Here is a 57,671-nt window from a genome sequence, read left to right as displayed (position 1 = left end):
TTTGTTAGATGAGAAGAGCGAAATAAATCCAGAGTTTTATAAAGTATTTGAAAAATTAAGAGAGAGAGGGATAATGTTTTCAGCTGCAAGTGGTAGACAGTATCAGAATCTTATAAAGAAATTTGAAGATATAAAAGATGATATGATGTTTATCTCAGAAAATGGAACATTGGTGGTATATAAAGGAAAAGAAATATTATCAAATCCTTTAGACAAAGAATTAGTAAATGAAATTATAGAGACAACAAGAAGTATAGAAGGTAAGAAAATCGTAATGAGTGGTAAAAAATACGCTTATATAGAAAGTAAAGATGAAGCTTTTATAGATGAAGTTAGTACTTACTATGCAAAGTTTAAAGTTGTAGATGACTTGACTAAAGTAGAAGGAGATATATTAAAGATAGCCGTATTTGACTTCAAAGGTGCAGAACATAATAATAGTATCTACTTTGAAAAGTTTTCTGATAGAGCTCAGGTATGTATTTCTGGAGTAGAATGGCTTGATTTAACTGCAAAAGGTGCAAATAAAGGAAGTGCCATAAAAAAAGTACAAAGAATGCTAGATATAAAATATGAAGAAACTATGGTATTTGGCGACCAATTGAATGATGTAGAAATGATGAAGAGTGCTTATCATAGTTATGCCATGGAAAATGCAAATGAGTATTTAAAAGAAATTGCTAGATTTAGAGCAAAAAGAAATACTGAGAATGGTGTTGTAGATAAGATAAAAGAGGTCATGAAAATAGGATAGCCATTTATAGTGGGGGTCTAAATGAAAAAGATTATTTTGGCTGGTATAAATGATAAGTTAAAAGTAGCATATAAATTGCAACTTGAAAAGGTATTGGGAGATGTTGCAAAAATAGAAGCTTATGATATAGAAGATTCAAACTTGTCAAATTGTGATGTTATAGTAGCGATGAATTATTTAGATGAACAGATAGTAGATAAATGGATAAAGAGAAATAAAGAAAAATTAGTTTTAGTAAAAACTATGTATACTAAAGATGCAGTGGAAAAGTTGAGTAAAATTCCAAAAGGAAAAAGGGTTCTCATTATAACTCCTGAATGGATATATACATTAGAATGTATAGCAATACTAAAAAAGTTAGGGATAAATCACATTGAATTTATACCATATAACAAAGAGTTGTTTGGTGTGCATATAGAAAATGTAGATACAGCAGTTTATTTGGGAGAAGTTTTTTATACACCAGATTTTGTTACAAATTTTATTGATATCGGTTGGAGAGAAATTGTATATAATGGATATTTACAAATATTGGAAAGACTAGAAATAGACCCAAGTGTAGTATCATCTAAGTTAAAAGTAGTGAAAGAAAATGTATATAGTGAAGATGAGATTGATATTAAATCTATAATGGAAGATTTGAAATATAAAAATCGAGTAAGACATTTAATTGATTCGATACCAATAGGGATGATTATTTTAAATCAAGATAAAACTATAGAGCTATATAATGACTATGCAAGAAAATTACTTAATATAAAGGAAAGTAATATAGGAAAAAATTTAAGTACAATTAAGCCACTACTAAATATATACAACTTATTTAAACGTACAAATCTTAAAAAGAATATATATTACTCAGATAAAACTTTAAATAAGGAATTTATAGTCAGTAAAAACAATATAAACTTTATGGGTAAAAATTATCAAGAGTCTATATTTATAGATGAAGTGTTTGAAGCATATAAAGGAAATACTGGAAAGATAAATAAATCTTATTTAGCTAAATATACGTTTGATGATATAGTGGGAAACTCTAAGAAGAATAAAGAAGTTATAGAATATGCTAAAAAATACGCTAAAATAGATTCAACAGTACTGATATTAGGTCAGACAGGAACAGGAAAAGAGTTATATGCTCACTCTATTCATAATTGTTCAGATAAAAGGAATCGACCATTTATATCTATAAATTGTGCAGCAATACCGGATGAACTACTTGAAAGTGAATTGTTTGGGTATGAAAGTGGAAGTTTTACAGGGGCTAGGTCTCAGGGTAAAAAAGGTTTATTTGAAATAGCTAATGGCGGAACTATATTTTTAGATGAAATAGGAGATACAAGTCAATTATTTCAAGTGAAGCTTTTAAGAGTACTGCAAGAAAAGGAAATAGTTAAAATTGGTGGATATGAAAAAATTAGATTGGATATAAGAGTAATTGCTGCTACTAATAAGACCATAGATGAACTTAGAAATTCCAGTAATTTTAGAAAAGATTTATTTTACAGACTTAGTACTTGTATACTCAGTATACCTCCACTTGAAGAGAGAAAGGAAGATATACCTGTGCTATGTAATTATTTTTTAGCAAATATGGGATATCCTTATAAAAAAATCGATGACGAATTAGGAAAGTTTCTGTACAAATACAACTGGGATGGAAATGTACGAGAATTAAAAAATTGTATTGAATATGTTGGAAACTTTGGTGGTGAATTACTTACAATAGATGATTTGCCTATGATATATAAAGATTCTTACCAAAATAAGTATATTGAAGATAAAGAATTTACTTTAAATACATATGACAATAATCAAAACAGAGCATATGAAAATAACATGCTTAATGATACAGATTCTGAAGTTAATGATAATATAGAAAAATCTTATAATGTATATTTTGAGAACTTAAGCCATCGAGATAATCTTATAGCATGTGAGATTATGAGGATATTATATAAAGAAAATTGTGGAAGAAGAATGATAGTAAAGAAATTACAATCAAACAATGTAAATTCAAGTGAACATAGTGTTAGAGTAATTATGAACTTTTTAGAGTCAGAGGGATATATCGGAAAGAGTATTGGGAGAAATGGGAGTCATCTTGAAGAAAAAGGGGAGAAATGGGTTACTAAAAACTTATAAATAGAAAGTAAATGGGATATCGATTTAATGATATCCCATTTATTTTTTTTGTTTACAATATTATTTATTTAATCAGAATAATTAAAATTTTAAAAAAGAGTGTTTGTAAGTCTTACAAGACTTACTGAGATTAAAATCTACTTACTTGGCACAATCATTGCTTATATAGTAAGTCACAAGTAAAAAATAATTATTCCTAGGAGGGTTTTAAATATGAAAAATGATTTAATTAGTTGTGTTGATAAACATAAAAAAGATTTAGTAGAAATGGCAAAAGGAATCTGGGAAAATCCTGAGACTTCATATGAAGAATATTTTGCAAGCGGTGTACAAAAGAAGTACTTAGAAGAAAGTGGATTTAGAGTAAATACTGTGCAAGGAATAGAAACTGCCTTTGTAGCAGAGTTTGGAGAAGGTAGACCTGTCATAGGGATATTGGGAGAATATGATGCCTTACCAGGATTATCTCAGAAAGTATCTTTAATTAAAGAAGCTATAACTGAATCTGCTCCAGGTCATGGATGTGGTCATAATCTGTTGGGAGTAGGAGGAGTAGGAGCAGTAGTAGCATTAAAAGAAGTTATGGAGAGGGATAATATCAAAGGAACTATAAAATATTTTGGATGTCCAGCTGAAGAAGGTGGAGTAGGAAAATGTAATATGTATAAAAAAGGATGTTTTAGAGAGATAGATTGCGCTTTTAGCTGGCATCCTTTTGATGTAAATAGCCCTTGGAGACCAACTAGTTTATCAAATTTTTCTATGAAATTTAGATTTAAAGGAATTACTTCTCATGCAGCACAATCTCCACATACTGGTAGAAGTGCACTTGATGCAGTTGAACTTATGAATGTAGGTGCTAATTATCTAAGAGAACACATACTGGACTCTATACGTATGCACTATGTAATAACTAATGGAGGAGAAAGACCAAATATAGTTCCTGGTTATGCAGAGTCATGGTATTTCTTAAGAGGTAAAAAAGCATCAGATGTAAAGAGTACTCTTGATAGATTGGTAAAAGTTGCTAAAGGTGCAGCGATGATGACAGAAACAGAAATGGAATATGAAGTTATAGATGCAATGTATGATTATTTACCTAATCAAAGTTTGACAGATGTTGTATCTGAGAATATGAGATTGGTAGGAGCACCGAACTTTAAAGCTGAAGATTTAGATTTTGCTCACAAATTAGCAAATACAATTACAAAAGAAGAAAGACGAAATGTAGCAACTTCATTTCAAGGAAATTTTAATATAGTAGAAAAATATCTACATGATGATATTGCTGACTTTGAAGATTATAAATACAAAAATGTATCTGGTTCAACTGATGTAGGAGATATAAGCTATATAGTACCAACTGCACAATTTGCTATGGCGGCATGGCCTATTGGTACAGCAGCACATACTTGGCAAGCTTGTTCATCATCTGGTTCTAATGTAGGTTTTGAAGCAATGTTAAGTGCAGCGAAAGTGCTTGCTTGTTCTGCATATGATATCTTGATGGACAGAGAAAAGCTTGAAAAATCAAAAGAAGAGTTTACAAAATCTTTGGATGGATTTGAATATAAACCATTGGTATAATCTTTATTTTAAAAATAGAATTATACCTTAAATAATAAATTAATCTTAAAATCACTAAAATTGGGGGGTAAAAAATGGAATCAAATAATATATCTAATTCACAAAAAGGGTTTTTTAGAGGATGGTTAGTTGTATTTGCTGGCTTAATACTAATGATATCTGTTTATGGAATAGTAAATAATTGTGCAAGTTTATTTATAAAACCTGTAACAGAAGACCTAGGTTTTTCTAGGTCTGAGTTTTCTCTTTATTATACAGTAATTGCTTTGTCTACCATGGTAATAGCGCTCTTTATGGGGAAATTAGCAAAGAAATTTAAACTAAAAAATATAATGCTTGTAGGGTGTGTGTTAGCAGGAATTGGTTATATAGGATATTCATATGCAAGCAGTATATATGTTTTTTATTTAATGAGTATATTTTCAGGCTTGGGGTTAGGTATGACAACTCTAACTCCTCTATCAATAATAATAAGCAATTGGTTTGTAGAAAAAAGAGGTCTAGCATTAGGTTTAACTTTTATGGGAAGTGGAGTAGGTGGTATGATATTTAATCCTATAGCTAACTATATAATATTAAACTACAGTTGGAGACAATCCTATTTAGTGTTAGGAATAATAATATTAGTCACAACTATACCAGTAGTTTTGATATTTATGTCTGAAAAACCAAGTGATAAAGGTTTATTGCCATATGGATATAGCAATTCTTCTGAAAACGTTTTAGACAATTCTGTAAAAGGAATCATGCTTGGAGATGCTGTAAAAACTAAAATATTTTGGATTATGGTTGTAGGATTAATTTTGATTACAATAATAGCTATGGGAGTACAAATGCATATTGCATCTTATTTGACTGATATAGGGTATTCTCCAACTTTTGCAGCAAGTGTTATATCTATAAACATGGGAGTAGTTATATTAGGCAAAATACTTCTAGGATATGTATTTGATAAAGTTGGATGTGAAAAAGGTGTTATATTTGTTGGATTACAAGTATTTCTAGGGGTATTGGCTCTATTATTTGCTAGTAAGTATCCAGCTATAATAGTATTTATTATATGTTGGGGAATTGGAAACTGTATGGGAACTATTGTACCTGCTCTTATCACATCAGAGATATTTGGCAAAAGAGATTATTCAACAATAGTTGGTGTAGTAAATGCAGTAGTTTTATTGGGAGCAGCCTTAGGTTCAGCTGTTACAGGAAAACTATATGATATGTCTGGAGGATATACATTAGCATGGATGACATACTTGGTATTGACTGTAATTATGGTTGGATTGATATTAATAAGTCTAGTTTTAGGAAAAAAGAAAAAGCTAAAAGAGGTTTAAATTATACTAATTAAACAAATAAAAAATATCAATGTAATTTTTAACAAAATAAATTTATTTATATAAAAATTACATTGATATTTAATAAATATCAATAATGATATTTATTTTTTTATTATACTCAGTATTTTGTTTTCTATTTGAGAGGCATTTTCAGCAGAAATTAGATAAACATATCTGCCTGCTTTCTCAACTATAGTATTATTTGCTATTTCAGAATTGCTTTTTTCTCCATGTCCTTCTCCAAAAGGTGCTTGTATCATGTCTTTTTTATAATTTTCTAGAGTTTTATAGATTTTATCTACATCGTCAGTTTTTATGACGATAATATCTTCTAGAGATAATTTTTCAGAAGAATTAATTACAAAACCTTGAATGATGTCCTCTTCCACATCATTGAAATAGTTAAATTCCTTTGCATCAAAGACTTTTGATTCTTTTACAAGTAAATCAGAAGATTTTAATGACTTTTCAATTTTCGATGTAGAAACGTTTTTGTAATCACCACTTGAAGAACAACTAACCATTCCAAATGATAAGATTATCGAAAAAAACAATATTAAAATTTTTTTCATGATAAACCTCCAAGTTTTTTAAACTCTATCTTAAATTAGTTTACTACATAATTATATAAAAATAAATGTATTTAATGTTACAGTTTTGATTAATAATGTAATATTTTGATAATAATACCTATTAAGAGGTGATTAGAAATGAGAGTACCAAAACATGTAGGAATTATCCCAGATGGAAATAGAAGATGGGCGAGTCAAAATGGTATGACAAAAGATAGAGGATATGAAAGTGGAATAAATCCTGGACTGGAATCTTATAGATTATGTAGAGATTTAGGTTGCGAAGAAGTAACTTTTTATGGATTTACAACTGACAATACAAGACGTCCATCGGTGCAGACAAAAGCTTTTACAAAAGCATGTATTGATGCTGCAAATATATTAATAGATGAGGGTGCAGCTTTATTAGTTGTTGGAAATACGAAATCTCCAATGTTTCCAGAAGAATTATTACCATATACTAATAGAATCCAAGCTAGGGAAGGTCAGATAAAAGCAAATCTATTGGTAAATTATGGTTGGTATTGGGACCTGAATAATATATCAGGAGTAGAAAATGTAAATAAAAATAACATACAAGATTACATACAGTCATTTGATGTATCAAGATTAGATTTGATAATCAGATGGGGTGGAAGAAGGAGATTAAGCGGTTTTTTACCTGTGCAATCGATTTATGCAGACTTTTATGTTATAGATAATTATTGGCCAGATTTTAGAGGTGATGATATAAAAGATGCCTTTAGCTGGTATGATACACAAGATGTTACTTTAGGTGGATAATTAGAGAATTTTGATGTTTTAGGTTGTAGAATGTTTTAAATTATTGAAAAAAAACCTTCTTGGTGGTAAAATAACACTAATATTATGAAAAAATAACACTAATATTATAAAAAAATGTGAAAATTTATACCAAGAAGGGTGAAAAAATGTCAAAAAGCAATAATAACAATAATTCAAGAAACAAATCTAAAAATACTAGCCATCTGAATAGAAAAAAAAGAAAATTAAATAAGAAAAAATTAGTAGTGTTGGTTTGCTTTACGATGTTATTTTTATTTATTGCATTTAAAGTTACTCAAGGTGTAGTAGCTTTAGTAAAAGGGATGGATAAAAGCAATAAAACTAACCAACAACAAAACGTTGAGTCAGAGCAATTTGATCTTGGCAATGAAGAAGAAAATAAAAATAAAAAATATACTGTATTCATAGACCCAGGTCATGGAGGAAATGATAAAGGGACCCAAAGTAAGACTAGTAACAGATATGAAAAAGACCTAAATTTACAAATTTCAAAGAAATTAGCAAATAAATTAGCTAAACAGAAAGATATTCAAGTTGTAGTATCTAGAACTGATGATACATATGTATCGCTGATGGATAGAGTTAATCTAGCGAAAAATAGTTCTGCTGATGTGCTTGTTTCTATCCATTTAAATGCAGAGAAAAATGGAAATACAGCAACAGGTATAGAAACCTGGTATAGGAATAAAGCTACAGATGGCTCAAAAGATCTTGCACAGTCAGTGCAAAGTACTATATCATCCTATGTTAAAGTAAAGGATAGAGGTATAGTTGAAAACAACTTTGAAGTACTTAGAGAATCAGATATGCCTGCTATATTGATAGAGTGTGGTTTTTTAACGACACCATCAGAAGAACAAAAAATAATAAATGAAAAATATCAAGACCAACTTACAGAGGGTATTGTTCAAGGTATACTTTCATACTTAGATTCTAAAGGGAAAAAATAAATTAAGTTCATGTTTATGTATGGATTTACTTAAATATGAAACTGTATACTTTGGATTAAATTTATTCTGTTGAATTGTATCAAAAAATACTATTTGAATTGAAAAACTATGAAATTAGAAACTATTTTACATATATCTAATCTCATAGTTTTTTTGTTAAGAAAGTAAATATTTATGAAATTTAAGAAAGTAAATTTAATATAACATAGTTATTTATTTGTGATGTTAACTTACATTGATTTACTATCAATTGTGCTTTATAATTAATATAGAAAAAGTTTGATTGTAAGATAATTTAAAAATAATATAGGGGAATTTATATGAATAAGAATAGTATGACAAAAATTTACAGTTTAAATAAAATAATTTTTATCATAATCGGAATTTTGGGAATAGTTTTACTCACAAGGCATGTTGGGATATATATAAAGGTATTAATTTTACTTTTATTAATATTATTTACTATAAATATATTTATTTCGTATCTTAAAATCAAGCTATATGAGGATAAAATTAATTTAGAAATAGTAAATAATTCAGATAAGATTATGAATATTACTAAGGATGAGAACTTTTTAAAACATATTCAAAATTATATTATTAGCAATAAGAAAGAAAACTGTGTTATGGCTTGTTTTGATTTATGTAGACTTAAACTTATAAATGATATATATGGTTATGAGTTAGGGGATGAAGTATTAGATAATATTTCAAGCAATCTAAAAAGTTATTTTGGTGAAGAGGCTATTTATGGAAAACTAAAAAGCGATGTTTTTATATTAATAATAAAGCTTGAAGACAGAGAACAAAAGATTCCTTATTTGGTAAATCTCATTAGGAATAAAATTGTGACATTAAGTCAGATTGATAGTTTTAAAATGAATATAAATGTTGAGGCATCAATTGGAATTTATAGATTTAATGATGATAAAGTTGATATAAAAAAAGCTATGGACAATGCTGATATGGCAAGGATTAAGTCAAAAGGACTAAAGCATATAGAATATGTAGAATTTGATTCTGCAATGGAAGAAGAAATACAATCACTTATGAAAATAGAGCAAGATTTATTCTTAGCTATAAAGAACAAGGAATTTGTAATCCATTATCAACCCAAAGTTGATTCGAGTACAGGTAAAATTATAGGTTCAGAGGCATTAATAAGATGGATACATCCGTCTTTAGGTATGGTTGGACCAAATAAGTTTATTCCTATAGCTGAAAGAAGTGGTCTGATAAATAATATTGGTAGATGGCTAATTCAAGAAGTATTTGTTACTATTGATAATTGGATTTCAGAAGGTATAAATGTCTTACCAGTTTCAATAAATCTTTCCAGGGTGGAACTATACAAAAATGATTTAGTAGATTTTTTTAAATCAATGTTTAATACATATAATGTGCCTAAAGAACTCATAGAAATAGAAGTTACAGAAACAACAGCACTAAGAGATGTAAAATTTATAAGTGAGAGGCTTTATGAGATTAAATCTTTAGGTATAGACATATCATTAGATGATTTTGGAGTAGGCAACTCGAATTTTATTAATCTTAAGGGGATACCACTAGATGTTATAAAAATTGATAGGTCACTTATAATGGATATAGTTACAAATACAAAGACAAAGTTTATGGTAAAAGCAATTGTTAATCTTTCACAAGATTTGAACTTAACTGTTATATGTGAAGGTGTAGAGGATATGGAGCAGGTTAAAGTTTTAAACGAAATGGGATGCAATTTAATACAAGGTTACATCTATTTTAAACCTTTAGATGAGATTAGTTATAAAAGAATTCTTACTGACAGAAATTATGTAAATCTAGAAGATACTCTTTTAGATAGATACATGGCAGTTGAGGAGGCGGAAGAATGATTTCAGAAGATGTAGATTATTCAATAAGAATTATAAGAGCTATATTTAATAATGGAGAAGATAATCCAATAGATGTTAAAACAATATTAAAAAGTGAAGATATACCAATACTAACACTGTATAAACTTCTTAGAAAACTTTGTGCAAATAATGTACTTACTCTTAATAAAGAAGATGGCAAGAAATACATGTTAAATGTATCATTGGATACAATAAGTTTAAGAACTATTGTAGAATTAATTGATGGAAAAATATATATAAATAAATGTACGAGATATGTATCCAATTGCAGTAATTGCTTAAAAGGTTGCAAAGTAAATCGCGAGTTACTAGAAATAGAAAAAGAAATCTATAAACTTTTATCAAGAAAATCTATAAGACAAATACTAGAATAATAAATTTTCAGCTATGATAATAATTGGAGGTTTTCAGCTATGGATGATATATCTCAAGATAATTTTCTACTGTCTAAAGAGTATGAGAATAGTTTAGATGTAGATACTAAAAAAGCAAGTGGAATATACTATACTCCTAAAATCATTGTCGATTATATTGTAAAAAAAACTTTAAAAAATCACGATATAATTAAAAATCCATACCCACGAATACTCGATATTTCTTGTGGGTGTGGAAATTTTCTTTTGGAAGTATACGATATTTTATATGACTTATTCGAGGAAAATATCTATGAATTAAAAGAGAAGTATGATGAGGCTTATTGGACTGTTGATAATATACACAGTCATATATTAAATTATTGTATATATGGTGCTGATATTGATGAGAAAGCTATAAATATATTAAAAGACAGCTTAATAAACAAAAAGGCAATAAATGACTTAGAGGAATCTAATATAAAGATTAATCTATTTTGTTGTGATAGCCTTAAAAAGAACTGGCGATATAAGTTTGATTATATAATTGGTAATCCGCCATATATTGGTCATAAAAAACTTGAAAAGAAATATAAAAAATTTCTCCTAGAAAAATACAGTGAAGTTTATAAAGATAAAGCTGATTTGTATTTTTGTTTCTATAAAAAGATTATAGACATTTTGAAACAAGGAGGAACTGGTAGTGTTATAACTCCAAGATATTTTTTAGAAAGTCTATCAGGTAAAGATTTAAGAGAATATATTAAATCAAATGTTAGAGTTAAAGAAGTAGTAGATTTTTTAGGTGCAAATATATTTAAAAATATAGGGGTATCTAGTTGTATACTTACTTTTGATAAGAAAAAATCAAAAGAGAAATCAATAGATGTATTTAAAATAAAAAATGAGGATATATGTATAAATAAATTTGAAACACTAGAAGAACTTTTAAATAGTAGTAACTTTGATTATTTTAGTATAAATCAAAGTTTGTTGTCTGATGAATGGATACTTGTAAATAAAGCTGATGGAGTTTTTTATAATAAGATACAAGAAAAATGCAACTATAGTTTGGAAGATATAGCAATAAGTTTTCAAGGAATAATCACAGGTTGTGATAAGGCCTTTATTTTAAGTAAAAATGATGTAAAATTGAACCTTGTGGATGATAAATTTTTAAAGTGTTGGATAAAAAGTAAAAATATAAATAAATATATAGTAGATAAAAGTGAATATAGGTTAATATACTCAAATGACATAGAGGATGAAGAAAAAAATAAGAAAATACTTGATGAGATTATAGGAATATACAAGTCAAAGCTAGAAAACAGAAGAGAATGTAAAAATGGAATAAGGAAATGGTATGAACTTCAATGGGGAAGAGAAAAGCTTTTCTTCGAAAGAAAAAAAATAATGTATCCTTATAAATCAAAAGAAAATAGATTTGCTATAGATTATGATAATAACTTTTCAAGTGCAGATGTATATTCTTTTTTCATAAAAGAAGAATATTTAGATAAATTTTCATATGAATATCTAGTTGGAATCTTAAATTCTAGCATTTATGATAAATACTTTAAAATAACTGCTAAAAAGATGAGTAAAAACATATACGATTACTATCCTAATAAGGTTATGAAGATAAGAATTTTTAGAGATAATAATTATGAAGAGATAGAGAGTTTGTCAAAGGAAATAATATCAATTTTATTAAACAACTCTGTGGATAAAGAAAAGATAGAAAGATTGCAGATAAAAATGGATAACTTAATAATGAATTCTTTGGGTATATAAGCATCTGTAGATATAAAGAAAATCACGGAATGTTAATTATTTATCTAAATTTTGAATAAAAAGTTAACCATATAAAAAACATTAAAGATATATACTTTTAAATGGTTTTTTGATAAAATAAAAATAAATTTGTACAATTTTATTTTTCTCCAATAACTAAAAATAGTTTTTTGAATTAATATTTGCTGAGAAATAGAAATCAGAAACGTTTTTAATATAGTAGGTGATAATATGAAAGGATTAGTTTTAGAAGGTGGAGGAACAAAAGGTGCCTATCAAATAGGGGCATATAAGGCTTTAAGAGAGCTTGGAATAGAGTTCCAAGGAGTAACTGGGACATCAATTGGTGCTTTAAATGGAGCATATATAATTCAAAATGATATTGAAGTAATGGAAGATATTTGGTTAAACTACGATTATACTCACTTTATGAATATGGATAAAGATACTTATGAGAAATTTAAAAATGTAGATTTCACTACTAAAAATATCAATGCACTTATTGAACTTATAAATAAGGCTAGAAAAAATGAAGGCATAGATATAAGCCCTATGAGACAACTAATGGAAACTACATTAAATGAAGATATAATACGAAAATCAAAAAAAGACTTTGGACTTGTTACAGTGTGGTGGGATAAAAAGATTAATCCACATCCAATGTATATAGAAGATATGCCACAAGGGAGATTGATTGATTATTTAATTGCTAGTTCTAGCTTGCCTATTTTTCAATCAAATATGATGGATGATAAATTATATCTTGATGGAATGTTTTGTGACAATATGCCAATAGGACTTTTAGAAGACAAAGGGTATGAAGATGTTGTTGTAATTAGGCTGATTGATGATTTTCTTGGAAAAATGAATTTAAATAAACATCAGAATATAAATATAAAAACTATAATACCATCAGAGTATTTGGGAGGTTCTCTAAATAAAGACAGAGACAATGTAGAAAAAAATATTCGATTGGGTTACTTAGATACTATGAAAGCGTATGAAAGATGTAATGGGATTAAATATTATTTTGATGTAGAATATAAATACAATGAAGAATATTGTTTTGATAAGTTTAGAAGTATGAGTAATGAAACTGTGCAATTTATTTGTAATTTATTAAATATAAAGAGAGATGTTTCTTTAAGAACTATTATGGAAAGTGTAATACCAAAACTTGGTGAAGTACTTGGATTACCCAAAAATTTTTCATACAAAGATTTATTTTACTGTATATATGAAAAAAAACTTGAAGAAAATAGCATAAATAGAATAAAATTATATGATTTTAACAAAGTTATAGATGTTGTAAATACAAATATTGATTCTAATAAAAATTTAGCTTCTAATTTTGAAATTAGACCTAAAATTAGTATTAAAAAGAACAAAAATACAAAATTATTGACAAATTGTATTATAAAAGACTTAAAAAATCAAAGTTAAATAAAAAACAAAAAAAAATTTGTAATTATACTCGAAAAAAGTGTATATTAGTAGTATAATATTTTTGTAGCACTAGTGGGAACAAAAAATGACCATAGGACAAAAAAGTACCACTAAGTACCATTAAAGTAAAAAATAGGAAAACAATTTTAAAAAATATAAAATGTAAAGTCTATAGGAGGATTTAAAAAATGGAAAAAGTAGTTAGTATCAAAAATGCAAGTGGATTACATGCTAGACCAGCAGGAATGTTTGTTAAGAAGGCTGCTGAGTTCAAATCAACAGTAGAGGTTGTAGCAAAAGACAAGACTGTAAATGCAAAATCAATAATGGGAATAATGAGTTTAGGTTTAGCTCAAGGAGAAGAATTAAAGTTAGTTGTAAATGGAGACGATGAAGAAATAGCTTTAGCTGCAATGGTTGAATTAGTTGAAAGTGGATTTGGAGAGTAGATATAATAATTTTTTTAAGTTTGATATTTATAATCTAATCATTACTTAAAGTAAAAGTAACAGAGAAGCATTAAACATATACAGATTGACATTTGTAGATATTTAATTTCTTTGTTACTTTCATGTTTATTTAATCAGAAGATTAAGACTATTGTTAACTGGGTATGAAAATACAAATATTTTAGAATATGAAATAAGATATTTTTAATCATAAATTTAGTATGAAAATACAGAAGATATTTTTTAGGAGGTAGGGTTATGGCTTACAAAGGAATAGGTGCTTCTCCAGGTGTTGCTTTAGGGAAAGCGTTAGTAGTTGAGCATAGTGAATTAGTAATTGAAAAAAAATCTATAGATAATGTTGAAGCGGAAATTGCTAAATTAGAAAATGCAGTTGCAGTTTCTAAAGAAGAATTAATAAAGGTTAAGGAAAAGGCTTCTGAAGAATTAGGAGCAGAAGAGGCAGAAATATTTGAAGCACATTTATTAGTTTTAGAAGACCCAGAATTAATTGGTTCTGCAATAGACAAGATTAAAACTGAAAATGTAAACGCAGAGTATGCTTTAAATGAAATAAAAGAGATGTTTGTTAGTATGTTTGAGTCTATGGACAATGAATATATGAAAGAAAGAGCAGCAGATATAAAAGATGTTACAAATAGAATACTTAGACATATATTAGGAATTAAAGTTGTTGATTTATCTGCTTTAAGTGAAGAAGTAGTATTAATAGCACATGATTTAACTCCATCAGATACAGCAACTATGAATAAAAAAATGGTTTTAGGATTTTTAACTGATATAGGTGGAAGAACTTCTCATACAGCTATCATGTCTAGAACTTTAGAAATAGCTGCAATCGTTGGATTAAGTGATATAACTTCAAATGTTAAGGATGGAGATTTTGTAGTCTTCAATGGAGATACTGGTGAAGTAATCGTTAATCCAGATGAAGATACTATAAATAAATATACTGAGTTAAAAGCTAAATATGAAGAAGAGAGAAAAGCATTACAGTTATTAAAAGGAAAAGCATCTGTGACTTTAGATGGAAAGCATGTAGAATTAGCTGGTAATATAGGAACTCCTAATGATATAGAAGGTCTAATAAAGAATGATGCTGAAGGTGTTGGTCTTTATAGAACAGAATTCTTATACATGGATAGAGATTCTTTCCCAACTGAAGAAATACAATATGAAGCTTACAAAGCTGTACTAGAAGGAATGGATGGAAAACCTATAGTTATAAGAACATTGGATATAGGTGGAGATAAAGAATTAAGTTATTTAAGCATGGAACCTGAAATGAATCCATTCTTAGGTTATAGAGCAATAAGACTTTGCTTAGACAGAAAAGATATATTTAAGACTCAATTAAGAGCTTTATACAGAGCAAGTGTTCATGGAAAACTAAGAATCATGTTCCCTATGATTTCCTCTTTAGAAGAATTATTACAAGCTAAAGAAGTTGTAAAAGAAGTTTTAGCAGAACTTGATTCTGAAGGTATAACTTATGCTAAAGATGTAGAAATTGGTATGATGATAGAAGTGCCATCTGCTGCTGTAATATCTGATGTACTAGCTAAACATGTAGACTTCTTCTCTATAGGAACTAATGACTTAATTCAATATACTTGTGCAGTTGATAGAATGAATCAAAAAATAAGCTATCTTTATAATCAATTTAATCCAGCTGTTTTAAGACTTATAAAGACTGTTATAGACAATGCACATAAAGAAGGTAAATGGGCAGGTATGTGTGGAGAATCTGCTGGAGACCAAAAAATGATACCAATACTTTTAGGTATGGGATTAGATGAGTTCTCTATGTCTCCAATATCAATACTTCCTGCTAGAAAATTAATAACTTCAGTTAAAGAAGCCGATATGAAAAAATTAGCTGATGAGGTACTTAATATGGGTACTGCTGAAGAAATAAAGAAATATATTGAAACTACTTTTAATATGTAATTATTAAATTATATCTATATAAATACTTATTTATGTAGATTATAGATAGTAAAAAATTATTTAATGAATAAGTAAAAGCCATAGTTTGTTCTATATACTATGGCTTTTTTATTGTATAATTTAAGATATTATAATATTTATGGTTTGGTATTAATAATATAGTCTGCATCTAATAAATATTTAATGGAGGTATACAATTTGAAAAGTAAAAACACAAAGGTATTCATCATAGCTATACTTATTTTGAGTTCTATAATATTATATTTAAATACACAAAACAACCTAATAAGTAACAAATATGATAAAAAAGTATATTTAGATTTAAAAGATACAAAAAAAATAGAAATTTACAATAATATTAGCCAAGAAAAAGAGCATAAGCCAATTTTAATTTCAGATAAACATTTAATAAATGAAATATTAAACTATTTAAATAATGTAGAGTATTATGATGGGGAAGATATGAATGAGATTACATTAAAAAGTCAGAGTATAAATTTTTATAATGGTGATGGAGAACAAAAAATTATAAATTACTCATATGATAGTATACATAATATTGGAAAGATTGAATATGATAATGAAAAATTTAATGTACCACATGATTTTTTTAGGTTAATATCATCACTTGAAGAATTTAGACCTCAATATTCAAAAGTACCTAATGATGTAAATGAACTTTTTAAAAAGTATAACTGGACGCCAAGTTTTCTAATATCATCTCAACAAAAAACAATTCCAAATAATTTTAAGTATTCATCAGAAGATACAGTAGAGAGGATGTACTGGGCATATAATATAGAGCTATCTAAAGATATAGGGTTAGATTTTTCAAACTTAAAATCAAAAGAGATTACTGCTGAGATATACAATTTAAATGAACCGTTATCAGATGAACTTGAAGATACTCTATTAAGTACTAGAGGTATAATAATAAGGTATGAAGGAAAAATTGTAGGTGCGTATATTGATTCTGGAAGGCATGAAGGGAATGCTATTAGCTTAAAAAGACATAGTTTTAAGGAAGTGACAAAAGAAGACTTAAATACATGGGTAGATGATAATTGTATAGATAAGTCAAATTCTTTATATATAGAGGTATCAAAGTTAAGTAATGAGGATTTAATAAAAATGTATATAAAGGCTATAAAAGAAAATAATACAAAGGTTTTATTAACTACTATGGATGTAGAAAGTAAGATAAGTACTCTCTTCATTAATTTGGATAATCATAAGCTTTTTAATGATACTAAGTTTGGGATGAATTTACCAGATTATATTAATAATGATAAAATTGTATATATGGAAAAGATTGATTTAAAAGAAAATGATAAGAGATGTTATAATGTTATATTTGGGGGTAATGATATAATGAGTGACACTGGAAGAGGAACTTTCTCAGATATTAATATTGATATTGTAAATGAAAAGGGAGTGTGGAAAGTGTCTGGCTTTACAAAATAAATCTAAAATAAATATTGTTAAAAATTAATATTGTATTGAAAAATAATTAAAAGTATTTAATAATAGAATTAAGGGAAGACTAAGTTTATAAATAAAGGATAATTAAATAAAAGTTAATAAAATAAATGTGATATCCAAATAAATCCTGAATCTAATTTGAGTTTTAATATAGATAGTCTAAAGTTTGATTATTAAAGATTTAATTGTAAGTGGTTACAGTTGATGATATTGATATAGAGATTAAAGTTTAGAATAGAAAGTTACCTTAAATTTAAAAATGCAAGATAACACAATCTAAAAATTATAATCACTCAATGGGTTTATGGATTTATTTGTTTATTATAAATAAATGGGAGTAGAATTATCTACTCCCATTTTGTATATTATTATTAATTTAATTGGTAATATGAGCTAAACTTGTAATTCTAGTTAAGACTTGCTGCATTAGTAGTAAATAATTCTTTAATAGCATTATTTCTAGCAGTTAAATCATTATTAGAATTATTTGTTTTTTTCATAATTACTGAGTAACGCTTTTTATTTATAAAAAATATTAAGATTTTATCATCATCAAAATTGTATTCCTTGTATCTATCAATAGACTCATAACCTAAGTTTAAAATGTTCTTATCCTTTATACTATCTACATCTAAAATATATGATGGGTCAGCCTTTAGTAATATATTGATTAAACATTTTTCTTCACCAGCACAGAATAACTCCATCTTATTTGATATGGATTTAGATTGTTCTGAAGTTATTTTTGCAGGAATAAGGTCATTATTATCATCTCTTAAAAGATAACCATGTGTGTCTTGTTGATAAACTAAATTAACCTTTTTCTTAGGGACATTGATTATTTTATCTAAATGCACATAATGATGATTTTCAACAAATCCTTCATTTAATATTTCAACAAAGTTGTCAATCTTACCTAGACAAAAAGATTCTATAGATTCTTTACAGAATTTATTTGTAAATGGGATTATGCTTACGTTTTCCTCGTCTGTATTCCATGCTATGGCATAATCTAACGAATATACTTCTTCCTCTATATCTGCAAAATTAAATTGTACTATGTTTCCTTTCAAAATTACTCGACCTCCATCTTTATAATATATTTAATATACTTTATAAAACTTATATTATATTTAAATAATATCATAAATTGGATAATTATGATATAGTAAATAATAAAAAAATTGAAAAAAATCACTATAAATGAGTAATAAATATAAATAGTGTATACTAATGGGATGGAAAATGTCCACTATTAACTTTATTACCCCACATATGTAAAATAAATTTATTAATGTAAAATATAATCTGTCGACAATGAATAGACTTTTAAAGGAACTTAATATAAAATTAATTAAATAAATACTTAAAAACGATTTACTTTAATGATAAAATCGTATTAAAGGAGGTTAATTTTATGGATATAAAAAATAAAATTAAATCTATATTTTTACCAGAAAAAGATGACTATTTAGATGATGAAGAATTTGAGGATGATATAGAGGATAATGAGGAGAGTTTAAAGCAAGACAATAAAGTACATTTAAATGACTTAAGCAGAGTAAAGTATGATTACAGAGAATTAAAAGACATAGAAAATCAGACAGAAGAAATGTGTTTACTAGCAGTAAAACAGGATGGGACTATAATTGAGTTTGTAAAAAATAAGACTTATAAGGTATGTATGGAAGCCGTTAAACAGACATACAAAGCTCTTAAGTATATAACAAATCAGTCTGAGGATATTTGTATAGAAGCCGTTAAACAAAACTACAGAGCTTTATATTACATAAATGATAAGACTGATAATGTACTAATTGAGGCTATAAAACATGCATCTACTCATGATGTTATGGAAGTTTTTAAATTTGTAGAAGAGCAGACTGAAGATGTATGTCTAGCATTTATAGAAATGGCATCAAAAAATGATGTTGCAGAAATACTTAAAGACATAAAAGAGCAAACTCCAACTATATGTTTGGAAGCAGTAAAAAAAGATGGAAAATCTTTAGCTTATGTTAAAGAACAAACTTCAACTATATGTTTAGAAGCAGTAAAAGAAAACTATAGTGCTCTACCTTGTGTGGAAGAACAAACCGAAGAAATATGTATAGAAGCAGTAAAACAGAATGATTTTGCATTGTATTATGTAAATGAACAGACAGAAAAAATATGTATAGAAGCAGTTAGAAGAAGTTATATGGCACTACAATATGTAAAAAAACAGACAGAAGATATATGTATGGAAGCAGTTAGAAATGATGGAAGAGCACTACAATATGTAAAAGAACAGACAGAAGATATATGTATAGAAGCAGTTAGACAAAATGGGAAAGTCTTGCAATATGTAAAAAAACAGACAGAAGATATATGTATAGAGGCAATAAAAGATTCATTTGAAGAACTTCAAATAAAAGAAATATTAAGCTATGTAAAAGTTCCAACAGAAAGAGTTTTTGTAGAAGCAGTAAAACAAAATGGAAAGGCTCTTAAATATATAGAAAATCAGACAGAATTAATGTGTATAGAGGCAGTAAGAGAAAATTATAATGCTTTACAGTATGTAAAGAAACAAACAGAAAAAGTTTGCTTAGAAGCAGTAAATCAAAGTTATGAAGCTCTTAAATATGTGAAAGAGCAGACAGAAGAAGTTTGTTTAAAAGCAGTGAAGCAAGATTACAGAATGTTGAAATATGTAAATAAACAAACAGAAGAAGTATGTTTAGAAGCAGTAAGACAAAACTATAGAGCTTTGGAATTTGTTGATAATCAAACAGAAAAAATTTGCTTGGAAGCAGTAAAACAGAATAGAAAAGCACTACAATATGTAAAACAAAAACAAAGTTGAAATATATAGAAAAATATATGTAAAGGCACCTAGCTTATAGTAATAAGTTAGGTGTTTTTATGTATATAAAAAATAGTAAAAGTATTTTATTATAATTATTTTGTTATATAAAGAATATCTAAAGACTTATATAGGTCTTTTTTTGACCAGTTTTACAATTTTAGCAACTAGTTTTGTAAAGTATATTGAATTTTCTCAAAAAAGAAGGTATTCTATGTATGTAAAATTTTTTTGGAGGTAAAAATGTTTAAGAAATCTGCTGATAAAATGACATCTGTTTTAATTTGTAATAATATGATAGATAATAATGAATCAAAAGTTTATTCTTATGGATTTGAAATATTGATAGCTTTTATAGTTAATGTAACGACCATGCTGCTCATAGGTTTTTTATTTGGCAAATTTACATATATATTGTTTTTTTTAATGTGTTACTGTCCAATAAGACAATTTTCAGGTGGGTATCATGCAGACAATTATTTTAGGTGCCTATTGACTTTTGTTTTTATAATTTTGTCTACAATATTAATTATAGAAAATCTAAATTTATACTTATTTAAAAATATCATTATGGTTACTGCAAGCATTAGTTGGGTTGGGATTTGTATTCTCTGTCCAATAGAACATAGAAGTAATCCTATAAGTGATAGAGAAAAGTTAACTTACAAAAAAGTTGCTGTATTTGTATCTACAATAATATTATTAATGACAGTTTTAAGCTTTTTATTGAATGTATTTGTAGATTATTTCATATATAGCGCATTTGCTATGTTTTGGATTTTTATAATGTTGGTATTAGGGAAATTAAAAGCTAAGAATTTAAGTAAAATATGTGTGGGGGAGAATTAAGTTATGAAGAAGTTTTTTGTAAAATTTATGAAGTTTGCTAGTTCATTAGCACTTAGCACTGCCATCTTGTCGGCTAATAGTACTTGTCCATGGATTATACATCAACCTAAAGTTCCTAAAGAAATTAAGAATTTAAAGAAGATAAATTAAATAGAAGCAATTATATAAAATTATTATAAAAAGAAATTATTATATTTTAATAAGGTTAAAACTATATAAAGATTAGATATAAATTTTATTTTAAGGCATATAATATACATTTGATGGTGTATTATTGTGCCAATTTAGGGGGATGTAGTGTATCCAATGAAATGACTTACGAGTAGTAAGTCATTTTTGTATTGTATGTATTTTAGATAAACTTATGATATAATGAAGGGTAAAGTTTAATTAAAACAATAAAAAACTTTAGTATAGATAGTAATTTAGGAGGTAGGTTATGAGTATGATACATAAATTTTCTATGAATGGATATAATATCGTTTTAGATGTGAATGGTGGAGCTGTTCATGTATTAGATGATGTTGCATACGACTTATTAGACTTTTATAAAGAAAAAAGTAAAGAAGAAGTATTAGATATATTAAAATCTAAATATCAAGAAGAAAAAATAAATGAAGCATATGAAGAAATATCAAACTTAGAAAAAGAAGGTCTTTTATATACAGAAGATACATATCAATATCATCCAAGTTTTGTACATAGAGAACCTGTGGTAAAAGCTTTATGTTTGAATGTAGCCCATGATTGTAATTTAAAATGTAAATATTGTTTTGCAGCTCAAGGTGACTTTGGAGGAGAAAAAGAACTTATGAGCTTTGAGGTAGGTAAGGCAGCAATAGACTATTTGATTGCTAACTCAGGCACTAGAAAAAACTTAGAGATAGATTTCTTTGGTGGAGAGCCTTTGATGAATTTTGAAGTTGTAAAACAGTTAGTTGATTATGGTAGAAGTATTGAAAAAGATTATAATAAAAATATAAGATTTACAATAACTACAAATGGTGTACTATTAAATGATGAGATTATAGACTATATAAATGAAAATATGCACAATGTAGTTTTGAGTTTAGATGGAAGAAAAGAAATTAATGATAATATGAGACCAACTTTAAATGACAAAGGAAGTTATGATATTACATTGCCACGATTTAAAAAACTTGTGGAAAAAAGAGCAAAAGATAAATATTACTATATAAGAGGAACATTTACAAGAGATAATCTGGATTTTGCTAAGGATGTTATGCATTTTGCAGATTTAGGATTTAAATTAACATCTGTAGAGCCAGTTGTTGGAGATGAAAGTAATCCATATGCACTTAGAGAAGAGGATTTACCTAAGATATTTGAAGAGTACGAAAAGTTTGCTGTAGAGTATGCAGATAGACAATTACAAGGCGATGGATTTAAGTTTTTCCATTTTATGATAGATTTAAATCAAGGACCATGTGTAATAAAAAGAATAACTGGATGTGGAGCTGGAAATGAATATCTTTCTGTAACTCCAAATGGAGATATATATCCATGTCATCAATTTGTTGGAAATGAAGAATTTAAAATGGCAAATATATTTGATAAAGAAATTGTACTTCCAGAAAGTTTAAAAAATATGTTTAGAGAAGCTCATGTATATACTAAAGAAGATTGTAAACAATGTTGGAATAAGTTTTACTGTTCAGGTGGATGTCATGCAAATGCAATAAACTTTAATAATGACATATCAAAGCCATATGAATTAGGATGTGAAATGCAAAGAAAACGTACAGAGTGCTCTATAATGATACAAGCAAAGTTAATGTTAGAAGGAGCAACTAACTAAATTTATATTTTAAAGGAGTTGTTTATATATGATTAGAGATTATTTGGAAGATAAACCTTTAATTGATGAAAGTGTATTTGTGGCAAAATCAGCAGACATAATTGGAAATGTCAAAATAGGTAAGGATTCAAGTGTATGGTATAATGCAGTAGTTAGGGGAGATGAAGGTTCAATAACTATTGGAGAAAATACTAATATACAAGATTGTTCTATAGTACATGGAGATGCAGATACTATAATTGGTAATAATGTAACAGTTGGACATAGGTCAATAGTTCATGGTTGTAAAATTAGTGACAATGTTTTGATTGGTATGGGTTCAATAATATTGGATAATGCTGAAATAGGAGAATATACTTTGATAGGAGCAGGTACATTAATTACATCTAATAAGAAGTTCCCACCAGGTGTTTTAATAATGGGCTCTCCTGGTAAGGTTGTTAGAGAACTTACAGAGGAAGATAAAAGATATATTGATGAATCATATAAATGGTATCTAGAAGCAGCACAAAATCAAAAATATTAAATTAAAGAGTGGTTGTTTCAAAACATACTTAAATCTGTTTTGAGGCAACCACTAATTTATTTTATTAAAGTTAGCTGATATTTTAGTTTTCAAAAAGTATTTGATTAAGATAGGTATAAAATGTCAAAAATAAAAATTAACTGAGTTAAATAATTTTAATAAAATTACTAGTATATGTGATAAAATTAAATATTAAAGAGGATATAAGACATTAGTATATAAATTGGTAAAATAATGTCTTATATAAGATAAATTAAGGTGTAAGTTTTCGGGTATACCTATTTTAGGAGTGAAAATATTTGAGAATAAGTTATAGAAACTTAAAAAGATATAGAGAAATTGGATATGTTTTAATAAAGTATGGTTTTAGTTTTATTGTAGAAAGATTAAATATAGAAGGAATAGCTTATAAAATACCACTGTTTGACCCTCCAGAAGAAATAAAAAATATGACAACTGGTGAGAGAATAAAAAGAGTTTTAGAAGAGCTAGGGCCTACATATATAAAAATAGGACAGATATTAAGTACAAGAAAAGATTTATTAGACCAAGATATAATTGATGAAATATCAAAACTTAGAGATGATGTAGAGAAATTTGATTCAAATATAGCTATTGAGATATTTAAAGAAGAAGTAGGATTAAGTATAGAAGAAATATTTTTAGAGTTTAAAGAAGAACCAATTGCAGCAGCTTCGATTGGTCAAGTTTATGAGGGTGTTCTTAGAACTGGAGAAGAAGTAATTGTAAAAATTCAAAGACCAAATATAGAGAAAATAATAAAATCTGATTTAGAAATTCTTAGAACGATTGCAAATACTCTAAAGGATTTAAAAAAGGATTTTAATTTAGACTTAGTACAAATGATTGAAGAATTTCAAACTCAATTAATGAGAGAGCTTGACTATACTTTTGAAGCTATAAATGCAACTAAATTCTCTAGGATATTTAAAAATAGTGATGAGGTATATATACCTAAAATATATCCAGAATATAATACTAAGAAAATTTTAGTAATGGAGAAGGTCAATGGTACAAAATTAAGTGATGTAGAAAAAATAAATAGGTTAGGTTATAATACAAAAACTATTGTTGAAATAGGAGTAAGGTCTTTTTTTACACAAGTATTGTCTCATGGATTTTTTCATGCAGACCCACATCCAGGTAATATATTTGTAGTTGCTAAAAACAAGATAGCATATATAGATTTTGGAATGATTGGAATTATTGACAATAAAACACTGAATCAATTAAATGAAATTGCATTAGCAGGAGTGGAAAAGAATGTCGACAAGATAATATACTTGTTAATAGAAATGGATGCGTTAAATGGAGAGGCAGATATTAAAGGTCTTAGACAGGATTTACTTTATCTAATACATTATTACTATGATATTTCTATAGAAAAAATAAATGTAACAGATATATTAAATGAACTGTTTAGATTTTTTAGGCAGTATAAGATAGTCATGCCTGCACAGTTTGTGACACTTGCTAAGACTGTTATAACATTAGAAGGAACAAGTAGAACTTTAAATTCAGATTTTTCTTTTGGTTCTATGGGAAAAGAGTTTATGAAACATCATTATAAGAGTAAATTTAATCCTAAAAATGTCGTTTTAAGTTCAAGACAAAATGTAGAAGAAATATTACTCGATATAAAAACTATTCCAAAACAGCTAAAAGCAATCTTAAAGAATGTAGAAAGAAATAATATAAAAATGCAAATTGAAGACGTAAAAATGACAAAATTAGAAAATTGTATATTAGAGTTAACGTCTCAAATATCATTAAGTTTAGTGTTAGCATCAATTATAGTGGGTTCTTCCCTTATAATTGCATCTCCAAATATAGAAAACAATATTTGGATAAAGTTTACTGCTATAGGAGGTTTCTTTATATCTTTTATAATAGGACTTTGTCTAGTTATAAGGAGTGTTAGGTCAAAATATAAAAAGGATTAGGGGGAGTTGAATTTGAAAAAATGGATATTGAAATATAAAGGTAAGATAGAGGAAAGTGAATTTAGCAAAAAAATTAATATTTCCCCGGAAATCTGCCAAATTTTAAAAAATAGAGGAATATATACTGAAAAAGATTCAGAAATATTTATGAATCCATCTTTGGATTATTTAAGGGACCCTTTCTTAATGAAAGATATGCAGAAAGCTGTTGATAGGATAAAATCAGCTATTGAAAATAATGAAAAAATTTGGATTTATGGAGATTATGATGTTGATGGTGTGTCATCTACTTCTATTTTATGTATATATTTTAAAAGTATAGGGTATCATGTGGATTACTATATCCCAAATAGATTAGAAGAAGGATATGGTATAAATGAAGAAGCTATTAAGCTTATAAGCTCTAGAGGTTGTGACTTGATTATAAGTGTTGACTGTGGGATTACATCAGTATCTGAGGTTAATATAGCGAATGATTTGGGTATAGATGTTATAATAACAGACCATCATGAATGTCAAAACGAGATTCCACCAGCTTTTGCAGTAATAAATCCAAAACAAGAAGATTGTAATTATCCATTCGATTCATTATGTGGATGTGGTGTAGCATTTAAAATGATTCAAGCATTAACTCCAAAAGAAGAATTTAAAACTAGTATGTATGATTATTTAGAAATAGTAACATTGGCAACTATTTGTGATATTGTACCACTTATAGACGAAAATAGAATAATTGTAAAAAATGGTTTAAAATCAATGAAAGAAGGCAAAAATATTGGATTAAGAGAGCTTATAAAAGTTTGTGGTGTAGAAAGTGATAAAATAGGTTCTTCTCATATAGGTTTTGCAATAGGACCTAGAATAAATGCTTCAGGTAGATTAGGATATTCTTATTTAGGTGTTGAGTTGTTTACCACTCAATCTAGAGAAGAAGCTGTAGAAATAGCCAATATATTAGAAGAGAAAAATAATGAAAGACAGATGATAGAGGCTAAAATGTATCATGAAGCTGAAGAAATGTTAAAGTCTAATAGCAGATATAATGATGATAAAGTCTTAGTTTTAGCTAAAGAAGGTTGGCAACATGGAATAATAGGAATTGTAGCATCTAAGCTAACTGAAAAATACTATAAACCTACAATTCTTTTAGGCATAGAAAATGGAGAAGCTACTGGTTCAGCAAGGTCTATAAAAGGATTTAATGTATTTGAAGCTCTTGTAAAGTGTAAGGACTTAATGACTAAGTTTGGTGGTCATGAGCAAGCAGCAGGGCTATCTTTAAATTCAGATAATGTGGAAGCTTTAGCAAATGAAATAAACAAATTTGCAAATTATAATTTAACTGAAGATGATATGATAGAGAATGTGAATGTTGAATTTGAACTACAAGAAAATGTAATAAATCTAAATCTTGTAGAAGAATTACATAAGTTAGAGCCTTTTGGATTAAATAATCCAAATCCTAGATTTATAGTTAGAAATTATATTTTAAAAGATTTAAAGGTTATAGGAAAAAACCAACAACATCTAAAATTAAGTATAGAAAAAGAAAAAAGCTATGAATGTATAGGATTTAACATGAGTCATTTAAAATCATTGTATAAAGTAGGAGATAAAGTAGATGTATTGTTTCAGTTAGATGAAAATAACTATATGGGAAATAGAAAAGTACAGTTTTTACTTAAAGATATAAGATTAGCTCGACCTAAAAGTGCAAGTAGTGACAAACTTTCACTGAAATTAATGTCAAAAATAATACCCAAAGATACACAAAGCTTGTATAATATATCTGTATCTGATTTTGATTTATTCGATGGAAATACTGATATAAATATATTTGATTATTTTGAAAAAGGTACATTAATAATATCTAATTCCATAAATGGATTTTATAGAGCAGTTTCGGATATATCACTTGTAGATTTAGATTTTAAGATAAATTACAATATTATTGAAGATATTAGCAAAAATACTGATAAATTAGAGCTTATATTTTCTCCTAATATTGATAAAATAGACTTAAAAAGATATAATAATATTATTCTTTATGATTATTTATACAATAAAGGCGAATATTTGTATATATATGAGAATAAAAGAGAAGAAAGTGAAATTATAAAATATTATAATAAAACAGACCTATTATATTTAAAGAATGTAGTTAGTAATATAGTTCCATCAAGAGATGAATTTATAACAATTTATAAGCAAGCACTCACAAAAAAAGAAATTGATTTGGATATGGTAAATATAAAGGGAACTTTTAATGTAATTCCATTAAAGTTTTTTACGATATTGAATGTGTTTAGAGAATTAAATTTACTTGACTTTAATTTAAATTATGAAAAAAATTCTGTACTCATAAGAATATTGCCAAAACCACAGAAAAAATTAGATTTAAATGAGAGTTTAATACTCAATAATCTAAAAAATTTAGAAAAACAATATAATAGCAGTTATTAGGAGGCGTTTCCCATGGATTTAAAAAACTTTATAAGGAATATTGATGATTTCCCAAAACCAGGTATAGATTTTAAAGATGTTACTACTCTATTTAAAGATGGAGAGGCATTTAGATATGCAGTAGACTCTATAGTTGAAGAACTAAAAAATAAAGGTGTAGATTTAGTAATAGGGCCAGAAGCAAGAGGTTTTTTGATGGGTACACCTGTAGCGTATGCTTTAGGAGTAGGATTTGTTCCAATTAGAAAACCTGGAAAGTTACCAGGAGAAGTTGAAAGTTATGAGTATGGCTTAGAGTATGGTACGGATACTTTAGAAATACATAAAGATGCAATTAAAAAAGGTCAAAAAGTAGCAATAGTAGACGATTTATTGGCTACTGGTGGAACTATGGAAGCTGCTGCTAAGCTTGTAGAAAAATTAGGTGGAGAAGTAGTTTCTATGCAATTTTTAATTGAGCTAGAATTCTTAAATGGGAGAGAAAAATTATCTAACTATAATGTTAATTCTCTTATAAAATACTAGTACTTTTACAATAGTTGGTATAGCACCAACTATTTTCATATATATTAAAATTTTATACAAAATAGGTGGTTATATGCATGATAAAGAATTACAAGAAATAATTGAAAAAATAAAAGTTTATGCACCTAATGCAAATTTTGAGATGGTTGAAAAAGCCTATAATCTTGCAAAAAAAGCGCATGAAGGACAATATAGAAAATCTGGGGAACCATACTTTATTCATCCATTAGCAGTGGCAAACATTTTGATAGAGATGGAATTAGATATTGAAACTATAACAGCTGGTTTACTTCATGATGTTGTAGAAGATACGGAATATACCTATGAAGACATAACAAAAGAATTTGGCAAAGAAGTAGCGGATTTAGTTGATGGAGTAACAAAACTTGGTCAAATAAAATATCGTTCAAAAGAAGAAACTCAATCTGAAAACCTAAGAAAAATGTTTTTGGCAATGGCGAAAGATATAAGGGTTATACTTATAAAACTTGCTGATAGATTGCACAATATGAGAACCTTAAAATATATGCCTCCAGAGAAAGCTAAATATAAGGCAAAAGAGACACTTGAAATTTATGGAGGTATAGCTCATAGATTAGGGATTTCTAAGATAAAGTGGGAGTTAGAAGACAGAGCACTGAGATTTATGGACCCAGAAGGGTATTATGATTTAGTTGATAGAGTATCAATGAAGAGAAGTCAAAGAGAAGATTATATACATGGAATTGTTGAACTTCTTAAAGATAAGTTTAAAGATTTAAGTATACCATGTGATGTATATGGTAGACCAAAGCATTTTTATAGTATTTATAGAAAGATGCAAAAAAAACACAAGACTTTTGAAGAAATTTTTGATTTAACAGCTGTAAGAATACTAGTAGATAATGTAAAGGATTGTTATGCAGTTCTTGGTATAGTTCACACATTATGGAGACCTATTCCAGGCAGATTTAAGGACTATATAGCAATGCCAAAGCCAAATCTCTACCAATCGTTGCATACTACTGTTGTAGGTCCTGATGGAGAGCCTTTAGAGATACAGATAAGGACTCATGAAATGCATAACATAGCTGAAAATGGTATCGCGGCCCATTGGAAATACAAAGAAGGTATTTCTAGTAAAGAATCAAAAGTTGAAGAGAAACTTCAGTGGTTGAGACAAATGATGGAGTGGGAAAAAGACCTGAAAGACCCACAAGAGTTTATGGATGCACTTAAAGAAGATGTATTTAATAGTCAAGTTTACGTATTTACTCCAAAAGGAGATGTAATTGAATTACCAGCAGAATCAACACCTATAGATTTTGCATATAGAGTTCATACAAATGTAGGGAATAAGTGTGTAGGAGCTAAAATTGATGGAAGAATAGTTCCTATTGATTATAAGCTTCAAAATGGTAATATTGTAGAGGTACTTACATCATCTAATTCTAATGGGCCAAGTAGAGATTGGCTTAATATAGTAAAGACACCAAATGCTAAAAGTAGAATTAGACAATTTTTCAAGAAAGAAAGAAGAGAAGAAAATGTCGACCGTGGAAATACAATATTAGAAAGAGAATTTAAGAAGCATGATATACCACAGAAAGACCCTCTTGTTGAAAAATATATGGCATTAGTTGCTAAGAAATTTAATCAGCCAAGTGTTGAGGATTTAGTTGCTACTGTAGGTTATGGTGGTATAATGTCATCTCAAGTTGTATCTAAAGTAAAAGACTTATATTTAAAAGAAGTTAAAAAAGTTAAAAAAGAACAACAAATACAAGAAGAAGATTTAAATAAACACAATATAAGTGAAACAGAATACAGTAAAAAGAGAAAGAAAAACGCATCACAAGGAATTATAGTAAAAGGGCTTGATAATATCTTAGTAAGATTTGCTAAGTGTTGTAATCCTCTTCCAGGAGATGAAATTGTAGGATATATTACTAAGGGTAGGGGAGTAGCTATACACAGAGCTGATTGCCCAAATGCAAACAATAATGGGGATTTCTTCCAAAATAGATTGGTAGAAGTTTCATGGAGTTCAGCAGGCAAAGGTAAGTTTGAAGCAGAGATTCAAATAAAGGCTGTTGACAGAAGAGGAATTGTTAATGAAATAACTCATATTGTTGCAATGGATAAACTTAGTTTAAATGGAATAAATGCAAGAAAAGGTAAAGATAGCATTGTAAGTATAAACTTACTTGTAGAAGTTAATGACACAGAGGAATTAAAAATTCTAATGAAAAAATTAAAAGCAATTCCTGGTGTAGAAAGTATTTATAGAATGACAAATTAGAGTTAAAATAATAGGGAGGAAACTATGAGAGCAGTAGTACAAAGAGTATCTTCATCTAAAGTTACAGTAGATGAAAACACTATAGGTCAAATAAATAAAGGGTTACTAGTATTATTAGGAGTGACTCATGATGATAAATCAAGTGATGTAGATTATATGATTGACAAAATATTGAATCTGAGAATTTTTGAAGATGAAGATGATAAAATGAATTTATCTCTAATGGATATAGGTGGAGAGCTTTTAGTAGTATCTCAATTTACTTTATATGGAGATTGTAGAAAAGGAAGAAGACCTGGATTTAGTAATGCGGCCAAACCAGAACTTGCAAATAATCTGTATGAAGAGTTTATAAAAAAAGCAAAAGATAAAGGTGTAACAGTTGGTACAGGTCAATTTGCGGCTCATATGATGGTAGAATTAACTAATGATGGTCCAGTAACAATACTATTAGACTCAAGTAAATCTTTTTAAGGGGGAAAACTTTAATGGTTATAAAAAAATTTGTAGATAGTTATTTTGGAGTAAATACTTATGTATTAGGTGATGAAAAAACTAAAAAATGTGCAGTTATAGACCCAGGTGGAAGTTTAGTAGATACTCTAAGTTTTGTAAAAGAAAATGAATTAAATATCGAATATATAATTCTTACTCATGGACATGGAGACCATATAGGATATGTTAAAGATATTAAAGATAAAACTGGTGCTAAGGTAGTTGCACATATTGATGAAAAAGAATTATTAAATGATAAAAATAAAAATCTAAGTTATACAATGAGATGTGGAGCACAAGAGTTTGATGCAGATATATATGTAAATGATAAAGACAAGCTTGAACTTGGTGAATTAAAAATGACTTTCTTACACACTCCAGGACACACACAAGGGTGTATGTGTATAAGAGTTGAAGATGAATTGTTTACAGGAGATACTTTATTTGCTGGAAGTATTGGTAGAACTGATTTGTATAGTGGAGATTTTCATCAAATGGAAAAATCGCTTAAGAAATTATGTAAATATGAAGATGCTGTTAGAGTATATCCTGGTCATGGACCAGCTAGTACTCTAGGGGTTGAGAAGAAGACAAATCCTTATATGTAATTTTATATTAGTATTAAATAATGTATCAAATATTTAATAACTGTATTAGAGATGGGGTTCTTCTACTGTTAAATAGAAGGAGTTAAGTTGATGTTATATGTTTTTTTAAAAGGACATGATTATAAGTATGAAGTAGCAGAACTTATAAAATTGTTTACTAATGAATTTAAATTTAATGACTCTGATAAATGTGGTAATAACATGGAGTCAATGTATTTAATAAATAGGTTGATTTATGAAAATGGAGTCTTGTTTTCAAGTACTGAGTATTATGAAGATGAAAACTTGAAGTATGAATCAATACAAAATATAGAAAATATAAATCTTGAATTTTTAAATGGATTTGATAATAGCAAATCAATTGAAGAGTTTTTGAATAAGTTAGATAATGAAAGTAAGAGAAACTTTAAAAAACTATGTAAAGAAAGCATCAAAAAAAGCATGTTTATAGTGCTTAAGCAAATATTTAATTCTTATGTTCCATGGGGAATTTTGACTGGTATTAGACCAGTCAAAATTGTCCACAATCTAATGGATAAAAAGTTAGATGATAATAGCATAAGAACCATTCTAAAAGATAATTATTTTATAATAGATGAGAAAATAGATTTAGCTCTTGAAATAGCCAAAAGAGAGCGAGTGTTTATGTATCCTATAGATAAAAATAAAATTTCTCTTTATGTAAGTATTCCATTTTGTCCAACTAGATGTGTATATTGTTCATTTCCTTCAAACTCATTAAAGCAATTTGGGCATTTGAAAAGAGAATATGTTTATAAATTGATTGAAGAAATCAGGGGATTTGCCAAGCTTATTAAGGATACTAATAAAGAAATTGAAACTTTATATATTGGTGGAGGAACTCCTACTACATTGGATGAGGAAGAGTTAGATTTGCTTATAAATTCATTGTTTAGTGAATTAGATTTAACTAAAATCAAGGAATTCACTGTAGAAGCAGGTAGACCAGATACCATTACAGAGCAAAAATTAAAAGTATTAAAAAAACACAATGTAAGTAGAATTAGCATAAATCCTCAGACTATGAATGATGAGACTTTAGTTAAAATTGGAAGAGAACACAAGGTTTCTGACTTAGTAGACTGCTTTAATATGGCTCGTAGAATGGGATTTGATAATATAAACATGGATATAATTTTAGGTCTTATAGATGAGGACTTAAATATGGTAAGGAATACATTGGAAGAAATAAAAAAACTTTCTCCTGAAAGTCTTACAGTTCACACATTAGCTATAAAGAGAGCATCTAACTTGAATATAAATATGGATATGTATAAAGAACACCTAACACAGTATGAAGAAATGGTAAAAATGATAGATTTATCAATGAAGTATGCAAAAGATATGGGATTAAACCCATATTATATGTACAGACAAAAACATATGTTAGGCAATTTAGAAAATATAGGTTATGCTAAAGAAGGATATGAGTGCATTTATAATATACAAATTATGGAGGAAAAGCAAAGTAACTATGCATTAGGTGCAGGTGCTATATCAAAATTTGTTTATTTAGATGAAGATAGAATTGAAAGAGTAGAAAATGTAAAAAACGTTGAACAATACATTGCAAGAGTAGATGAAATGATAAAAAGGAAGAAAGAAGAGGTATATAAAAATGTTGACTAAAGCTCCTAGAGGAACTAAAGACATAACTCCAAAAGAGGCTTATAAATGGAGTTATGTAGAAAATAAATTTAGAGAAATATGTGCTTTATATGGATATGAAGAAATGGTAACACCTATATTTGAACATACAGAACTTTTTAAAAGAAGTGTTGGAGATACTACAGATATAGTTCAAAAAGAAATGTATTCTTTTAAAGATAAAGGAGACAGAGAAATTACATTAAAGCCAGAGGGAACAGCAGGTGTAGTAAGGGCATTTATAGAAAATAAATTGTATGCAGATACTCAGCCAACTAAGTTATTTTATGTTACACCTTGTTTTAGATACGAAAGACCTCAAGCTGGAAGACAAAGACAATTTCATCAATTTGGTATAGAAGCACTTGGAAGTGACACTCCTTCAATGGATGCTGAAATAATAGCATTAGCTGTTCAATTTTTTAATGAAGTTGGGCTAAAGGATTTAATAGTAAGCATAAATTCAGTTGGTTGTCCAGTTTGTAGAAAAGAATACAATGCTTTATTAAAAGAATATCTTGATTCAAAAGCAGATGTATTATGCGAAACTTGTAATGAAAGAAGAGAAAAAAATCCAATGAGGGTTATAGATTGCAAAAATCCTACATGTAAGGAAAATATTAAGGATATACCATTTATTGCAGACCATTTATGTGATGATTGCAAGACTCACTTTGCGAAATTACAAGAATATTTAAATGAAATGGATATAAACTTTGTAGTTGATAAAACAATAGTTAGAGGACTAGACTATTACAGAAAAACTGCCTTTGAAATTATATCTAATGATATAGGAGCGCAAAGTACTGTATGTGGTGGAGGTAGATATGATGGTCTTGTTGAGCAACTAGGAGGACCAAAAGGTATAAGTGGGATTGGATTTGGATTAGGAATTGAAAGACTTTTACTTACACTTGAAAACAATGGTATTGAAATAGAAAATCCACAGTCTACAGACATATTTATAGTAACAATAGGAGAAGAAGCAAATACAAAAAGCTTTAACCTATTAAAAGAATTGAGAAAAAATCATATAAGTGCAGATAAAGACCATATAGAGAGAAGTGTCAAAGCACAATTTAAATATTCAGATAAGATAAATTCTAAATTTACAATAGTAATTGGCGATGATGAGCTTAAAAATGATACTGCAACATTAAAAAATATGAAAACATCAGAGCAAATTACTGTAAAATTAAGTACATTAGTTGAAGAATTAAAACAAAAGCTGTAAAATAAGAAAGTATGATGTTTTGCATATTAGATAATAATATAGCATTAAAATTAAATAAAATGGAGGTAGTATCTTGGAAACTTTAAAGGGTCTAAAGAGAACTCACTACTGTGGAGAGTTGAGAGAAAAGAACATAAATGAAGAAGTTGTACTTATGGGATGGGTACAGAAAAAAAGAAACTTAGGTGGTCTTGTATTTGTTGATTTAAGAGATACAAGTGGATTATGTCAAATAGTTTTTGATACAGATGTAGATAAAGAAGCTTTTGAAAAAGCTGAAAAATTAGGAGCTGAATTTGTAATAGCTGCAAAAGGAAAAGTATGCGAAAGACAATCTAAAAATCCTAATATGCCAACTGGAGATATAGAAATATTTGCCACTGAACTTAGAATCTTAAATAAGTCAGAAACGCCACCTATTTATATAAAAGATGATGATGATGTTTCAGAAGCATTAAGATTAAAATATAGATACTTAGATTTAAGAAAAGCATCTATGCAAAGAAACTTAAAATTAAGACATAAAGTAATGAATATTACAAGAAATTACTTATCGAATAATAGATTTTGCGAAATAGAAACACCATTTTTAATTGCACCAACTCCAGAAGGAGCAAGAGATTACCTTGTACCAAGTAGAGTTAATCCAGGTAAATTTTATGCATTACCACAATCACCACAATTATATAAACAGTTATTAATGGTAAGTGGTATGGATAGATATTTCCAAATAGTTAAATGTTTTAGAGATGAAGATTTAAGAGCAGATAGACAGCCAGAGTTTACACAAATAGACTGTGAAATGTCTTTTGTTGAGCAAGAAGATGTTATGAATATGATTGAAGGATTGCTTGAAGCTATATTTAAAGAAGTTTTAGATGTAGAATTAACACTTCCACTTCCTAAGATGACTTATGCAGAAGCTATGTCTAGATATGGTTCAGATAAGCCAGACACTAGATTTGGATATGAATTAACAGATATATCTGATGTTGTTTGTAACTGTGGGTTCAAAGTGTTTGCGGATGCTACACAGCCAGGTAAAAGTGTTAGAGGTATAAATGTAAAGGGTAAAGCTGATGATTTTACTAGAAAGCAAATATCATCATTAGAGGAACATGCTAAAACATATAGAGCAAAAGGTCTTGCTTGGATGAAAGTAGGACAAGAAGGAGTAACTTCTCCAATAGCAAAATTCTTTAATGAAGAAGAAATGAATGCTATACTTACAAGAATGAATGCTGAAGCAGGAGATTTGCTTTTATTTGTAGCTGATAAAAACTCAGTAGTATTTGATGCTTTAGGACAAGTTAGACTTGAAGTAGCTAATAGACTTAACATGTTAGATAAAAATGTATATAATCTATTATGGGTAACTGAATTCCCTGTTTTTGAAGAAGATGAAGAAACAGGAAAATTCTCAGCAATGCATCACCCATTTACATCACCTATGGATGAAGACTTAGACAAGTTAGAAGAAGGTGATAAAGCATCTTTAAGAGCTAAAGCTTATGACATCGTATTGAATGGTTATGAGATAGGTGGAGGAAGTGTTAGAATATCAAATTCTGATGTACAATCAAAAATGTTTAAAGCACTTGGTTTTACAGAAGAAAGAGCTAATGAGAAGTTTGGATACTTATTAGAAGCATTTAAATATGGAACTCCTCCTCATGCTGGTTTAGCTTTTGGTCTTGATAGACTTGTTATGTTACTTGCAGGAGCTGACAATATAAGAGAGGTTATTGCATTCCCTAAAAATCAAAATGCTGTTTGTCCTATGACAAATGCTCCAACATTAGCAGAAGATGAGCAATTAGAAGAATTAAGTATAAAAGTTGATATAAAAGACAACGAATAATATATAGTTATAAGAAATTAAAATGTAAAAAGTCTGGATATAAAGCATATTTATATTCAGACTTTTTTAGTTAATCTATTTTTTCTATTTTAAATATGTTTATAATTTTGGCATCTGGGCAACAAAATACACATTCGTTTTTATTTTCCTCACCAGGTATGCTTCCACCATATCTTAGAATGTCAATATAAGGAAAAGCTACATGTAATGCCATTGGACATAATTTTCCTCTTTCTGTATCAAAATCAAATGAATCTCCAATCTTATGTCCATAATGACAAGCACCTTTTTCTTTTTTATCTATTAAGGTTATCTTTATCTTTGGTCTTCTAGCCATATTTTTATACATCCCCCTTGTATTTTTATTTAATATAAAAAGACTATAATTATAGCTTTTATTTAAAGATTTTTAAAATAATTAATAAGAAAGTCTTTAAATAATAACACAGCTTTAGATGTGTAATTTTCATTAAACCATGATAGATTTAAGTATCTTTTAAATTCAATATCTTTTATATGTAATAGTTTAATTTCTGGGTCTTTAGATAATCCCCATGATTTTCCACATATAAATCCAACACCTTGAAGTGATTTTATGAGTGCATAGATTGTATATGGTGAATCGCATTCAAAGGCTATTTTTGGTTTAAAATTAGCAGATTCACATAGTATATCTATTATTTCTCTATAGTTCTCACCCTTAGTTATAACTATGAAGTTTTCATCAGAAACTTCACTTAGGTAGACTTCATCTTTTAAAGATAAGTTATGGTTAATTGAAATACCTAGTAATATCTCTTCACAAGTTAAAGTTATATTATTTTCTGAATTTATTTTTGTAAATGAAGAAGATATATACAAATCAAAATCACTTTTCTTGTAAGAAGATGGCAGAGTATGTGAGACATTAAAAGTAATGTTAGGATATAGTTTTCTAAAATTACTTAAAAGTGAGGGTAGTACATTAGCTGCTGCAGTAGCTAATATTTTTACTTCTCCTGAGTTCTCTAAAGAAGTATCTCGTAATTCCTTTTTTGACATTTCTACCAAATCTAAAATACTATCCACTCTTTTTAAAAATAATTTTCCATATTCATTTAATACAATATATCTTCCTTTTCTATCAAACAACTTGACTCCAAGTTCTCTTTCTAAAGAAGATATGGTCTTACTTAAAGCTGGTTGTGCTATATTTAGTTTTTGTGATGCTTTTGTTATGTGTTCCATTCTAGCAACTGTTTGAAAGTACTTAAGATGCAATAAATCCATAATATAAAATACACCTCTTTTAATATGACTTGAGTTATATCAATTTGATAATTAACTATATATTATACATTATAATATAAAGCTTGTATAATAAACTATAGTATATCAAAAAGTTAATCACATAGTTAATTATGTATTATACATAATCTAATTAAAAAAAATGAGTCCAATATATAATTAATTAAAGAAATAATGCTGAAAATTTTAATTATATAAAAATATATCTGAGAAATAAATTGTATATCAAGCAAGGTAAAAAATTATTATAGAAGTTAAGATATACTAAAAATAAAATTTTATTTATATTATTTAATATCTTAGAGTAATGATATTAGCTAAATTATTATGTTATACTATCTTAAATAGGAAAAATTTAGATACTATAATTTTAGGGGGAGTTAAGATGAAATTAACTAAATCAATATCATCCGTATTGTGTTTATCTCTAGTTTTAAGCTTATCACCAGTGTCACATGCAAATGAAATAAGTAGAACAACATTGGAAAATACTTTAGTAGGTCAGGATAGATACCAAACTGCTATTGAAGTAAGTAAAAAAGGATGGAGTAGTGCAAATGAGGCTGTAGTTGTAAATAGTGAATCTATTGTAGATGCATTGTCTGTAACACCATTTGCAAAATTAAAAAATGCTCCTATACTATTGACAGAAAAAAACAATCTAAATTCACAAACTGAGAAAGAATTAAAGAGATTAGGAGTTAAAAAAGTTTATATAATTGGACTATCTAGTTCTGTATCAAATGATGTACAAAAACAGTTAGAATCTAATAATCTAACTACTGATAGAGTTGGTGGTAGTGATAGATACCAAACAGCCTTGAGTATAGCTAAAAAAATAGAGGAATTAAAAGATATATCAGAAATAGCTATAGTAAATGGATATACAGGTCTTGCTGATGCAGTTAGTATAGCTTCTGTAGCTGCGACTAATGGAATGGTTATACTTCCAGTGTCTGATTCATCTGGAATATCTAGCTTTAAAGATTTTATAGAATCTAAGAATATAAGTAAATCATACATAATAGGCTCTACTAATGCTGTATCAGATAAAATAAAACAAAGCTTACCTAATTCTGAAAGAATAGGTGGAGCAGATAGAAATGAAACTAATGGTAAAGTAATAGAAAAGTTTTATACATCCAATAAATTAAATAATTTATTTGTAGCCAAAGATGGAATGAAAAAGCAAAATCAACTTATAGATGCTCTAGCAGTAGGAGTGCTGGCATCAAAAGAAGATTCTCCTGTACTTATAGTAGGGGAACAATTAAGTACAACACAAAAGAGTGTATTTTCAAATAAAAGTGCTACCTCTATAACTCAAGTTGGTAGTGGAGGGAATGAGAGTGCATTTAAAGAATTAAAAGAGTTACAAACAAATAGTACTAATAAGAAAGTAATGTATGTAACTAATACAGATAAGGTGAATATAAGAAGTGATGCTACAATAGAAGCTTCTGTTATAGGATATTTAAATAATGGTGATGAAGTAGAAGTTTTAGAAGTATTAAAAACAGGATGGGTAAAAATAAAATACAATGAAGATATTGGGTATGTTAGTGGGTCTTATCTGACAAATAATAAGCCTGATAGTAGTAATGAAAATGTAAAAATAAAGTATGTAAAAGAAAAAGACGGTCTTAATGTTAGAAAAGGACCAAGTACAGAAGATGAAAAAATAGGACATCTTTCATATGGAAGTAAAGTGGAAACAATAGAAATGTTTGCTACAGGATGGGTAAAAATAAAATATAGTGGTGGATATGGTTATGTAAGTAATGATTATTTATCTGATACACCAGTTATTTAATTATAAATAATAGTAAAAGAAACTGCTTTAATATATGAAGCAGTTTCTTTTTTATAAAATTTTAAGCTTTGTGGTTATTTCTATTTGGATACCTTAATTCTAGGATTAATTATTATGGATATTGCTATCATACAAATACTTAAAATCCAGTGAATAATTCCAAACTTAGATATCAATAAATTCAATCCTGCTATAGTAAATAAACAATATTTAATTAGAATTAAAAGCGAATTTATAGAAATACCTTTTATTGAAAGTATTCTAAATCCTAGGAAAGACATTCTAAGCCCTACAAATGCCAATAATATACCTGTAATATCTTGAATTAAGTAATAGTATTCAAAGTTCATACTTAATCAACTCTTCTCTGGGCAATGTCAAATATCTCTAACTCTTCAATTTCATCATCTGTATATGTAAGCATAGTAAAGCCAGTTACACCATAAATAAATGAAATTATAGGAGTAATCCAACTTAAGAAACAGTATGGTATAAATTCTAGTGGACTTACACCAAGAGTTTGGGCACAGAAAACAGCATTTGAATTCCAAGGTATTAATGGTCCACCAAGTGTGGCTGTATCTTCTATAATTCTAGATAGATTCTGTGGTTTTAATCTAAACTCTTTGTATATTGGTGACATTAAAGTTCCAACAAATACTGAAGTAAACATCATTGATGAGCTAAATGCATTTGCAAAGTAACTTACTATAAAGGTAGACCCAACCAATTTAGTTCTAGATTTTCCTATTTTAATTATCATAGGCTGAAGTAGTACCTCTAAGAAACCAGTTTTTTGGAGAATACCAGCAATAACAAAAACTACAAAGACTAGTAAAACGGTTTCAGCCATGCTCATGATTCCCCCACGATTTAATAGCTTGTCAGCATAGGCAAATCCAGTATCGATAGTAAAACCTGATAGCATATAATTTAAAATATCACCTATTTTTTCTCCTTCTTGAAATACAGCTATGATAAGCCCCATTATAGCTGAACTTAATATAGATATAATAGGAGGTTTTTGTAACAATAGAAGTAATAATAAAAACATTATTGGAATCATTGCTACTAAACCAATATGAAAGTTTGAATTTAATACATCTTTAATTTGGTTTATTTGAACATAGTCAATAGTGTTATTTGAATATTTTAAGCCAATTACTGTATATAGAACTATACATATTACGTATGCAGGTCCTGTTGTGTAAACCATGTGTTTCATATGTGTAATCACATCTGTCTTACAAACTGCTGCAGCTAAGTTTGTAGAATCTGATAGGGGAGACATCTTATCTCCAAAGAAAGCTCCAGAAATGACTGCACCAGCTGTTAAACCAAGAGGAATACCCATGCTAGTACCAATACTCATCATTGCTATACCAGAAGTTCCAAGAGTTCCCCAAGATGTACCTGTAGCAACAGAAGTAAGTGAACAGACTATTAATGTTGTAAGTAAAAAATATTTGGGTGTTATTATTGTTAGACCGCTATACACTACTGTTGGTATCGTACCAGCAGCTATCCAAGCTGCTATTAGTACGCCAACAGAAAGTATAATTAAATTTGATTGAAAGGCATCCTTACCAACCTCAAATCCGAAAGCCTCTATTTCATCATTAGTGTAACCAAGCTTCATAGCAGCAGGAACTACTATAAGCCATGAAAGTAAAAACATTATAGTTATAGAGGCATTAAATACAACTATACCAATTGATGTTAAAGCTATTATTGCAAGCATTACTAACAAGGAATATCTAAATGAAGGTCTTTTTCTTTCTGTATCTATTTTCATAGTGCAAATTCTCCTTAAATATTTTAGTTGATTGCATTTTTTATTCTTATAAGAGCTTCTTCAAGCATACTTTTTGGGCACGCTAAGTTTATCCTTTGATACCCTTTTCCTCCAATGCCAAAACTATTTCCTTGATTTAAGGCAATCTTACCTTTTTTAACAAGTATACTTTCTAGTTCATCATCACTCAATCCAAGTTCACTAAAGTCTACCCATAATAAATAAGTTCCCTCTGGTTTTCTAACTTTAAGTTTTGGCATATTTTCATTTATATATTTTATAGCAAAATTTATATTGGATTCTAAATATTCCAAGAATGATTCTAACCAAGGTTCACCATTATTATATGAGGTCTCTGTTGCAACTAAGCTGAAGCAGTTATTTCTTTTTATATCAATTCTAGTGAAGGCATTATCTAACAACTTATAGTCTTTTTCATCAGGTAGTATCACATAAGATGATTGAAGACCAGCTATATTAAAAGTTTTAGTTGGAGCCATACAAGTAATTGTATTTTTTTCATATTCTTTAGAAATAGATGCCATAGGGATATGTTTATGTTTTTTTAATATAATATCACTATGTATTTCATCAGATATTACTTTTACATTATGTTTAAGGCAAATGTCTCCTAGTTTTTTTAATTCTTCTTTTGTCCATACTCTACCAACTGGATTATGAGGATTGCAAAGTATAAACAATTTTACATCTTTAATCTTGCTTTCAATGTCTTCATAATTCATTACATAATTTCCATCTTCTAGTTTTTGTAATGGGCTTATAACCAGTTCTCTATTATTATTTTTTACAACGCTATTAAAAGGACTATAAACTGGTTCTTGTATCATTATTTTGTCGTTTTCTTTTGTAAGTTCGTTTATTAAAAGACTTATAGCTGGTATAACACCTGGGCTATAAACTAACCATTCACTTTTAATTTTCCAGTTATGTCTTCTATCTAGCCAATTTACTATCGATTCATTGTAAGAATCTGTTCTTGTTGTGTAACCATAAATCTCTTGCTCTAGTCGATTTTTTAAAGCATCAATTATACAAGGGGCAGCTTTAAAATCCATGTCAGCTACCCACATAGGAAGTAAATCATTGGTTCCATATTTTTTATCCATCTCTGACCATTTAGACGAAAAATTATTACTTCTATCAACAACTTCATTAAAATTATAATTCATTATAAAAACCTCCAGTAATTTTAAAATTTATGTTAATAATATTAAGCAAACAACATGCCAAGATGGATAATAAAAAGTAATTAACAATAAGTTAATATTTGATATTAAGTAATTCCAAAGTATAGAGCAATTAAAAATATTAACTATATTTAGAACTTTGTGGAAAAGCTTATTTCGAATAAAGTTTCATATGTATGAAAATATAAATAAATAGGGTTAAGTGGTTTAACAGTTTAACTTATTAGACCTGTTTATATTTTTTTATAAATTCAACCCCTTTTGATGTTATAACTGAACCACCACGACCAACAAGTATGTCTACAAGTCCAAAGTCTTGTAATTCTAGAAGTATATTTCTAATCTGTTGTTCTGTCAGAAATCTATTTTCATTTAAAGCTATTTTGTACAGACTTTTTCTGCCAATTCTTTCTTTTAAATCATAAGCCTTCTTTAAATTGTCCAATATAAATAGGTATTCCTCTAAAGGTCTTTTAAAGTTATAATCATGTTTTATTAAGTTTTTGTCTTTGTTAATGTTTAATTGATATTTTACTGTTTTATCTGTTACTTTGTTACAGACAGTCCTACTATAATTTGAATCTATAGTATCCAATATATATTCAGGTAAGTCACAAATTTCTATAACATCTTTTCCTAAGTAGCAGAAGTATTCCCCTAAATTTCTTAATTCCCTTACATTTCCTTCCCATTTATACACTTTAAAGATTTCTTTTACTTCTTCACTTAGAATAAAATTACATGGAATATCATACTTTAGAGAATTGAAAATCTCAAATATATCAGTAGGCCTTTCTCTAAGAGGGTGTATTTTAAGAGGAAGAACGTTTAATCTAAAGTATAAATCTCTTCTAAACATGTCTTTAGATACAAGTTCTTTTAAATTTCTATTAGTAGCTGCAATTATTCTTACATCAATATCAATGACATTGTTTGAACCAATACGCCTTACTTGTTTTTCTTGTATAACTCTAAGTAATTTAGATTGAGAATTTAAATCCATTTCTCCAATTTCATCCAAAAATATAGTTCCATTGTTAGCTAATTCAAATAAACCAATCTTTCCACCTTTTTTAGCACCAGTAAAAGCACCTTCATCATAGCCAAATAGTTCGCTTTGTAATAAATTTTCTTGAAAAGTACTACAATTTACTGCTACGAAAGGACCATCTTTTCTTCTAGAGGCGCTGTGAATAGATTGAGCAAATAATTCCTTGCCAGTACCACTTTCACCAATTATTAAAATAGAGGAGTTTGATTGAGCCATGCTATTGGCAATTTTTTTTGTATTAATGGTTTGTATACTAGAGCCTAATATATCATCAAATGTATATTTACTGACATTACCTGAATTGACTAATTGTGCTCTTAACTTGGCTTGCTTTTTTTCTAGTTGAGAGAATTTGGTCATTTTCAATATAAATCCATCAAATACATTTAATTGTATATGTTTAATCTCTAAATTTATATCTACATGATTTATTTTAATTAATTTTTCATAAAATGGAGCTTTATTGGTTAATATGTTTTGAAAATTTATTTCTCTTATACAATCACCAATAAATTCATAAATCATTTCATTTGCATTTATAGATAAAATTTTTCTAGCCATATGATTGTAAAATTGAATTATCCCATCATTATTGGTGCATATAATTCCATCATCAATTATAGATAATAATAAATCAAATTGCCTTTCAAATTTATTTGCATCTAATAGTAACTCACCTGTACTATAGCTTGTAGGTATTATTTTCTCTACATATTTTTTTATTAAGTCATCTTTTATTAGATGTTTTAGTTTAGTTTTTGTAGCAATTTCAACTATACAACTTAAATCTATTATTCTATATTTCAAGTCTATAACTTCACAATTTTTAACTTTAGGTAAGATTTTTTCGCCAGGAGTTAGTATTATAGCATCTGTAGGAGTAAATTCTATCTCTGGATAACAAGGTAGGATATTGATATTGTCTATTCCTAGTCTATGTATTAAAGATATTGTCTCTATTGCCATATCCTTACTTAGATTATATACATAAATAATTTTATCTTTTTCTAATCTTGATATCATATCTATACTGTTCTTTTCAAATGTTAACTTAGGTACAATAATTTGAGCATCATGATGGGATAATTTTGCTATTTCATCATATTTTAAATAAGCAGATAATAGTATCAAACTTTCTTTAAAAAATCTTAAATTTCCTTCTTCAAATGAGTATAAATTTATTTTTATATTGTTACCTAAAAATTGTCTTATTTGGTCTTCATAAATTTCTCCAGCATCTTTTTTTAAACTTACAATAGCTAATTCCATTTGTTTCATTTTAACCTCTCATACAAATTTGACTTATTTTAGATTATATAACAATTAAACTAGATATAAATAATTTTGTTTAATTGTTATTATAAATTTATTATAGATTATATATGGAAGTAAAAGAAATCGCTAAAATTATTCCTTTTATTTTTGTTTTTTGTATCTATTTGGTATAATAGTATTAAAGCGTATAATAATTTAGGCAAAATTTTTTAAGAGGAATATTAGAGGAGAATATAATATGAAAAAATGTCTTTACTGTAATAGGGATATAAAGTCACCAAATAATAAATTAGCTATACAATATGATGACAATACAAATATATATCCATGTCGTGCAGAATGTAAGGAAAAAATTGAAGAATATATAGCGAAAAAACCTACATATAAATTTATAAATATATTAGAGGTTCTTTTAGGTGTGGGTGGAATATTTTGTTTTTTGAGTAAATGGACTATTGCAGCCCAAGTTGTACTTGGAATTGATGCATTGGTTATATTTTTATTTCCATTAGCAGGATTTAAGATGAATGGAAAGTTAAGTATGGAACAAACTAAGAATCAAAGTAGGTCTATTGCAATATCAATTTTAGCATTTATAGTAGTAATAACTGTATTGTATTTTAAACAAATTGGTAAGTAGAGCATAATTGAATAAGACATCATTAGAGTATGAGGTGAGTTTATGGAAGAAAGAAAATTAGCGCCAAACAATGAGAGAGAAGCTCTTATAAAAAGATTAAAGAGAATAGAAGGTCAAGTAAAAGGGATACAAAAGATGGTAGAGCAAGAACGTTATTGTGTTGATATACTGGTTCAAATATCTGCTATAAGGTCTGCTATAAACAGAGTGGGCACGATTATACTGGAAAATCATATAAAAGGATGTGTAGCAGAAAGCATCAAACATGATGATGGTGAGCAAACTGAAGAAATGATAAAAGAACTTATGGATACTATAAATAAATTTACAAAATAAGGAGGCGGTTAGTTATGAATCAACAGGGATTTATTATGGAAATTGTTGATGATAGAACTGCAAAATTAAAAATGCAAAGACATTCAGCTTGTGCTGCTTGTGGAAAGTGTGCTACTACAGATTCGGCAGAGTCGAAGGAAATATTAGTAGAAGTAGATAACACAATTGGTGCAAAAGTTGGTGACCATGTAGAAGTAAGTATGGATAATATGAATGTATTAAAAGCAGCTGTAATGGCTTATATAATACCACTTATAGCACTTCTTGTGGGAACAATAGGGACTTACTATATATTAGGTGCAATAGGAGTAACATCTGGTGTTGAAGCCATAAGTGGATTGGTTGGAATCTGTCTTACAATACTTTGCTATCTGTACTTAAAGAAGAATGACAAAAAATTTAGAGATAGTAGAGAGTTTATACCAGTAATAACAAGAATATTAATTGACCTTTAAAATAATTAAAAAATAGCAATGTACTTTTTGAATAAATACCCAGTGTGTATTTGCAAAACTTTAGTACATTGCTATTTTTGTGTTTTATTTCGATTTTCTGTATGGAATAAAGTTTTTTCTGATTTTTAAAAGATTCAATGTTCTTACAAAAGAAGTTACAACTAATACACCTAATGCTATTGCAGCACTTAAAAATAGGGCATCTGTACCTTTTGACATGGCCAAAGAATAATTTTTTTGAATCAAAGATAACATTGTATTGTACAATCCAATACCTGGTATTAAAGGAAGGATACCTGGTATTACGAACACAATAGCTGGTTGTTTTAACTTTCTAGCTAAAGTCTCACTACATGCTGAGACTAAAGCAGCAGCTATAAATCCTGCAAAAACTGCATTTGTAGTAAAATTAAATAAATAAACATACACAATCCAGCCAATTCCACCAGTTATTCCAGCTGGAAGAAGTAGATAAAGTGGAGCATTAAAGAAAACAGCAAATCCAGCAGTTGCAATGCCTGAAAATAAAAAATGTAAAATCATTGACATATCAGTCATTAGAAAGGACCTCCTATTCTATACCATGTATCAAGAACAAAACCAACTCCAGAAGCAATTGCAATAATAATCATAGCTGCATCAAAAGCACGAGAAATTCCTGATATTAAATTACCTGATATTAAATCTCTAATAGCTTTTATAAAGGCAACTCCTGGGAGTAGTGGCATTATAGCACCAACTATAAGCATCTTAGGGTCATTTAAAATGCCTATTTCAACTAACAGAACTCCTGAAAGTGCAATTAAAAAAGAGGATACTAAACAGGAAAATGCAGATATTGCACTTATCTTCATAGTTTTATCATAAGTAATCGCGGCAAAGATTGCTATTATAAATGTAAGTATAAAATTTAATACATAATTCCCTCCAAGCAAACAAGCAAAACAAGCAGATGCAATTCCTGTACAAGAGTAAAATAACCACAAAGGATAAGGTTTTACATCTTGGATTTCATAAAGACGTGCAATGGCATTATCAATATCATATTCTTTGTCGCTTACAAATTCTCGAGAAAAACTATTTAATAAAGAAATCTTATTTAAGTTTATACCTCTTGATTGAATCGTTTTCATAAATGAAAAGCCATCAAATTTTTCATCAGAAATAATTATTACTGTAGGAGTTGTAAAAATATTTACATGATAAAATCCTCTTGACCTGCATATCCTAAGGACACTGTCTTCAACCCTAGATGTTTCAGCTCCATTTTTTATCATAAGTTCCCCTACAAATAGAGCTAATTTTAGAATATTTTTCTTATATTCAAGCTCCTCATTTTGATTCATAAATACACCTCCAAATTAAAAACCGTAATATTGAAATTATACCAAATTTCTAAGCAATATTCCTTAATATATATATAAATTATATTATCTTTTTTTATTTAAAAATAGTCACATTTAAATTATATCCAATTAAAAGAATTAGACAATATTATTTATTATATTTTAACTTAAAAATAAAGAAAGTAACTATGTTAAATATAGAAAAATAGCAAAACACTTGACTATTAATTTGTAAAGGACTATAATAATAAATTATCATATTGATAAAAACGAAAATTATGAAATGTCTGTAAAAATAAAAATTAAATAATAACTAGGAGGAGTAATATGTTTGAGAACTTGAAAAAAGCGGACCCTGAGATTTATGAAAGTATGAAAAGAGAGTTAAAAAGACAACAAAGAAATATTGAATTGATAGCATCTGAAAACATAGTATCAGTTCCAGTGATGGAGACTATGGGAAGCCATCTTACAAATAAGTATGCAGAAGGTTACTCAGGAAAAAGATACTATGGTGGATGTGAGTACATAGATGAAGTTGAAACTCTTGCAATAGATAGAATCAAAAAAATATTTGGAGCAGAGCATGCTAATGTTCAACCTCACTCTGGAGCAAATGCAAATATTGGTGTATATTTTGCTATGTTAAAACCAGGTGATGTTGTTATGGGAATGAATTTATCTCAAGGTGGACATTTAACTCATGGAGCTCCAGTTAATATTTCTGGTCAGTATTATAAATTTTATGAATATGGCATAGACAAAAATAGTGGACTTATAGATTTTGATGAAGTTAGAAAAATAGCGCATGAAGTAAAACCTAAAATGATAGTTGCAGGAGCAAGTGCATATCCTAGAGAAATAGATTTTAAAAAATTTAGAGAGATAGCTGATGAAGTTGGAGCATTGCTTATGGTAGATATGGCTCACATAGCAGGTCTTGTTGCAGCTGGCCTTCACCAAAATCCATGTGAAGTGGCTGATTTTGTTACAACAACAACTCACAAAACTTTAAGAGGGCCTCGTGGAGGAGTTATTCTTTGCAAAGAAAAGTATGCTAAAGCTATAGACAAAGCAATATTCCCTGGAATTCAAGGTGGGCCTCTTGAGCATATAATTGCATCTAAAGCAGTTTGTTTTAAAGAAGCTTTAAGTGATGAATTTAAAGAGTATCAAGTACAAGTTGCTAAAAATGCAAAAGCTCTAGCTGAAGAACTTATTAAAAGAGATTTTAAATTAATTTCTGGAGGTACAGATAATCATTTAATATTATTAGACTTAACTAATAAAAATATAACTGGTAAAGCTGCAGAAAAAAGATTGGATGATGCTTATATAACAGCTAATAAAAATACAATTCCATTTGACCCAAATGGTGCTCTTGTTACAAGTGGGATAAGACTTGGTACTCCAGCTGTAACTACTAGAGGTATGAAAGAAGAAGATATGGCGATAATTGCTGAGGCCATAGACCTATGTTTAACTTATGATGAAGAATCTAAGGCTAGAACATTAGTTGTTGGATTAACTGAAAAATATCCTTTATATGAAGAATATAATATTATGGATTAATTATAAAGAATAATTAAATAAAGTATGTTTAAATAATTATAATGATTGTGTATGTATTTGAATATATAGATATAAAACCCAATTGGTATAGGAGATAATCTTCTATATTAATTGGGTTTTGTACTTTTTAATTAAAACTTTAAGATTTCTTAAGAATTATACTAGGTTTTTCTAAAGATTTAAAGTCTATACTTATAAATATAGTAATTAGAGGAAAAGAAAGACTTTAATGAGGAGGGAATCTTATGAAAGTATTAATTCTTACAGGAAAATTTGGTATGGGTCATTACTCAGCATCAAATTCTTTAAGTGAAGATATAAAAACAAAATTTAATAATTCAGAAATAATAATTAAAGATATATTTGAATATATTATGCCTAACTATTCTGATAAAATGTACAAGACTTTTTCTATTCTTGTAAATCGGGGAAGTAGTCTTTATAATTTATTTTATAAATGTACAGAAAATGGAAAGAAAGATATAAAATTTACTTTTTCAGATTATTTTTTAACTAAATTAGACAAGTTACTTAATGAAATACAACCAACAGTAGTTATTTCAACTTTTCCATTTTGTTCACAATTAGTATCAAGATATAAGGAAAAGTATAATTCAAATCTTCCTTTGATAACATGTATAACAGATATAAGTAGTCACTCAGAATGGATTAGTAAAAATACAGATTGTTACTTAGTAGCTAGTAAATCTACGAAGGAAGAACTTGTTTTTAAGGGAATAGATGAAGAAAAAGTTAAAGTTAATGGTATTCCAGTAAAAAAAGAATTTAAAAAAATAGAACATATAAATCACTCAAATAAAAAAAATATACTTATAATGGGTGGAGGTTTAGGGTTACTGCCTAAGTCAGAACAGTTTTACAGTGAATTAAATAGTTTAGAAGGAGTAAAAACCACTGTAATAACTGGTAATAATAAAAAAATGTACTATAAGTTATCTGACAGATATGAAAATATAGAGGTAGTAGGCTATACGAATGAAGTATATAAATATATGAAAAATGCTGACCTTATTATTTCTAAACCAGGTGGAATAACTCTATTTGAAACTATTTATTCAGAACTTCCAATATTAGCATTTAATCCATTTTTACAACAAGAGATAAATAATGCTGATTTTATATTAAATAATAAGATTGGAAGAATACTTGATAAAAATAAAAAATACTATGTAGATGAAATAAAAGATTTAATTTATGATGATGCCACTCTTCAAGAGATGAGTAGAAATATGAAAGAATTAAAAAAACAGTTTGATAACAATACATTAGAAAATATTTTATTTTCATTTGATGAACAAGGAGAGTGTATAGAATGTATGTAGTAGGTTTAATTATAGTTGTTGCATTGATTTTTTTGGTACATTCAATTATACCTACATATTATAACAAACTATTAAATAAAGATGTATTAAAAAATATGACTAGAGAAAATGAAATTGCACTAACATTCGATGATGGTCCAGATAAGAGATATACAGAAAAATTATTAGATGTTTTAAAAGAAAATGATATAAAAGCCATGTTTTTTGTAGTTGCAAAGAATGCTGAAAAAGAGCCTGAAATTATAAAAAGGATGTTAAGAGAAAATCACATAGTTGGTTTACATTCATTGGAACATAAGAATGCATGGCTTTACAGTTATAATTATGTTAAAAAAGATTTTATGGAAAGTGTAAATATAATGAAAAATTTAGGTGTAGATATAAACTATTATCGTCCACCATGGGGTCATACTAATATATTTTCAAATCTATTTGTTAAAAAATATAATCTAAAAATGACATTATGGGACGTAATGGCAGAAGATTGGAGTAAAGATAGTACTGTAGAGATTATTATAAATAAATTAATGAGTAGAACAAAAGAAAATTCTATAATTTGTTTACATGATGCGGGTGAAAATTCAGGTGGTGCAGTAGGTGCACCTGAGCGTACTATTGAAGCTTTGAAGATAGCCATTCCAAAACTTAAAGATAGTGGTTTTAAATTTGTAGCACCAGAAAGGATGTAGCTATGATAAGTAAAACTGAAAAGAAAAATAAATGCCTAGGTAGTGTTGCTTTTTTAGTTTTACTAATGGGCATAACAGGATACTTTGTTTTTAGAGGGCAATCAATTGAATCATTAATAAAATCATTAAAAGGCGCAAGCCCTATGTTTATACTAATTGGATTTATGATGATGATTATATATGTTGCTTGTGAAGGTATAAACATATATTTAGGTGTAAAAGCCTTAAAACAAAAAACTACTCTTTTAAAATGTATGGGATATGCTTTTATTGGATTTTATTTTAGTTCAATTACACCTTCAGCCTCAGGTGGTCAACCAGCACAAGTTTATTATATGAAAAAAGATGATATAAATATATCTTACTCTTCACTTATATTATTAGTTATTGTTGTTATTCATCAAGTGGTTATATTAGCATATAGTGGAATAATGTTCATTATGGAACGTGAATTTATACTAAATAACGTAAGTGGTATGAATATTTTACTAATATATGGTGTAATAACAAATGTAGCTCTTGTAGTTGGAGTAATCGCAATTATATTTTCAAAGAGACTGGTAAATAATTTTATAATATCAATAACAAACTTATTAGGAAAGTTAAGAATAATAAAAGATGTTGAAGGTTCAAGAAAAGTTATAACTTCTCAAATTGAAGAATATGTTAAAGGTGCCCAATATATAAAACAGAATCCAAAGCTTGTAATACAAATTTTAGCTATAACGATTATACAAATAACAGCTATGTTTTTAGTACCATTCTTTGTATACAAAGCTTTTCATCTATCAACGTATACTGTATTTGAGATATTGGCAATACAATCGCTACTAAATATTGCTGTTTCATCATTGCCATTACCAGGAGCTGTTGGAGCTTCTGAAAACAGTTTTATGACATTGTTTAAAATATTTTTCCCAGGTCATTTACTAGTTCCAGCAATGTTACTTAGTAGAGGAATAAGTTTCTATGCATTTGTAGCTATAAGTGGTTTGATATGTATTATAGTACATGTAAAATCTTCTGAAAAAGTTAAATCAGTAAAAAAAGTCATTTATGCAAGATAATATTATATAGATTATTTTTATAAGTATGTCAATTTATGTATACATGTTAATTGAATAGTAAATGTATTTACAATAGTAGAAAGTATTAAAACGTGTGACATTGCTAAGCTTTTGCTAATAAAGTATAATATTTTATATAGTTTGAAATATTTAAGAAATATAGCAAAGAAAGGAGCTTAGTGATGAATAAAGAGATTCCAAAAAAAATTTTAGTAGCTGATGATAATCCTGAGATTAGAGAAATTGTAGAGATACTTTTAACTGGTGAAGGTTATGAAGTTGTTATGGCTACAAACGGGGAAGAAGCTGTAAACTTAGTAGATAGTACGATTGACTTGATTATTTTGGATGTTGTCATGCCTGTAAAGACTGGGTTTGTTGCATGTAATGAAATTAGAGAAAAAACAACAGCCCCAATCTTATTTTTGACTGCAAAAACTCAAGATTCTGATAAAGTTATTGGATTTTCAGCAGGAGGAGATGACTATTTGTCAAAGCCTTTTTCATATTCTGAATTAATTTCAAGAGTTAAGTCACTACTTAGACGTTATTATATATATCAGGGAAAGGAAAAGGAAAGAGAGCCAAACATATTACATACAAAAGAATTATATGTCAATTTAGATACTCAAGATGTTACATTGAATGGAGAACCTGTATTTTTAACAACCATAGAATATAGTATTTTAGTACTTATGTTAAAAAATAGAAAGAAGGTTTTTTCATCTGAAAATCTATATGAAACTATTTGGGATGAACAATATTTTTATACAGCAAATAATACCATAATGGTTCATATTAGAAATTTAAGAAAAAAATTAGAAAAAGACCAAAAAAATCCACAATACATAAAAACTGCATGGGGGAAGGGGTATTATATTGATTAGCAAAATTAAGCCATCAAAGTTGGGTGTTATACTATTGATATATGTAGTAATCTCAGCTGCAGTGGCTTTTATTTTAAATATACCACTTTACTATACTGTTGAATCTATAGTAAAAGACGTGTCAGAAGGAAAGGTATATTTTAAAAGAGAAGTAGACCAACTTATGGATGATTTTCAACTTTATGTTACTGAGAATAATGTAAGTTCAAATGATGGAGATAATATAGCAAAATGGAATGGTGATAACTGGTTTGTTTCTATGAAGATATACAAAGGAAATAAGGTTTTTTATGATACATTATACTATCCTAATGAAGTACCAGATAAAAGTGAGGAAAATGAATTTTATAGTAGTTCTATGGCTAGAAATTATGAAATACAATTTTCTAATGTTAAAGCTGATATAGTTGTAATAGCATTATTTAGATTCAGATTTCAAAATTTTATAGATGCAATCTCTATTACATTTATGGCACTTACATTTATTATAACATTCCTGCTATTATTAAGTAGAAAGATAAAATACCTAAGGAAAATAGAGATGGGTATAAAGATAGTGGAGAGTGGTAGTTTAAAGTATAGAATTCCAGTCAAAGGGAATGACGAATTATCATCACTTGCATCTAGTATTAATGAGATGAGTCAAACATTAGAGCATCAACTTATAAAAGAAAGAGAAATGAAGAATAAAAATAAAGATATAGTAACTTCAATATCACATGATGTTAGGACTCCATTAACATCAGTAATATGTTACTTAGATTTAATTAAAGACCATAAATATAATAGTCCTGAGCAACTAGAACAGTATATAAAAAATGTAAGGTCTAAAGCATATCAAATAAAAGATTTAACTGATGACCTTTTTACCCATTTTGTCAATTCAGGAGAGGAAGTTTCCAAAGAATATGAAAAGATAAATGCAAATGAATTTATTTTTCAATTGCTTTTAGATAGTTCATATACATTGGAGGAAAAAGGCTTTCATATAACCATAGAGAATGAACTTTATAATCAGTATCATATTTATGTAGATGTAACACAATTTAGGAGAATATTTGATAACTTATGTTCTAATATAATAAAATACGCTAGAAAAGATAAACCAGTAGTATTTTTAATTAAAGTTGAAGATTCTAAATTATTAATTATACAAAAAAATAGAGTGAGTAATTTTTCAAAAAATGTAGAAAGTTTTGGAATAGGTATAAAAAATTGCGAAAAAGTAGTTGCACATCATAATGGGAGTATAAATGTAAACTCAGATGATGAAGAGTTTTCTATTGAAATATCTATCCCAGTAAAGAAATTATAAAAATTTAAATTTTATATTGTACAGTTAATAATTGTGTATCTATGAGCAAGTAACAAGTTAACTTACAAGACCATATAATATTATTATCTTAAAAAAAGGGGACATAATAATATGGTTTTGACAGGAGCACATTATATTTACATTGTATTTATGGTAATTATATTAATTACTATGATTATGAAAAAGGATACAATAGTACCATGTATATTGGGTGTTTTTTTCATGGGATTATTCTTTGAGAAAAATATATTTGGGGCTATAACAGCAGTGTTCAACTCATTTATTATATCTTTAAATGAGTTGGGACCAATTATTTTAATTATAGCTATTATGGTTGCTTTATCTAAAGCATTAGAAGCTAATAATGCTATACAGTATATGGTAAGGCCATTTTCAAAAGTTATAAAAAATTCTAATACTGCATTTTTTGTAACTGGATTTGTCATGTTAATTCTTTCATGGTTTTTCTGGCCGACTCCAGCTGTTGCTTTAGTTGGGGCTGTTTTTTTACCTGTTGCTATGAGAGCTGGATTACCAGCAATTGGTGTTGCAGTGGCATTAAATTTATTTGGTCATGGTCTTGCTTTATCTACAGACTTTGTCATTCAAGGGGCTCCAAGTATAACAGCTGGTGCAGCAGGAGTTGCAGTATCATATGTTATAAATGACGGTATGATTCTATTCTGGGTAATGGGAATTGTAACGATATCTATGGCATTTTATACATTGAAAAGAGACATTAATAAGGGAATGTTTAGAGAAGAACTCAAAGATTTTGAAAGTGAAGAAGTAGAAGAGTTTAATGGAAAATCTAAAATAGCAACTATTTTAGTAGCTTTAGGATTTCTTGCTGATATAATTGCAATGTATGCATTTGACCTAAAAGGAGGAGATGCTTCAGCACTTTTAGGTGGTACAGCAGTATTTTTAATAATCATTATAAATACCATAAATTTTGGAAAAGATAGTCTTGAAAATGTCTGTGAGAATATAATTGATGGTTTTGTATTTGGTATAAAAATATTTGGAGCAATTATACCAATAGCAGCATTCTTCTATATGGGTGAAGTTGCACCTTTAACAGGCGTATTTGGAAAAGTATTAGCACCAGGCTCACAGGGCTTATTATCAGATATAGGCATAGCTCTTTCTCAAACAATACCGCTTAATAAGTTTGCTGTATCAGGTATAGAAACTATAGTAGGAGCAATAACTGGACTTGATGGTTCTGGTTTTTCTGGAATTTCATTAGTAGGCTCACTTGCTTCTGTGTTTGGAACAGCTATCAATGCAAGTGTTGGTGCATTAGCTGCATTAGGACAAATCAGTGGTATTTGGGTAGGGGGAGGCTGTTTAGTTCCTTGGGGACTTATCTCAGCAGCAGCAATTTGTGGAGTCAGCCCAATAGAGTTAGCAAAACGAAATTTTGTCCCAGTTATAACTGGGTTGATTGTAACAACTATAGTAGCGATGTTTATTATTTAGTTGAGTAAATAAGCATTAATTATATGCAAGTTTAAATAAACCTTGATTATATACAAATAAAAAATAGATGTATAGCTGTAATTTATAGTAATGATTTTACTAACATTAAGCTATACATCTATTTTTTATTGATATTCTTCTATTAAATGATTTATATAGAAGATATTTTTATATTGTACTTTATAATGCTTAATAGACTATGTCAATTTGTAGATTTTAGATACAATTTAAAGTATTAATATTAATACTTTAAAAGTTCAAACTCATATCCTAGCTTTCTTGAATCTGATATAATATTATTTAAAATTTCTGTACTAGTTTTGGAAACTGCATGTAATAGCAAAATAGAGCCATCATGTAAATTATCCATTATTTTCTTATTTGCTTCTTCATGTGATGGTTGTTTTTCAGTATCCCAATCCCTGTATGCAAAACTCCAAAACACAGTCTTATATCCTAAGTTTTTAGTCATTGCTAAACTTTTCTCTGAGTACTTGCCCATAGGAGGTCTGAAAAATTTAACCATATCTTTTCCAGTTGCATCCTTATAGAGTTTTTCAACATCAGAGAATTCACCATTAAAGCTTTTTAAATTACTTGTTTTTGTTGGCATAGATGGATGAGATTTACTGTGATTTCCAACTATATGTCCTTCAGACACCATTCTTTTAACTAAGTCTTTATTTTCCTTTATGTATGGAGATGTAACAAAAAAAACTGCTTTAACCTGATTTTGTTTTAAAATATCTAGTATCTTTGATGTATATCCATTTTCATAGCCCTCATCAAATGTAAGGTATAAAGTTTTCTGGCTATCTTTTTTAGGTCCATTATATATGGCATCATAGTCAGAAAATTTAAAATCAATGTCAGTATTTACCTCTGGGGTCTTATGTTTAGTGTTTGGTATGTAAAACCAATCAAGAGTGGTGTTATCTAAAGAGGATACATCTAGTTTGTCACTATCATTATTAATAGTATCTTGTTTTGATGGTTTATCTGTTCCATCTGAAACGACAACATTGGAAGTATCCTTATCGCTATCTAATTCTTTATTATCTTCTTGTGACTGTGTTTCTTTATTTTGGTTTGTATTTTGTTTGCTCTGTGAATTTGAACATCCAACAATAAAAAAAACAGATAGACAAATTAATGCTAAAAAATATAATATCTTTCTAAACATTTTGAAGCTCCTTTCTAAATTAATAACAATTGTACATAGTATCATTATAATTGTAAATTCTTACTAATAATAGTTACATCTTTGAAAATAAAGTCATAATAGTATTACAAATAGATGAATAATCGATAAATTTAAGAAAAAATGAAAAAAGTAGTTGACCATACTAGAATAAGATGTTATTATAATAAATGTGCTCAACAAGAAGTAAAAAAATAACAAGCACAAAGAAGCAAATTAAATG

At 27.9% G+C, this 57,671-nt stretch carries 49 protein-coding genes (1 of these 49 running past the window's edge); 38 read left to right on the top strand and 11 right to left on the bottom strand.

Annotated features, from left to right (window positions below; genetic code table 11):
* From Q3223_RS00245 to Q3223_RS00230, 4 genes are all read left to right on the top strand, one after another.
* Positions 1 to 754: the 3' portion of an HAD family hydrolase gene (locus Q3223_RS00245; protein WP_054271341.1), read on the top strand. The gene continues 35 nt to the left of window position 1, outside the view; only the last 754 of its 789 coding nucleotides appear in the window; its start codon lies beyond the left edge, outside the window; it ends in the stop codon at positions 752 to 754.
* Between the two features lie 21 nt (positions 755 to 775).
* Complete coding sequence (locus tag Q3223_RS00240; protein WP_219672931.1) at positions 776 to 2,899, top strand: sigma 54-interacting transcriptional regulator; 2,124 nt, start codon at positions 776 to 778, stop codon at positions 2,897 to 2,899.
* Between the two features lie 213 nt (positions 2,900 to 3,112).
* Positions 3,113 to 4,486, top strand: a complete 1,374-nt coding sequence (locus tag Q3223_RS00235; protein WP_284182277.1) for a M20 family metallopeptidase — start codon at positions 3,113 to 3,115, stop codon at positions 4,484 to 4,486.
* A 74-nt stretch (positions 4,487 to 4,560) separates the two neighbouring features.
* Positions 4,561 to 5,823: an MFS transporter gene (locus tag Q3223_RS00230; protein ID WP_054271337.1), complete on the top strand. Its 1,263-nt coding sequence runs from the start codon at positions 4,561 to 4,563 to the stop codon at positions 5,821 to 5,823.
* Between the two features lie 104 nt (positions 5,824 to 5,927).
* On the opposite strand, the gene Q3223_RS00225 is transcribed toward Q3223_RS00230, so the two are convergent.
* Positions 5,928 to 6,398, bottom strand: coding sequence for a DUF4358 domain-containing protein (locus Q3223_RS00225; RefSeq protein ID WP_054271336.1), 471 nt, complete (start codon positions 6,396 to 6,398; stop codon positions 5,928 to 5,930).
* 138 nt (positions 6,399 to 6,536) lie between these two features.
* On the opposite strand from Q3223_RS00225, the gene Q3223_RS00220 reads away from it, so the two are divergent.
* The 9 genes from Q3223_RS00220 (at position 6,537) to Q3223_RS00180 (ending at position 17,524) form a co-directional block, all read left to right on the top strand.
* Complete coding sequence (locus Q3223_RS00220; protein ID WP_054271335.1) at positions 6,537 to 7,181, top strand: undecaprenyl diphosphate synthase family protein; 645 nt, start codon at positions 6,537 to 6,539, stop codon at positions 7,179 to 7,181.
* Positions 7,182 to 7,327: 146 nt separating this feature from the next.
* Positions 7,328 to 8,152 carry an N-acetylmuramoyl-L-alanine amidase gene (locus Q3223_RS00215; protein ID WP_079739783.1) on the top strand — a complete coding sequence of 275 codons (825 nt, stop codon included), beginning with the start codon at positions 7,328 to 7,330 and terminating at the stop codon, positions 8,150 to 8,152.
* Between the two features lie 320 nt (positions 8,153 to 8,472).
* Positions 8,473 to 10,026, top strand: coding sequence for a bifunctional diguanylate cyclase/phosphodiesterase (locus tag Q3223_RS00210; RefSeq protein ID WP_074178810.1), 1,554 nt, complete (start codon positions 8,473 to 8,475; stop codon positions 10,024 to 10,026).
* On the top strand, positions 10,023 to 10,421 hold the full coding sequence (locus Q3223_RS00205) for an Rrf2 family transcriptional regulator (RefSeq protein ID WP_054271333.1): 399 nt from the start codon (positions 10,023 to 10,025) through the stop codon (positions 10,419 to 10,421). The genes Q3223_RS00210 and Q3223_RS00205 overlap by 4 nt, the downstream gene beginning before the upstream one ends.
* 39 nt (positions 10,422 to 10,460) lie before the next feature.
* Positions 10,461 to 12,194 carry an Eco57I restriction-modification methylase domain-containing protein gene (locus tag Q3223_RS00200; protein WP_167640826.1) on the top strand — a complete coding sequence of 578 codons (1,734 nt, stop codon included), beginning with the start codon at positions 10,461 to 10,463 and terminating at the stop codon, positions 12,192 to 12,194.
* Positions 12,195 to 12,425: 231 nt separating this feature from the next.
* Positions 12,426 to 13,637, top strand: a complete 1,212-nt coding sequence (locus Q3223_RS00195) for a patatin-like phospholipase family protein (RefSeq protein WP_054271331.1) — start codon at positions 12,426 to 12,428, stop codon at positions 13,635 to 13,637.
* Between the two features lie 191 nt (positions 13,638 to 13,828).
* Complete coding sequence (locus Q3223_RS00190) at positions 13,829 to 14,089, top strand: HPr family phosphocarrier protein (RefSeq protein WP_231301197.1); 261 nt, start codon at positions 13,829 to 13,831, stop codon at positions 14,087 to 14,089.
* 258 nt (positions 14,090 to 14,347) lie between these two features.
* Positions 14,348 to 16,060 (top strand): phosphoenolpyruvate--protein phosphotransferase, encoded by a 1,713-nt coding sequence (gene ptsP, locus Q3223_RS00185; RefSeq protein ID WP_074178812.1) that lies wholly within the window; start codon positions 14,348 to 14,350, stop codon positions 16,058 to 16,060.
* A gap of 198 nt (positions 16,061 to 16,258) precedes the next feature.
* On the top strand, positions 16,259 to 17,524 hold the full coding sequence (locus Q3223_RS00180; protein ID WP_284182276.1) for a DUF4830 domain-containing protein: 1,266 nt from the start codon (positions 16,259 to 16,261) through the stop codon (positions 17,522 to 17,524).
* A 425-nt stretch (positions 17,525 to 17,949) separates the two neighbouring features.
* Here Q3223_RS00180 and Q3223_RS00175 read toward each other — a convergent pair whose 3' ends face one another.
* On the bottom strand, positions 17,950 to 18,615 hold the full coding sequence (locus tag Q3223_RS00175; protein ID WP_054271327.1) for a hypothetical protein: 666 nt from the start codon (positions 18,613 to 18,615) through the stop codon (positions 17,950 to 17,952).
* 344 nt (positions 18,616 to 18,959) lie between these two features.
* Between Q3223_RS00175 and Q3223_RS00170 the strand changes: the two genes are divergently transcribed.
* The 14 genes from Q3223_RS00170 to aspS all read left to right on the top strand — a co-directional run bounded on the left by Q3223_RS00170 (position 18,960) and on the right by aspS (position 36,683).
* The gene (locus tag Q3223_RS00170) at positions 18,960 to 20,390 is read left to right on the top strand and encodes a DUF4116 domain-containing protein (protein ID WP_167640829.1); all 1,431 of its coding nucleotides are present in this window, start codon (positions 18,960 to 18,962) and stop codon (positions 20,388 to 20,390) included.
* A 243-nt stretch (positions 20,391 to 20,633) separates the two neighbouring features.
* Positions 20,634 to 21,239, top strand: a complete 606-nt coding sequence (locus Q3223_RS00165) for an accessory gene regulator B family protein (RefSeq protein ID WP_167640830.1) — start codon at positions 20,634 to 20,636, stop codon at positions 21,237 to 21,239.
* A 3-nt stretch (positions 21,240 to 21,242) separates the two neighbouring features.
* Positions 21,243 to 21,389 carry a cyclic lactone autoinducer peptide gene (locus tag Q3223_RS00160; RefSeq protein ID WP_054271324.1) on the top strand — a complete coding sequence of 49 codons (147 nt, stop codon included), beginning with the start codon at positions 21,243 to 21,245 and terminating at the stop codon, positions 21,387 to 21,389.
* A 289-nt stretch (positions 21,390 to 21,678) separates the two neighbouring features.
* On the top strand, positions 21,679 to 23,058 hold the full coding sequence (gene scfB, locus Q3223_RS00155) for a thioether cross-link-forming SCIFF peptide maturase (protein WP_054271323.1): 1,380 nt from the start codon (positions 21,679 to 21,681) through the stop codon (positions 23,056 to 23,058).
* A 28-nt stretch (positions 23,059 to 23,086) separates the two neighbouring features.
* Positions 23,087 to 23,584: a gamma carbonic anhydrase family protein gene (locus tag Q3223_RS00150; RefSeq protein WP_407811430.1), complete on the top strand. Its 498-nt coding sequence runs from the start codon at positions 23,087 to 23,089 to the stop codon at positions 23,582 to 23,584.
* Positions 23,585 to 23,883: 299 nt separating this feature from the next.
* Entirely contained in the window at positions 23,884 to 25,548 is a 1,665-nt protein-coding gene (locus Q3223_RS00145; protein ID WP_054271321.1) for an AarF/ABC1/UbiB kinase family protein, read from the top strand.
* Positions 25,549 to 25,560: 12 nt separating this feature from the next.
* The gene (recJ, locus tag Q3223_RS00140) at positions 25,561 to 28,011 is read left to right on the top strand and encodes a single-stranded-DNA-specific exonuclease RecJ (RefSeq protein WP_407811429.1); all 2,451 of its coding nucleotides are present in this window, start codon (positions 25,561 to 25,563) and stop codon (positions 28,009 to 28,011) included.
* 12 nt (positions 28,012 to 28,023) lie between these two features.
* Entirely contained in the window at positions 28,024 to 28,536 is a 513-nt protein-coding gene (locus Q3223_RS00135; RefSeq protein WP_054271319.1) for an adenine phosphoribosyltransferase, read from the top strand.
* Between the two features lie 73 nt (positions 28,537 to 28,609).
* Positions 28,610 to 30,817, top strand: a complete 2,208-nt coding sequence (locus Q3223_RS00130) for a bifunctional (p)ppGpp synthetase/guanosine-3',5'-bis(diphosphate) 3'-pyrophosphohydrolase (RefSeq protein WP_054271318.1) — start codon at positions 28,610 to 28,612, stop codon at positions 30,815 to 30,817.
* Between the two features lie 24 nt (positions 30,818 to 30,841).
* On the top strand, positions 30,842 to 31,291 hold the full coding sequence (gene dtd, locus Q3223_RS00125; protein ID WP_021385652.1) for a D-aminoacyl-tRNA deacylase: 450 nt from the start codon (positions 30,842 to 30,844) through the stop codon (positions 31,289 to 31,291).
* A gap of 14 nt (positions 31,292 to 31,305) precedes the next feature.
* Positions 31,306 to 31,920 carry an MBL fold metallo-hydrolase gene (locus Q3223_RS00120; RefSeq protein WP_054271316.1) on the top strand — a complete coding sequence of 205 codons (615 nt, stop codon included), beginning with the start codon at positions 31,306 to 31,308 and terminating at the stop codon, positions 31,918 to 31,920.
* A 90-nt stretch (positions 31,921 to 32,010) separates the two neighbouring features.
* Positions 32,011 to 33,570: a coproporphyrinogen III oxidase gene (locus Q3223_RS00115; RefSeq protein WP_407811428.1), complete on the top strand. Its 1,560-nt coding sequence runs from the start codon at positions 32,011 to 32,013 to the stop codon at positions 33,568 to 33,570.
* A complete protein-coding gene (hisS, locus tag Q3223_RS00110) occupies positions 33,560 to 34,822 on the top strand; it encodes a histidine--tRNA ligase (protein WP_074178822.1) in 1,263 nt (420 codons plus the stop codon). Before Q3223_RS00115 ends, hisS begins: the two co-directional genes overlap by 11 nt.
* A gap of 73 nt (positions 34,823 to 34,895) precedes the next feature.
* Entirely contained in the window at positions 34,896 to 36,683 is a 1,788-nt protein-coding gene (aspS, locus tag Q3223_RS00105) for an aspartate--tRNA ligase (protein ID WP_054271313.1), read from the top strand.
* A 70-nt stretch (positions 36,684 to 36,753) separates the two neighbouring features.
* On the opposite strand, the gene Q3223_RS00100 is transcribed toward aspS, so the two are convergent.
* Together Q3223_RS00100 and Q3223_RS00095 are read right to left on the bottom strand one after the other, a co-directional pair.
* Positions 36,754 to 37,020: a TIGR04076 family protein gene (locus tag Q3223_RS00100; RefSeq protein WP_074178823.1), complete on the bottom strand. Its 267-nt coding sequence runs from the start codon at positions 37,018 to 37,020 to the stop codon at positions 36,754 to 36,756.
* Between the two features lie 62 nt (positions 37,021 to 37,082).
* On the bottom strand, positions 37,083 to 37,952 hold the full coding sequence (locus Q3223_RS00095; protein ID WP_054271311.1) for a LysR family transcriptional regulator: 870 nt from the start codon (positions 37,950 to 37,952) through the stop codon (positions 37,083 to 37,085).
* Positions 37,953 to 38,355: 403 nt separating this feature from the next.
* Here Q3223_RS00095 and Q3223_RS00090 point away from each other — a divergent pair, with 403 nt between their 5' ends.
* On the top strand, positions 38,356 to 39,783 hold the full coding sequence (locus Q3223_RS00090; protein ID WP_407811427.1) for a cell wall-binding protein Cwp14: 1,428 nt from the start codon (positions 38,356 to 38,358) through the stop codon (positions 39,781 to 39,783).
* 80 nt (positions 39,784 to 39,863) lie between these two features.
* On the opposite strand, the gene Q3223_RS00085 is transcribed toward Q3223_RS00090, so the two are convergent.
* The 4 genes from Q3223_RS00085 to Q3223_RS00070 form a co-directional block, all read right to left on the bottom strand.
* Entirely contained in the window at positions 39,864 to 40,133 is a 270-nt protein-coding gene (locus tag Q3223_RS00085) for a hypothetical protein (protein WP_223152574.1), read from the bottom strand.
* Between the two features lie 2 nt (positions 40,134 to 40,135).
* The gene (nhaC, locus tag Q3223_RS00080; RefSeq protein ID WP_407811426.1) at positions 40,136 to 41,578 is read right to left on the bottom strand and encodes a Na+/H+ antiporter NhaC; all 1,443 of its coding nucleotides are present in this window, start codon (positions 41,576 to 41,578) and stop codon (positions 40,136 to 40,138) included.
* 23 nt (positions 41,579 to 41,601) lie between these two features.
* Entirely contained in the window at positions 41,602 to 42,768 is a 1,167-nt protein-coding gene (locus Q3223_RS00075) for a MalY/PatB family protein (RefSeq protein WP_407811425.1), read from the bottom strand.
* Positions 42,769 to 43,009: 241 nt separating this feature from the next.
* Positions 43,010 to 45,115, bottom strand: a complete 2,106-nt coding sequence (locus Q3223_RS00070) for a sigma 54-interacting transcriptional regulator (RefSeq protein WP_223152571.1) — start codon at positions 45,113 to 45,115, stop codon at positions 43,010 to 43,012.
* Between the two features lie 235 nt (positions 45,116 to 45,350).
* Here Q3223_RS00070 and Q3223_RS00065 point away from each other — a divergent pair, with 235 nt between their 5' ends.
* Genes Q3223_RS00065 through Q3223_RS00055 form a run of 3 tightly spaced genes read left to right on the top strand, consistent with a single transcriptional unit; the run spans position 45,351 to position 46,543 of the window.
* Positions 45,351 to 45,752: a hypothetical protein gene (locus tag Q3223_RS00065; RefSeq protein ID WP_054271306.1), complete on the top strand. Its 402-nt coding sequence runs from the start codon at positions 45,351 to 45,353 to the stop codon at positions 45,750 to 45,752.
* 42 nt (positions 45,753 to 45,794) lie between these two features.
* Entirely contained in the window at positions 45,795 to 46,088 is a 294-nt protein-coding gene (locus Q3223_RS00060; RefSeq protein ID WP_021385716.1) for a metal-sensitive transcriptional regulator, read from the top strand.
* Between the two features lie 14 nt (positions 46,089 to 46,102).
* Positions 46,103 to 46,543, top strand: a complete 441-nt coding sequence (locus Q3223_RS00055) for a SoxR reducing system RseC family protein (protein ID WP_054271305.1) — start codon at positions 46,103 to 46,105, stop codon at positions 46,541 to 46,543.
* Between the two features lie 84 nt (positions 46,544 to 46,627).
* Here Q3223_RS00055 and Q3223_RS00050 read toward each other — a convergent pair whose 3' ends face one another.
* On the bottom strand, positions 46,628 to 47,101 hold the full coding sequence (locus tag Q3223_RS00050) for a threonine/serine exporter family protein (protein ID WP_054271304.1): 474 nt from the start codon (positions 47,099 to 47,101) through the stop codon (positions 46,628 to 46,630).
* The gene (locus tag Q3223_RS00045) at positions 47,101 to 47,889 is read right to left on the bottom strand and encodes a threonine/serine exporter family protein (protein ID WP_054271303.1); all 789 of its coding nucleotides are present in this window, start codon (positions 47,887 to 47,889) and stop codon (positions 47,101 to 47,103) included. The genes Q3223_RS00050 and Q3223_RS00045 overlap by 1 nt, the downstream gene beginning before the upstream one ends.
* Positions 47,890 to 48,216: 327 nt before the next feature.
* On the opposite strand from Q3223_RS00045, the gene glyA reads away from it, so the two are divergent.
* The 7 genes from glyA (at position 48,217) to Q3223_RS00010 (ending at position 56,247) form a co-directional block, all read left to right on the top strand.
* Positions 48,217 to 49,461 (top strand): serine hydroxymethyltransferase, encoded by a 1,245-nt coding sequence (gene glyA, locus Q3223_RS00040; protein WP_054277337.1) that lies wholly within the window; start codon positions 48,217 to 48,219, stop codon positions 49,459 to 49,461.
* A gap of 245 nt (positions 49,462 to 49,706) precedes the next feature.
* Positions 49,707 to 50,804 carry an MGDG synthase family glycosyltransferase gene (locus Q3223_RS00035; RefSeq protein ID WP_054277336.1) on the top strand — a complete coding sequence of 366 codons (1,098 nt, stop codon included), beginning with the start codon at positions 49,707 to 49,709 and terminating at the stop codon, positions 50,802 to 50,804.
* Positions 50,795 to 51,493 carry a polysaccharide deacetylase family protein gene (locus Q3223_RS00030; RefSeq protein WP_054271300.1) on the top strand — a complete coding sequence of 233 codons (699 nt, stop codon included), beginning with the start codon at positions 50,795 to 50,797 and terminating at the stop codon, positions 51,491 to 51,493. The genes Q3223_RS00035 and Q3223_RS00030 overlap by 10 nt, the downstream gene beginning before the upstream one ends.
* Positions 51,494 to 51,495: 2 nt before the next feature.
* Entirely contained in the window at positions 51,496 to 52,560 is a 1,065-nt protein-coding gene (locus Q3223_RS00025; protein WP_054277334.1) for a lysylphosphatidylglycerol synthase transmembrane domain-containing protein, read from the top strand.
* A 182-nt stretch (positions 52,561 to 52,742) separates the two neighbouring features.
* Positions 52,743 to 53,447: a response regulator transcription factor gene (locus tag Q3223_RS00020; protein ID WP_054271298.1), complete on the top strand. Its 705-nt coding sequence runs from the start codon at positions 52,743 to 52,745 to the stop codon at positions 53,445 to 53,447.
* On the top strand, positions 53,440 to 54,762 hold the full coding sequence (locus Q3223_RS00015; RefSeq protein WP_074178830.1) for a HAMP domain-containing sensor histidine kinase: 1,323 nt from the start codon (positions 53,440 to 53,442) through the stop codon (positions 54,760 to 54,762). The genes Q3223_RS00020 and Q3223_RS00015 overlap by 8 nt, the downstream gene beginning before the upstream one ends.
* A gap of 111 nt (positions 54,763 to 54,873) precedes the next feature.
* Positions 54,874 to 56,247 carry a hypothetical protein gene (locus tag Q3223_RS00010; RefSeq protein ID WP_054277332.1) on the top strand — a complete coding sequence of 458 codons (1,374 nt, stop codon included), beginning with the start codon at positions 54,874 to 54,876 and terminating at the stop codon, positions 56,245 to 56,247.
* 241 nt (positions 56,248 to 56,488) lie between these two features.
* Here the strand turns inward: Q3223_RS00010 and pdaA are convergent, their stop codons facing one another.
* Positions 56,489 to 57,430, bottom strand: a complete 942-nt coding sequence (pdaA, locus tag Q3223_RS00005; protein ID WP_074178831.1) for a delta-lactam-biosynthetic de-N-acetylase — start codon at positions 57,428 to 57,430, stop codon at positions 56,489 to 56,491.
* Between the last annotated feature and the right edge of the window lie 241 nt (positions 57,431 to 57,671).

It is taken from the genome of Clostridioides sp. GD02367 (genome assembly GCF_045900275.1).
GTDB classification, from domain to species: Bacteria; Bacillota; Clostridia; order Peptostreptococcales; family Peptostreptococcaceae; genus Clostridioides; species Clostridioides difficile_A.
The sequence above is the reverse complement of the archived record's forward strand: the minus strand, read 5'-3'. Positions and strand labels throughout refer to the sequence as shown.

Coding starts and splice junctions, on each gene's coding strand:
- Q3223_RS00075 (WP_407811425.1), bottom strand. CDS start 42,768: ATGAATTATAATTTTAATGAAGTTGTTGATAGAAGTAATAATTTTTCG.
- Q3223_RS00165 (WP_167640830.1), top strand. CDS start 20,634: ATGTTTAAGAAATCTGCTGATAAAATGACATCTGTTTTAATTTGTAAT.
- ptsP (WP_074178812.1), top strand. CDS start 14,348: ATGGCTTACAAAGGAATAGGTGCTTCTCCAGGTGTTGCTTTAGGGAAA.
- nhaC (WP_407811426.1), bottom strand. CDS start 41,578: ATGAAAATAGATACAGAAAGAAAAAGACCTTCATTTAGATATTCCTTG.
- Q3223_RS00135 (WP_054271319.1), top strand. CDS start 28,024: ATGGATTTAAAAAACTTTATAAGGAATATTGATGATTTCCCAAAACCA.
- Q3223_RS00055 (WP_054271305.1), top strand. CDS start 46,103: ATGAATCAACAGGGATTTATTATGGAAATTGTTGATGATAGAACTGCA.
- Q3223_RS00035 (WP_054277336.1), top strand. CDS start 49,707: ATGAAAGTATTAATTCTTACAGGAAAATTTGGTATGGGTCATTACTCA.
- dtd (WP_021385652.1), top strand. CDS start 30,842: ATGAGAGCAGTAGTACAAAGAGTATCTTCATCTAAAGTTACAGTAGAT.
- Q3223_RS00150 (WP_407811430.1), top strand. CDS start 23,087: ATGATTAGAGATTATTTGGAAGATAAACCTTTAATTGATGAAAGTGTA.
- glyA (WP_054277337.1), top strand. CDS start 48,217: ATGTTTGAGAACTTGAAAAAAGCGGACCCTGAGATTTATGAAAGTATG.
- Q3223_RS00240 (WP_219672931.1), top strand. CDS start 776: ATGAAAAAGATTATTTTGGCTGGTATAAATGATAAGTTAAAAGTAGCA.
- Q3223_RS00065 (WP_054271306.1), top strand. CDS start 45,351: ATGAAAAAATGTCTTTACTGTAATAGGGATATAAAGTCACCAAATAAT.
- Q3223_RS00170 (WP_167640829.1), top strand. CDS start 18,960: ATGGATATAAAAAATAAAATTAAATCTATATTTTTACCAGAAAAAGAT.
- Q3223_RS00010 (WP_054277332.1), top strand. CDS start 54,874: ATGGTTTTGACAGGAGCACATTATATTTACATTGTATTTATGGTAATT.
- Q3223_RS00120 (WP_054271316.1), top strand. CDS start 31,306: ATGGTTATAAAAAAATTTGTAGATAGTTATTTTGGAGTAAATACTTAT.
- Q3223_RS00195 (WP_054271331.1), top strand. CDS start 12,426: ATGAAAGGATTAGTTTTAGAAGGTGGAGGAACAAAAGGTGCCTATCAA.
- Q3223_RS00235 (WP_284182277.1), top strand. CDS start 3,113: ATGAAAAATGATTTAATTAGTTGTGTTGATAAACATAAAAAAGATTTA.
- Q3223_RS00050 (WP_054271304.1), bottom strand. CDS start 47,101: ATGACTGATATGTCAATGATTTTACATTTTTTATTTTCAGGCATTGCA.
- Q3223_RS00045 (WP_054271303.1), bottom strand. CDS start 47,889: ATGAATCAAAATGAGGAGCTTGAATATAAGAAAAATATTCTAAAATTA.
- Q3223_RS00115 (WP_407811428.1), top strand. CDS start 32,011: ATGTTATATGTTTTTTTAAAAGGACATGATTATAAGTATGAAGTAGCA.
- Q3223_RS00025 (WP_054277334.1), top strand. CDS start 51,496: ATGATAAGTAAAACTGAAAAGAAAAATAAATGCCTAGGTAGTGTTGCT.
- Q3223_RS00030 (WP_054271300.1), top strand. CDS start 50,795: ATGTATGTAGTAGGTTTAATTATAGTTGTTGCATTGATTTTTTTGGTA.
- Q3223_RS00215 (WP_079739783.1), top strand. CDS start 7,328: ATGTCAAAAAGCAATAATAACAATAATTCAAGAAACAAATCTAAAAAT.
- hisS (WP_074178822.1), top strand. CDS start 33,560: ATGTTGACTAAAGCTCCTAGAGGAACTAAAGACATAACTCCAAAAGAG.
- Q3223_RS00205 (WP_054271333.1), top strand. CDS start 10,023: ATGATTTCAGAAGATGTAGATTATTCAATAAGAATTATAAGAGCTATA.
- Q3223_RS00190 (WP_231301197.1), top strand. CDS start 13,829: ATGGAAAAAGTAGTTAGTATCAAAAATGCAAGTGGATTACATGCTAGA.
- Q3223_RS00060 (WP_021385716.1), top strand. CDS start 45,795: ATGGAAGAAAGAAAATTAGCGCCAAACAATGAGAGAGAAGCTCTTATA.
- Q3223_RS00020 (WP_054271298.1), top strand. CDS start 52,743: ATGAATAAAGAGATTCCAAAAAAAATTTTAGTAGCTGATGATAATCCT.
- scfB (WP_054271323.1), top strand. CDS start 21,679: ATGAGTATGATACATAAATTTTCTATGAATGGATATAATATCGTTTTA.
- Q3223_RS00210 (WP_074178810.1), top strand. CDS start 8,473: ATGAATAAGAATAGTATGACAAAAATTTACAGTTTAAATAAAATAATT.
- Q3223_RS00070 (WP_223152571.1), bottom strand. CDS start 45,115: ATGAAACAAATGGAATTAGCTATTGTAAGTTTAAAAAAAGATGCTGGA.
- Q3223_RS00085 (WP_223152574.1), bottom strand. CDS start 40,133: ATGAACTTTGAATACTATTACTTAATTCAAGATATTACAGGTATATTA.
- Q3223_RS00130 (WP_054271318.1), top strand. CDS start 28,610: ATGCATGATAAAGAATTACAAGAAATAATTGAAAAAATAAAAGTTTAT.
- Q3223_RS00200 (WP_167640826.1), top strand. CDS start 10,461: ATGGATGATATATCTCAAGATAATTTTCTACTGTCTAAAGAGTATGAG.
- Q3223_RS00095 (WP_054271311.1), bottom strand. CDS start 37,952: ATGGATTTATTGCATCTTAAGTACTTTCAAACAGTTGCTAGAATGGAA.
- Q3223_RS00090 (WP_407811427.1), top strand. CDS start 38,356: ATGAAATTAACTAAATCAATATCATCCGTATTGTGTTTATCTCTAGTT.
- Q3223_RS00160 (WP_054271324.1), top strand. CDS start 21,243: ATGAAGAAGTTTTTTGTAAAATTTATGAAGTTTGCTAGTTCATTAGCA.
- Q3223_RS00225 (WP_054271336.1), bottom strand. CDS start 6,398: ATGAAAAAAATTTTAATATTGTTTTTTTCGATAATCTTATCATTTGGA.
- Q3223_RS00100 (WP_074178823.1), bottom strand. CDS start 37,020: ATGGCTAGAAGACCAAAGATAAAGATAACCTTAATAGATAAAAAAGAA.
- Q3223_RS00230 (WP_054271337.1), top strand. CDS start 4,561: ATGGAATCAAATAATATATCTAATTCACAAAAAGGGTTTTTTAGAGGA.
- Q3223_RS00220 (WP_054271335.1), top strand. CDS start 6,537: ATGAGAGTACCAAAACATGTAGGAATTATCCCAGATGGAAATAGAAGA.
- pdaA (WP_074178831.1), bottom strand. CDS start 57,430: ATGTTTAGAAAGATATTATATTTTTTAGCATTAATTTGTCTATCTGTT.